At 64.2% G+C, this 56152-nt stretch carries 56 protein-coding genes and 1 tRNA gene (1 of these 57 cut by a window edge); 33 read left to right on the top strand and 24 right to left on the bottom strand.

Features of this window, described 5'->3' with window-relative positions; all coding sequences use genetic code 11:
• Both J2Z17_RS15750 and J2Z17_RS15745 read right to left on the bottom strand, forming a co-directional pair.
• Positions 1–701, bottom strand: partial view of a BMP family lipoprotein gene (locus J2Z17_RS15750; protein ID WP_209946578.1) — the 5' portion only. 292 nt of this gene lie to the left of the window's left edge; 701 of the gene's 993 nt are visible here — the first part of the coding sequence; it begins with the start codon at positions 699–701; its stop codon lies off the left edge, out of view.
• A 277-nt stretch (positions 702–978) separates the two neighbouring features.
• Entirely contained in the window at positions 979–1299 is a 321-nt protein-coding gene (locus J2Z17_RS15745; RefSeq protein ID WP_245224141.1) for a hypothetical protein, read from the bottom strand.
• A gap of 199 nt (positions 1300–1498) precedes the next feature.
• On the opposite strand from J2Z17_RS15745, the gene J2Z17_RS15740 reads away from it, so the two are divergent.
• A tRNA-Ser gene (locus J2Z17_RS15740) sits at positions 1499–1588 on the top strand.
• 117 nt (positions 1589–1705) lie between these two features.
• Here the strand turns inward: J2Z17_RS15740 and J2Z17_RS15735 are convergent.
• Positions 1706–2269 carry a TetR/AcrR family transcriptional regulator gene (locus tag J2Z17_RS15735; RefSeq protein ID WP_342454415.1) on the bottom strand — a complete coding sequence of 188 codons (564 nt, stop codon included), beginning with the start codon at positions 2267–2269 and terminating at the stop codon, positions 1706–1708.
• Between the two features lie 167 nt (positions 2270–2436).
• Between J2Z17_RS15735 and J2Z17_RS15730 the strand changes: the two genes are divergently transcribed.
• From J2Z17_RS15730 to J2Z17_RS15705, 6 genes are all read left to right on the top strand, one after another.
• Positions 2437–2937 (top strand): (2Fe-2S)-binding protein, encoded by a 501-nt coding sequence (locus J2Z17_RS15730; protein WP_209946576.1) that lies wholly within the window; start codon positions 2437–2439, stop codon positions 2935–2937.
• A complete protein-coding gene (locus J2Z17_RS15725; RefSeq protein ID WP_209946575.1) occupies positions 2934–3977 on the top strand; it encodes an FAD binding domain-containing protein in 1044 nt (347 codons plus the stop codon). Before J2Z17_RS15730 ends, J2Z17_RS15725 begins: the two co-directional genes overlap by 4 nt.
• Positions 3970–6222 carry a xanthine dehydrogenase family protein molybdopterin-binding subunit gene (locus tag J2Z17_RS15720; RefSeq protein WP_209946574.1) on the top strand — a complete coding sequence of 751 codons (2253 nt, stop codon included), beginning with the start codon at positions 3970–3972 and terminating at the stop codon, positions 6220–6222. Before J2Z17_RS15725 ends, J2Z17_RS15720 begins: the two co-directional genes overlap by 8 nt.
• 295 nt (positions 6223–6517) lie before the next feature.
• Entirely contained in the window at positions 6518–7900 is a 1383-nt protein-coding gene (locus J2Z17_RS25540; protein WP_209946573.1) for a c-type cytochrome, read from the top strand.
• On the top strand, positions 7897–8385 hold the full coding sequence (locus tag J2Z17_RS15710) for a (2Fe-2S)-binding protein (protein WP_209946572.1): 489 nt from the start codon (positions 7897–7899) through the stop codon (positions 8383–8385). The genes J2Z17_RS25540 and J2Z17_RS15710 overlap by 4 nt, the downstream gene beginning before the upstream one ends.
• Positions 8386–8396: 11 nt before the next feature.
• Complete coding sequence (locus J2Z17_RS15705) at positions 8397–10640, top strand: xanthine dehydrogenase family protein molybdopterin-binding subunit (RefSeq protein ID WP_209946571.1); 2244 nt, start codon at positions 8397–8399, stop codon at positions 10638–10640.
• 102 nt (positions 10641–10742) lie between these two features.
• Here J2Z17_RS15705 and J2Z17_RS15700 read toward each other — a convergent pair whose 3' ends face one another.
• The gene (locus J2Z17_RS15700) at positions 10743–10904 is read right to left on the bottom strand and encodes a hypothetical protein (RefSeq protein ID WP_209946570.1); all 162 of its coding nucleotides are present in this window, start codon (positions 10902–10904) and stop codon (positions 10743–10745) included.
• A 246-nt stretch (positions 10905–11150) separates the two neighbouring features.
• Between J2Z17_RS15700 and J2Z17_RS15695 the strand changes: the two genes are divergently transcribed.
• Positions 11151–11744, top strand: a complete 594-nt coding sequence (locus tag J2Z17_RS15695) for an IMPACT family protein (RefSeq protein WP_209946569.1) — start codon at positions 11151–11153, stop codon at positions 11742–11744.
• Positions 11745–11762: 18 nt separating this feature from the next.
• On the opposite strand, the gene J2Z17_RS15690 is transcribed toward J2Z17_RS15695, so the two are convergent.
• From J2Z17_RS15690 to J2Z17_RS15645, 10 genes are all read right to left on the bottom strand, one after another.
• Positions 11763–12224: an SRPBCC family protein gene (locus tag J2Z17_RS15690; RefSeq protein WP_209946568.1), complete on the bottom strand. Its 462-nt coding sequence runs from the start codon at positions 12222–12224 to the stop codon at positions 11763–11765.
• A 135-nt stretch (positions 12225–12359) separates the two neighbouring features.
• A complete protein-coding gene (gene pncB, locus J2Z17_RS15685) occupies positions 12360–13664 on the bottom strand; it encodes a nicotinate phosphoribosyltransferase (RefSeq protein WP_209946567.1) in 1305 nt (434 codons plus the stop codon).
• Positions 13665–13843: 179 nt separating this feature from the next.
• Positions 13844–14044: a hypothetical protein gene (locus J2Z17_RS15680; RefSeq protein ID WP_245224140.1), complete on the bottom strand. Its 201-nt coding sequence runs from the start codon at positions 14042–14044 to the stop codon at positions 13844–13846.
• 193 nt (positions 14045–14237) lie between these two features.
• Positions 14238–15203 (bottom strand): 2-hydroxyacid dehydrogenase, encoded by a 966-nt coding sequence (locus tag J2Z17_RS15675; protein ID WP_209946565.1) that lies wholly within the window; start codon positions 15201–15203, stop codon positions 14238–14240.
• Between the two features lie 40 nt (positions 15204–15243).
• On the bottom strand, positions 15244–16869 hold the full coding sequence (locus tag J2Z17_RS15670) for an ABC transporter ATP-binding protein (RefSeq protein ID WP_209946564.1): 1626 nt from the start codon (positions 16867–16869) through the stop codon (positions 15244–15246).
• Positions 16866–17372, bottom strand: a complete 507-nt coding sequence (locus J2Z17_RS15665; RefSeq protein ID WP_209946563.1) for a type II toxin-antitoxin system VapC family toxin — start codon at positions 17370–17372, stop codon at positions 16866–16868. Before J2Z17_RS15665 ends, J2Z17_RS15670 begins: the two co-directional genes overlap by 4 nt.
• Positions 17372–17623 carry a hypothetical protein gene (locus tag J2Z17_RS15660; protein WP_209946562.1) on the bottom strand — a complete coding sequence of 84 codons (252 nt, stop codon included), beginning with the start codon at positions 17621–17623 and terminating at the stop codon, positions 17372–17374. Before J2Z17_RS15660 ends, J2Z17_RS15665 begins: the two co-directional genes overlap by 1 nt.
• A 70-nt stretch (positions 17624–17693) precedes the next feature.
• Positions 17694–18845 (bottom strand): ABC transporter permease, encoded by a 1152-nt coding sequence (locus tag J2Z17_RS15655; RefSeq protein ID WP_209946561.1) that lies wholly within the window; start codon positions 18843–18845, stop codon positions 17694–17696.
• A 1-nt stretch (position 18846) separates the two neighbouring features.
• A complete protein-coding gene (locus J2Z17_RS15650) occupies positions 18847–19938 on the bottom strand; it encodes a microcin C ABC transporter permease YejB (protein WP_209946560.1) in 1092 nt (363 codons plus the stop codon).
• 156 nt (positions 19939–20094) lie between these two features.
• Entirely contained in the window at positions 20095–21945 is a 1851-nt protein-coding gene (locus J2Z17_RS15645) for an extracellular solute-binding protein (protein WP_209946559.1), read from the bottom strand.
• Between the two features lie 156 nt (positions 21946–22101).
• Between J2Z17_RS15645 and mepA the strand changes: the two genes are divergently transcribed.
• From mepA to J2Z17_RS15615, 6 genes are all read left to right on the top strand, one after another.
• Positions 22102–23133: a penicillin-insensitive murein endopeptidase gene (gene mepA, locus J2Z17_RS15640; protein ID WP_209946558.1), complete on the top strand. Its 1032-nt coding sequence runs from the start codon at positions 22102–22104 to the stop codon at positions 23131–23133.
• Positions 23134–23237: 104 nt separating this feature from the next.
• Positions 23238–23636, top strand: coding sequence for a methylglyoxal synthase (locus J2Z17_RS15635; RefSeq protein ID WP_209946557.1), 399 nt, complete (start codon positions 23238–23240; stop codon positions 23634–23636).
• A gap of 14 nt (positions 23637–23650) precedes the next feature.
• Positions 23651–24673: a glucokinase gene (locus J2Z17_RS15630; RefSeq protein WP_209946556.1), complete on the top strand. Its 1023-nt coding sequence runs from the start codon at positions 23651–23653 to the stop codon at positions 24671–24673.
• A gap of 121 nt (positions 24674–24794) precedes the next feature.
• Positions 24795–26603, top strand: coding sequence for an ABC transporter ATP-binding protein (locus J2Z17_RS15625; RefSeq protein WP_245224139.1), 1809 nt, complete (start codon positions 24795–24797; stop codon positions 26601–26603).
• A complete protein-coding gene (dapB, locus tag J2Z17_RS15620; protein ID WP_209946555.1) occupies positions 26600–27421 on the top strand; it encodes a 4-hydroxy-tetrahydrodipicolinate reductase in 822 nt (273 codons plus the stop codon). Before J2Z17_RS15625 ends, dapB begins: the two co-directional genes overlap by 4 nt.
• Before the next feature lie 23 nt (positions 27422–27444).
• Positions 27445–28080 carry a 2,3-bisphosphoglycerate-dependent phosphoglycerate mutase gene (locus tag J2Z17_RS15615; protein WP_209946554.1) on the top strand — a complete coding sequence of 212 codons (636 nt, stop codon included), beginning with the start codon at positions 27445–27447 and terminating at the stop codon, positions 28078–28080.
• Between the two features lie 22 nt (positions 28081–28102).
• On the opposite strand, the gene phnF is transcribed toward J2Z17_RS15615, so the two are convergent.
• Positions 28103–28843 carry a phosphonate metabolism transcriptional regulator PhnF gene (phnF, locus tag J2Z17_RS15610; protein ID WP_209946646.1) on the bottom strand — a complete coding sequence of 247 codons (741 nt, stop codon included), beginning with the start codon at positions 28841–28843 and terminating at the stop codon, positions 28103–28105.
• 96 nt (positions 28844–28939) lie between these two features.
• Here phnF and phnG point away from each other — a divergent pair, with 96 nt between their 5' ends.
• From phnG to phnN, 14 genes are all read left to right on the top strand, one after another.
• Positions 28940–29413, top strand: a complete 474-nt coding sequence (gene phnG / locus J2Z17_RS15605; protein ID WP_209946553.1) for a phosphonate C-P lyase system protein PhnG — start codon at positions 28940–28942, stop codon at positions 29411–29413.
• Positions 29410–30018: a phosphonate C-P lyase system protein PhnH gene (gene phnH, locus J2Z17_RS15600; protein ID WP_209946552.1), complete on the top strand. Its 609-nt coding sequence runs from the start codon at positions 29410–29412 to the stop codon at positions 30016–30018. The genes phnG and phnH overlap by 4 nt, the downstream gene beginning before the upstream one ends.
• A gap of 4 nt (positions 30019–30022) precedes the next feature.
• Positions 30023–31129 carry a carbon-phosphorus lyase complex subunit gene (locus tag J2Z17_RS15595; RefSeq protein WP_209946551.1) on the top strand — a complete coding sequence of 369 codons (1107 nt, stop codon included), beginning with the start codon at positions 30023–30025 and terminating at the stop codon, positions 31127–31129.
• Positions 31130–31271: 142 nt separating this feature from the next.
• Positions 31272–32171 carry an alpha-D-ribose 1-methylphosphonate 5-phosphate C-P-lyase PhnJ gene (locus J2Z17_RS15590; protein WP_209946550.1) on the top strand — a complete coding sequence of 300 codons (900 nt, stop codon included), beginning with the start codon at positions 31272–31274 and terminating at the stop codon, positions 32169–32171.
• 346 nt (positions 32172–32517) lie between these two features.
• Positions 32518–33294 carry a phosphonate C-P lyase system protein PhnK gene (gene phnK, locus J2Z17_RS15585; protein WP_209946549.1) on the top strand — a complete coding sequence of 259 codons (777 nt, stop codon included), beginning with the start codon at positions 32518–32520 and terminating at the stop codon, positions 33292–33294.
• Between the two features lie 18 nt (positions 33295–33312).
• The gene (gene phnL / locus J2Z17_RS15580; RefSeq protein WP_209946548.1) at positions 33313–34020 is read left to right on the top strand and encodes a phosphonate C-P lyase system protein PhnL; all 708 of its coding nucleotides are present in this window, start codon (positions 33313–33315) and stop codon (positions 34018–34020) included.
• Positions 34017–34637 carry a DapH/DapD/GlmU-related protein gene (locus tag J2Z17_RS15575; protein WP_209946547.1) on the top strand — a complete coding sequence of 207 codons (621 nt, stop codon included), beginning with the start codon at positions 34017–34019 and terminating at the stop codon, positions 34635–34637. Before phnL ends, J2Z17_RS15575 begins: the two co-directional genes overlap by 4 nt.
• Positions 34638–34754: 117 nt before the next feature.
• Complete coding sequence (gene phnC, locus J2Z17_RS15570; RefSeq protein ID WP_209946546.1) at positions 34755–35591, top strand: phosphonate ABC transporter ATP-binding protein; 837 nt, start codon at positions 34755–34757, stop codon at positions 35589–35591.
• A gap of 98 nt (positions 35592–35689) precedes the next feature.
• Positions 35690–36598: a phosphonate ABC transporter substrate-binding protein gene (phnD, locus tag J2Z17_RS15565; protein WP_209946545.1), complete on the top strand. Its 909-nt coding sequence runs from the start codon at positions 35690–35692 to the stop codon at positions 36596–36598.
• Between the two features lie 108 nt (positions 36599–36706).
• Positions 36707–37672, top strand: coding sequence for a phosphonate ABC transporter, permease protein PhnE (gene phnE / locus J2Z17_RS15560; protein ID WP_209946544.1), 966 nt, complete (start codon positions 36707–36709; stop codon positions 37670–37672).
• Positions 37673–37684: 12 nt separating this feature from the next.
• A complete protein-coding gene (gene phnE / locus J2Z17_RS15555; RefSeq protein WP_209946543.1) occupies positions 37685–39187 on the top strand; it encodes a phosphonate ABC transporter, permease protein PhnE in 1503 nt (500 codons plus the stop codon).
• A 26-nt stretch (positions 39188–39213) separates the two neighbouring features.
• Positions 39214–39903 (top strand): DUF1045 domain-containing protein, encoded by a 690-nt coding sequence (locus tag J2Z17_RS15550; protein ID WP_209946542.1) that lies wholly within the window; start codon positions 39214–39216, stop codon positions 39901–39903.
• Between the two features lie 19 nt (positions 39904–39922).
• Entirely contained in the window at positions 39923–41062 is a 1140-nt protein-coding gene (locus J2Z17_RS15545; RefSeq protein ID WP_209946541.1) for an alpha-D-ribose 1-methylphosphonate 5-triphosphate diphosphatase, read from the top strand.
• Complete coding sequence (gene phnN / locus J2Z17_RS15540; protein WP_209946540.1) at positions 41062–41649, top strand: phosphonate metabolism protein/1,5-bisphosphokinase (PRPP-forming) PhnN; 588 nt, start codon at positions 41062–41064, stop codon at positions 41647–41649. Before J2Z17_RS15545 ends, phnN begins: the two co-directional genes overlap by 1 nt.
• A gap of 6 nt (positions 41650–41655) precedes the next feature.
• Here phnN and J2Z17_RS15535 read toward each other — a convergent pair whose 3' ends face one another.
• From J2Z17_RS15535 to J2Z17_RS15520, 4 genes are read right to left on the bottom strand one after another with little or no spacing between them, the layout of a single operon-like run.
• The gene (locus J2Z17_RS15535; RefSeq protein ID WP_209946539.1) at positions 41656–42714 is read right to left on the bottom strand and encodes a 3-carboxy-cis,cis-muconate cycloisomerase; all 1059 of its coding nucleotides are present in this window, start codon (positions 42712–42714) and stop codon (positions 41656–41658) included.
• A 5-nt stretch (positions 42715–42719) separates the two neighbouring features.
• On the bottom strand, positions 42720–43925 hold the full coding sequence (pcaF, locus tag J2Z17_RS15530; protein ID WP_209946538.1) for a 3-oxoadipyl-CoA thiolase: 1206 nt from the start codon (positions 43923–43925) through the stop codon (positions 42720–42722).
• Positions 43926–43936: 11 nt separating this feature from the next.
• Complete coding sequence (locus J2Z17_RS15525) at positions 43937–44641, bottom strand: CoA transferase subunit B (protein ID WP_209946537.1); 705 nt, start codon at positions 44639–44641, stop codon at positions 43937–43939.
• Positions 44638–45345: a 3-oxoacid CoA-transferase subunit A gene (locus J2Z17_RS15520; RefSeq protein WP_209946536.1), complete on the bottom strand. Its 708-nt coding sequence runs from the start codon at positions 45343–45345 to the stop codon at positions 44638–44640. Before J2Z17_RS15520 ends, J2Z17_RS15525 begins: the two co-directional genes overlap by 4 nt.
• 146 nt (positions 45346–45491) lie before the next feature.
• On the opposite strand from J2Z17_RS15520, the gene J2Z17_RS15515 reads away from it, so the two are divergent.
• The gene (locus J2Z17_RS15515; RefSeq protein WP_209946535.1) at positions 45492–46253 is read left to right on the top strand and encodes an IclR family transcriptional regulator domain-containing protein; all 762 of its coding nucleotides are present in this window, start codon (positions 45492–45494) and stop codon (positions 46251–46253) included.
• 51 nt (positions 46254–46304) lie between these two features.
• Here J2Z17_RS15515 and pcaG read toward each other — a convergent pair whose 3' ends face one another.
• Genes pcaG through pcaD form a run of 4 tightly spaced genes read right to left on the bottom strand, consistent with a single transcriptional unit; the run spans position 46305 to position 48863 of the window.
• On the bottom strand, positions 46305–46922 hold the full coding sequence (pcaG, locus tag J2Z17_RS15510) for a protocatechuate 3,4-dioxygenase subunit alpha (RefSeq protein ID WP_209946534.1): 618 nt from the start codon (positions 46920–46922) through the stop codon (positions 46305–46307).
• The gene (gene pcaH, locus J2Z17_RS15505; protein WP_209946533.1) at positions 46922–47662 is read right to left on the bottom strand and encodes a protocatechuate 3,4-dioxygenase subunit beta; all 741 of its coding nucleotides are present in this window, start codon (positions 47660–47662) and stop codon (positions 46922–46924) included. Before pcaH ends, pcaG begins: the two co-directional genes overlap by 1 nt.
• A complete protein-coding gene (gene pcaC / locus J2Z17_RS15500) occupies positions 47659–48066 on the bottom strand; it encodes a 4-carboxymuconolactone decarboxylase (RefSeq protein WP_377300156.1) in 408 nt (135 codons plus the stop codon). The genes pcaH and pcaC overlap by 4 nt, the downstream gene beginning before the upstream one ends.
• A gap of 8 nt (positions 48067–48074) precedes the next feature.
• Positions 48075–48863: a 3-oxoadipate enol-lactonase gene (gene pcaD / locus J2Z17_RS15495; protein ID WP_209946531.1), complete on the bottom strand. Its 789-nt coding sequence runs from the start codon at positions 48861–48863 to the stop codon at positions 48075–48077.
• 89 nt (positions 48864–48952) lie between these two features.
• Between pcaD and pcaQ the strand changes: the two genes are divergently transcribed.
• A complete protein-coding gene (pcaQ, locus tag J2Z17_RS15490) occupies positions 48953–49879 on the top strand; it encodes a pca operon transcription factor PcaQ (protein ID WP_209946645.1) in 927 nt (308 codons plus the stop codon).
• 31 nt (positions 49880–49910) lie between these two features.
• Here the strand turns inward: pcaQ and polA are convergent, their stop codons facing one another.
• Positions 49911–52898 carry a DNA polymerase I gene (gene polA, locus J2Z17_RS15485; protein WP_209946530.1) on the bottom strand — a complete coding sequence of 996 codons (2988 nt, stop codon included), beginning with the start codon at positions 52896–52898 and terminating at the stop codon, positions 49911–49913.
• A 425-nt stretch (positions 52899–53323) separates the two neighbouring features.
• Here polA and J2Z17_RS15480 point away from each other — a divergent pair, with 425 nt between their 5' ends.
• The 3 genes from J2Z17_RS15480 (at position 53324) to J2Z17_RS15470 (ending at position 56102) form a co-directional block, all read left to right on the top strand.
• Entirely contained in the window at positions 53324–53761 is a 438-nt protein-coding gene (locus J2Z17_RS15480) for a MarR family winged helix-turn-helix transcriptional regulator (protein WP_209946529.1), read from the top strand.
• 94 nt (positions 53762–53855) lie between these two features.
• Entirely contained in the window at positions 53856–55244 is a 1389-nt protein-coding gene (locus tag J2Z17_RS15475) for a M20/M25/M40 family metallo-hydrolase (protein WP_209946528.1), read from the top strand.
• Between the two features lie 399 nt (positions 55245–55643).
• On the top strand, positions 55644–56102 hold the full coding sequence (locus J2Z17_RS15470; RefSeq protein WP_209946527.1) for a YbaK/EbsC family protein: 459 nt from the start codon (positions 55644–55646) through the stop codon (positions 56100–56102).
• Positions 56103–56152 lie beyond the last annotated feature (50 nt).

Raw genomic sequence — 56152 nt, 5'->3', positions numbered from 1 at the left:
CCGATCGAGAACTTCTTGTTGTCGGCGGCCGTCTGCAGCACGCCGAGGCCCGAAGCGCCGGCGGCCGCGTAGATCACGTCGGCGCCCTGGTCGAGCTGGTTCTTGGCAAGCTCGCCGGCGCGAACCGGGTCGTTCCAGGCAGCGCCTGTGGTGCCGACCATGTTCTGGAACACTTCCATGCCGGGCTTGGCGGCGCGCGCGCCTTCCTCGTAGCCGCATTCGAACTTGCGGATCAGCGGGATGTCCATGCCGCCGACGAAGCCGACCTTGCCGGTTTCGGACTTCAGGCCGGCCAGCAGGCCGACGAGGTAGGACCCCTCGTTTTCCTTGTAGACGATCGACTTGACGTTCGGCAGATCGACGACGTCGTCGACGATGACGAATTTGGTGTCGGGAAAGTCGGGCGCGACCTTCTGCAGGGCGGATGCCCAGGCAAACGAGATGGCGATCACCGGATTGTAGCCGCGCGAGGCGAAGTTGCGGATCGCCTGCTCCCCTTGCGTGTCGTCGGTCGGCTCGAAGTCGCGATAGTCGATGCCGGTTTCGGACTTGAACTTCTCAGCGCCGTTATAGGCTGCCTCGTTGAACGACTTGTCGAACTTGCCACCGGTGCCATAGACGAGTGCAGGCTTGATGTCGGCCGCAAGCGCGGTGGACGACATGGCAGCCAAGGCGATGAGACTGAGGAGAGTTTTCTTCATTTTGCAGCCCTGTTTGTTTTAAAAAAATCTTTGTGGGTCCTCCCGCACACCCTTCTTCTATCGGAAGCGTATGTCTGCGGTGTCCCGGTCAGCCGGACAGCGACCGGGATTTGAGTATCCTTGCATGGCTGCCGGAAAAATTCACCCGATTTTTTCAACTGGTAAAACTATGCCCACAACCCTTGGCAGCCGCGGAAAAACCGGCGGCGCATGTCGGTTTTTCCGCAGCGTTGCGGCGAGCAGGCCGGCGGCACGGCGGGGGCTTGGCATATATCGCTCAGGCGGCGAAGCGTCCGGCGGGATTGGGCTTCCTGTAGCCGATCATCCAGAACAGCAGGGCCAGGATCAGGAAGACGCCGAAGGCCGGCTGCGGCAGAAGCCATTCGCGAAAAGGCACCGACAGGAAGGGCGGCAGCTTGTCGCGCAGCAGTTCCTCTGCGGCAAACAGGCTGGAGGGACTGATTTCGGCCCAGGCGGACCCGAGCGAGGTCATCACCAAACCGGACGCGGCGACGGTCTCGATGGAATCCATCACGGCGGCGGCGACTGCGACGACAAGAGACCAGAGGCTCAGGAGGCGAAAGACGAAACGGATCATAGGCGTAGTGGCTCCAAATGCTCTCATGGCACCCTTGGTCATTAGAATAAACTGATGTTGCAGGAAGCCGCAATGGCCAAGACCGCGTCAAAGTCCGGCATTAGTTCAAAAATCTCACGAATGGCAGTTGATCCCGAACCAATCATCGGTATATATCGCGCCCGGTCGACCCCACCGCATTTACGGTGTTGCGTCGCGAGGACAGGTGGCCGAGTGGTTTAAGGCGCACGCTTGGAAAGCGTGTGTGCGTGAAAGCGTACCGAGGGTTCGAATCCCTCCCTGTCCGCCATATCTTTTCCCATACAGCACACTTCTTCCATGCATGAGACTGCTCGCGTCGAGCGCGGAGTCGGGCCTGCGTCTGCCGACGGGCTCGCATCCGCTTCGACGCAACACCGCGATGGCGTCAGCGTGTCGTCATGCCGTCCAGGAATATGTCGAGGAGCCGTATGACCTGCGGTTTCCAGCCGGGACCGGGCTGGCGCGTGTAGCAGACGGCATAGAGCGTGGTGAGAAGATCGTCGGCGGTGACGTCGGGGCGAAGGGCATGCTCTTCGATGCCCCGGTCCAGCAGCTTGCCGACGGCGTCCGTCAGGCGGCCAGACATTTCGACAAAGGTTGCCTTGGAATCATCCGTCGTCGTCACCGCAAGCGTGCCCAGCAGGCCGCGCTTGGTTTCCACCAATCCGACAAGGGCATGGAGCCAGGAGCGCAGCGCGGCCGGGACATCGCGCTCCGTTTCCAGCGCCGCCATCATCTCGATCAGCTGCTCGACCTCATGACGATAGACCGCGATGAACAGCGCCTCACGTGTCGGAAAATGACGATAGAGCGTGCCGATGCCGACGCCGGCGTCGCGTGCGACGGCTTCCAGGCTTGCCTCCGGGCCGCCCTGCCCTAGTATCTTTCTGGCAGCCTCGATCAGCCGATCGCGGTTGCGCAGGGCATCGGATCTCGGTTTGCGCCGCACGGACTCCAAGTTGTCGTCATCTCCCCTTGATAAACGGAGGGTGCCTCCGTATATTTGATGGCATGGTCACACGGCCAGGGCCTGTTGTCGTCTATTGTCCCAATGCCCCGACCATCTCGCAAGGCCTTTTCTGCCCACCAAGAGAAAACCAAGCCATTGGAGACTTCATGCCTCACTCCATCAGCCTGACAATCAACGGCGTGCCGCGCAGCGTCCAGCTGGACGATCCGCGTGTCACCCTGCTCGATCTTCTCCGCGAAAGGCTGGAGTTGACCGGCACCAAGAAAGGCTGCGACCGCGGCCAGTGCGGCGCCTGCACGGTGCTGATCGATGGTCGCCGGATCAATTCCTGCCTGACCCTCGCCATCTCGCTCGACGGCGCGGCGGTCACGACCATCGAAGGCCTTGGCGCAAGCGACGACCTGCATCCGGTGCAGGCAGCCTTTATCGAGCATGACGGCTTCCAGTGCGGGTTCTGCACCCCCGGCCAGATCATGAGCGCGGTCGGCCTGATTTCCGAGGGACAGGCCGGTGACGACGCCGAGCGCGTCCGCGAGGGGATGAGCGGCAATCTCTGTCGATGCGCCGCCTATCACGGCATCACCGAAGCCGTGCTCGATGCAACGCGCCGCGTGTCGGCCTCAAAGGACGAAAGGCAATCGGCATGAACCGCTTCGACTATATCTGTCCCACCTCCGTGGCCGAGGCCGTCTCCGCCTGGGCCCCGGGCTCTGCCTATCTCGGCGGCGGCACCAACCTGCTCGACCTGATGAAGATCGGCGCGATGCAGCCGCAAAAGCTGATCGACGTGAAGAAGCTCGCAGGTCTCGATACAATCGAGATGCTGGCCGATGGCGGCGCCCGGATCGGGGCGCAGGTGCGCAATTCCGATCTTGCGCATGACAGCGCCTTCGCGGCGGCCTTCCCGATGGTCGCCGAAGCGATCCTTTCCGGGGCTTCCGGGCAGCTGCGCAATGCCGCCACCATCGGCGGCAATCTGATGCAGCGTACCCGTTGCGCCTATTTCCAGGATGCCGCCGCCGCCTGCAATCGTCGCAATTCCGGCAGCGGATGCGATGCCCGGGACGGTGACAACGAAAACCTGGCCGTTCTCGGCTGGAGCGATGCCTGCATCGCCACCAATCCTTCGGATTTCTGCGTGCCCCTGGCCGCGCTCGATGCGATCGTCGAAGTGGCGGGACCGAACGGCACGCGCGAGATCCCGTTCGCCGATTTCCACCTGCTGCCCGGCGACACGCCCGAGACAGAAACGGCGCTGGAGCCCGGCGAACTGGTCACCGCCGTGCGGCTGCCCGCAGGCGCTGCCGATTTCCGCCGCAACGCCCGGTATCTGAAAGTTCGCGAGCGCACATCCTTCGCCTTCGCGCTGGTTTCGGCCGCCGCCGCCTTCCGGTTCGCCGATGGCAAGATCGCCGCGGCGCGCCTCGCCCTCGGCGCGGTTGCCGCCAAGCCCTGGCGTATCGCCGAGGCCGAGGCGCTGATGGTCGGCCAGGCGCCGGGTTCGGAGCTTTTCGCCCGCGCGGCTTCCGTTGCGCTGGAGGGCGCCAGGCCCTCGGGCGACAATGCCTACAAGATCGAGCTTGCCCGCCGCACCGCGGCCCGGGCGCTCACAATGGCCGCGAACGGCACGCCGACGCGCATGCCCGCCCTTCCCGCTTCGCCCTTCGGAGATCACGCTCATGTCTGATACGATTTCCCTGCCCATGCGCTTCGGCTCCAATTCCGGCCAGTCGGTCACCCGCCGCGACGGCATTGCCAAGGTGACCGGCGCCGCCACCTATGCCGCCGACAATCATCCCGACGGCATGCTCTATGCCGTCTTCGTGCCGGCGGCGATCGCCCGCGGCCGGGTCACCCATTTCGATACGGGAGCCGCCCTTGCCCATCCCGGCGTCGTGGAAGTGTTCACGCCGCAAAACCCGCCGCCGGTCGCCGGCAATCCGGATGAAAAGCCCTTCATGTTCGCAGTCCCGGTCGAGGTGCTGCAGAGCGACCGGATCCGCTACGCCCGGCAGCCGATCGCCCTCGTGCTCGGCGAGACGATCGAGGCGGCAACCGAAGGTGCGCGATTGCTCAATCCGCGATACGAAGCCGAGACTCCGCGCATCGGCATGGACGCGGAACCGGCCACGAAGGCGCCGAGCGGTCCCTTCGGCCAGCCGGCCGAAGTGATCTACGGCGATGTCGATGCCGGCATGGCCGCATCGCAGCAATCGGTCGACCTGACCTATGAGACGCCGCAGCAGTATCATAACGCGATGGAGCCGCACGCCATCGTCGCGAAATGGGACGGCGACCGGCTGGAGATCGACACGCCCAACCAGGCGATCGTGCTGTCGCGCGGCTTCTACGCCTATTATTTCGACATCCCGCCGGAGAATATCACGATCCGCAGCCCCTATCTGGGCGGTGGCTTCGGCTCGAAGGCGGTGCCCTACAGCCCGCTGGTGCTGGCGATCGCGGCCGCCCGCAAGGTGGGCAGACCGGTGAAGCTGGCGCTGCGGCGTGACCAGATGTTCGGGCCCGTCGCCCATCGCGGCGCCACCCGCCAGCAGCTGAGGATCGGCATCGATGCGCAGGCGAAGATGACGGCACTCGACCACATTTCGACGGCGACGGTCGATACCTTCGACAGCAGCTTTCCCGAGCCCGCCTGCAATGCCTCGCACGGTCTCTATGCCGCCGCGGCGCTGCGCTCCACGATGATGACGGTGCGCAACGATATCGGCGTGCCCGGCGCGATGCGGGCACCCGGCGAAGCCTCCGGTTCGGCGGCACTCGAATGCGCCATGGACGAAATGGCCGAGAAGGCAGGGCTCGATCCGCTCGAATTCCGCCTGAGGAACTATGCCGAGCGGGAGCCCGGCACCGACAAGCCCTATTCGTCCAAGGCCCTGCGGGAATGCTATGCGGAGGGTGCCAAGCGCTTCGGCTGGGCCGGCCGGCCGATGCGGCCCGGCCAGATGACCGACGAGAACGGCATGCTGGTCGGCTGGGGCATGGGAACCGCGCTGTTCGGCGCTCCGATGTTCGCGGCCGAGGCGCGCGCCACCCTGCGCCCAGACGGCACGGGTCTAGTGGAAACCGCCGCCTCCGACATGGGCCAGGGCGCCTGGACGGCGCTGGCCCAGATCGCCGCCGACAGTCTCGGCCTGCCGCTCGACAAGGTCGAGTTTCGCTCCGGCACTTCGGACCTGCCGGACGCCGGCATTGCCGGCGGCTCGGGTCACACGGCAACCGCCGGTGGCGCGCTGCATGCAGCCGGCAAGGACGCGATCGCCCGCCTGGCAGAACTGGCCGCCGCCGATCCGGACTCGCCGCTCTACGGCACCGGCAATTCCGGCGTGACCGCGCGCGACGGACGGCTTTTCGCCACCGGCGACGAAAGCCGCAGCGAGGCTTACGAGGACATCATCGCCCGCGCCGGCGGCAGCGCCGTCGAAGGCAAGGGCAATGCCTCCCGCCCGCCCGAGGATGCCGAGCGCCATGCCATGTATGCCCATGGCGCCGTGTTCGCCGAGGTCAAGATCGACCCCGATCTTTTCCAGATGCGTGTGACGCGCATGGTCGGCGCCTTCGCCGCCGGCCGGATCATCAATCCGAAGCTTGCCGAAAGCCAGCTGATGGGCGGGATGATCTGGGGCACATCCTTTGCTCTGCACGAAGAGGCGCGGTTCGACAAGCGGTCGGGCCGGATCATGAATGCCGACTTCGCCGGCTATCACATTCCGGTCAATGCCGACGTAAAGGGACTTGAGGTCATCACCGTCCACGAGGACGACCCCTATGTGAACCCGCTCGGCATCAAGGGCGTCGGCGAGATCGGTGTGACCGGCAGTGTCGGCGCCATCGGGAACGCGATCTGGCACGCCACCGGCAAGCGCATCCGCCGCTTCCCGATCCGCATCCAGGATCTGCTACGCGCTTCGTGAGGCCTCTCCCGCTGCGACCGCAGCGGGACCCCTTCACGTCCCCCCGGGAGGCTGCAAGCCGGCGGCCTCCCGGCACCCCATAAACCTGAAGGCCGGCCGCGGCATGGCGGCCGGTGGTGGCGCTGGCTGCAGCGCCTCTCGTCACAGCCGATCGCGCGCATGGAGAATTCGCCGGCTGAAAAAAACGGGAGGGCCGGAACCGGAACGGCGGCACGATCGTTTGGGCCAGTGCATCCCGCACTGAGGCGGCCGATGCGGGGATCTTCGCCTCCCGGCGGGGGTCGAGGAGCGAGACGTGAAATTCAAGTCTATTCTAGCAGGCTTTGCGGGCGTCGTTATCGTCGCCGGCGCAGCAGCCTTCGCCTATGCATGGCACGGGTCGATCGACCCGATCAATCCCCCGGACCCGGCATCCTTCGACCCCGGTCTCGTCGCCAAGGGCGCGGAACTGGCCGCGGTCGGCAATTGCACGGCCTGTCACACCAAGCCCGGCAACCCATCCTTTTCAGGCGGGCTTGCGCTTCCCACGCCGTTCGGCACGATCTATTCCACCAATATCACGCCCGACCCCGAGACCGGTATCGGCAGGTGGTCGCAGGCAGCCTTCCAGCGCGCCATGCGCGAGGGCGTGCGCCGCGATGGCGCGCATCTCTATCCGGCCTTTCCCTTCGATCACTTCACCCTGGTGTCCGACGCGGATGACAAGGCGCTCTATGCCTATCTGATGACGCGCCGTCCGGTGAAACAGGTAGCGCCGGACAACACGCTGCCTTTCCCGCTCGACATCCGCATGGCGGTCGCGGGCTGGAAACTGCTGTTCTTCGACCAGGGCGCCTATCAGAACAAGGACAGCGAGACGGTCGCGTGGAATCGCGGCGCCTATCTCGCCAACGGTCTTGGCCATTGCGGCGCCTGTCACACGCCGCGCAATGGGCTGGGGGCGGAGAAATCCGACAAGCATTTCGCCGGCGGCGAGCAGGAAGGCTGGACGGCCTTTGCGCTCGACGGTTCATCGCCCGCCCCGGTCGCCTGGAATGCCGACAGCCTCTATGCCTATCTGCGGCAGGGCTGGCATGAGGACCACGGCCTCGCAAACGGCCCGATGGCGGAAGTGACCGGCAATCTCGGCCGGCTGCCCGACCAGGACGTGCATGCGATCGCCACCTATATCAGCTCGCTGATGCCGCAGGCGGCCTCCGGGACTTTGGCCTCCGGCGACGATATCCGCAAGCGTTCCCAGACCGCGGGGCTGGCGCTTGCAAGTGCCTCGGCGGCCGACACCTCGACCCCGCGGGGTCGCGGCGAGACGATCTACCGCGCCGCCTGTTCCGTCTGTCACGACAGCGGGCGGCCGCTGCCCTTCGGCGGGGTCGACCTGCATCTGAGCTCGACGATCCATGCGCCGGATGCGCAAAACGCGATCAACACAGTGCTGTTCGGCCTGCCGGCGACAAGCGGCCGGCAAAGCGCCATCATGCCGAATTTCGCGCCCACGATGACGGATGCCCAGCTGAGCGACCTGCTGGCCTATCTGCGCCAGGACGTCGCACAGAAACCCGCCTGGGACGATGTCGCCTCCAGGGCGGCCGATACCCGCAGCGGCAAGATCAAGGTGAGCGTGCGTCCGTCCGACGGCATCGAACGCGGCCCCGACAACATAGGAGCACAGGACAAATGATGAAGCTCAATGTGAACGGGGAAACCCGTGACGTGGACGCCGATCCGTCCACCCCCCTGCTCTACGTTTTGCGCAATGACCTCGCGATGAACGGCGCGAAATTCGGTTGCGGGCTCGGCCAGTGCGGTGCCTGCACCGTGATGGTCGACGGAAAGGCGGTGTTTTCCTGCCTGACGCCGCTGACGCTGCTGGAGGGCCGCAAGATCAAGACTGTCGAGGGGCTCGGCACGATCGACAATCCGGGGCCGATGCAGGAAGCCTTCATCCACGAGCAGGCCGCCCAGTGCGGCTACTGCATTTCCGGCATGATGATGCGGGCGCAGGCGCTGCTGGAAGCCAACCCCGATGCGACCGACGGAGAGATCCGCGCCGGGCTGGAGCCCAATCTCTGTCGATGCGGAACCCATATGCGCATCCTGGCGGCGGTCAAACGCGCCCAGACCCATATGAAATCGGCATCCGCCAAGCCCGTTGCCGCAGGCTGAGGAGAAGACCCATGAACGCGCCCACATTCGATATCAACCGCCGCGGCTTTCTGGGCAGCGCCGGTGCGCTTGTCCTCAGCTTCACCATACCGCAGGAAGGCTTTGCCCAGTCTGCGGAAGGCTCGGACGGGTCGCCCGAAAAGGCGCCCGAACTGCAGGGCGACCTTTCAAGCACGCCCTCGCTGGATGCCTGGATCCGCATCGATGCGGACGGCTCGATCACCGTCTTTACCGGCAAGGCCGAACTCGGCCAGGGAACCAAGACTTCGCTGCGGCAGGTGGCAGCCGAGGAACTCGAAGTCGAACCCGGCACGATCAACCTGATCACCGCCGACACCGGACGCACGCCCGATGAGGGCTATACCGCCGGCAGCATGACGATGCCGAACAGCGGAACCGCCATTCGCTATGCCGCAGCCCAGGTCCGGCAGATCCTGATCCAGCAGGCTTCCGCCAAGCTCGGCGTACCGGTCGAGCAGCTGAAGGCCGATGGCGGCAAGGTGCTCGGGCCGAACGGTGCAACGCTGAGCTATGGCGAGATCGTCTCGAACGACCTGCTGCACGTCGATGCCGATCCGATGACGAAGATCAAGCCGCCCGGCAATTACCGCGCGATCGGCAAGCCGTTCGCCCGCGTCGACATACCGGCCAAGGTGACGGGCGGCGAAGCCTATGTGCAGGACATGCGGCCGGAAGGCATGGTGCATGCGCGGGTCGTGCGCCCGCCAAGCTACAGCGCCCGGCTGACAGATCTCGACGAGACCACGGCCAAGGGCATGCCCGGCGTGATCTCCATCATCCGCGACGGGGATTTTCTGGCCGTCGTCGCCGAACAGGAATTCCAGGCAATCCAGGCGATGCGCGTGCTCGAACGCGCGGCCCGCTGGCAGGAGCAGCAGGGCCTGCCCGACCAGACGGATCTGCCGACCTTCCTGCAATCGGCGGTGACCGAAGTCGGCGTGGTCAATTCCGCCGGAGCGGAAACGGTGAAGGGGGCAAAGACGCTGAAGGCGCAGTTTACCCGCCCCTACCAGATGCACGGTTCCATCGGCCCCTCCGCCGCCATGGCCAAGATGGAGGGCGACCAGCTGACCGTCTGGACCCATACCCAGGGCGTCTATCCCGATCGCGGCGCCATTGCCGAAATGCTCGGCATGGAGGAAGACAAGGTCCGCTGCATCCACACCGAAGGGTCCGGCTGCTACGGCCATAACGGCGCCGACGATGCGGCGGGCGACGCGGCGCTGATCGCCACCAAGCTTCCCGGTCGCGCCATCCGGGTCCAGTGGATGCGCGAACAGGAGCATCTGTGGGAACCCTATGGGCCGGGCATGCTGACCCGCGTCGAGGCGGTGCTCGACGACGAGGGCAAGATCGTCAACTGGCACTACGACCTCTGGAGCAACAATCACAGTTCCCGGCCGGGATCAGCCGGCGCCCTGCTCGCCGGGCGCCTGATGCAGAAGCATTTCCAGCCGGATGCGCAGAAACTGAAGATCTCGCCGTCCGGCAATGGCGACCGCAATGCCATTCCGCTCTACGACATCCCGAACCAGCGCGTGAACTGGCATTTCATTCCGGACATGCCGGTGCGGGCCTCGGCGATGCGGGCGCTCGGTGCCTATTGCAACGTGTTTTCGCTCGAGAGCTTCATGGACGAGCTTGCCGATGCGGCGGGCGCCGACCCGGTCGAGTTTCGCCTGCGCCATTTGAGCGACAAGCGGGCGATCAAGGTGATCGAGACGGTGGCCGACAAGTTCGGCTGGAACAGCGATCCGATGCCGGAAGGCCGCGGACGGGGCTTTGCCTTTGCCAAATACAAGAACCACGCGTCCTATCTGGCGATCGCGCTGGAGGCCGAGGTCGACAGGGTCAGCGGCGAAATCCGGATCTCCAACGTCGTGGCCGCCGTCGATTGCGGCGAGGCCGTCGCCCCCGACAACATCGTCAACCAGACCCAGGGCGGCATCCTGCAATCGCTGAGCTGGACGCTCTACGAAGAGGTGCATTTCAACCGGACCCGAATCACCAGCGCCGACTGGTCGGCCTATCCGATCCTGCGCTTCAGCGCCGTGCCGGACAGGATCGATGTGCATGTGGTCGACAATCCCGGCCTGCCCTATCTCGGCGTCGCCGAGGCGGCGCAGGGGCCGACATCGGGCGCAATCGGCAATGCCGTGCGCCGCGCCGCCGGAAAACGGATCTACGACCTGCCGTTCTCGCGCGAGCGCATGCGCGACGCGCTCAAGGCCTGACGGGATAACAATGCATGGAGGGTCCGACAGCGTGATGTCGGGCTCTTTTCCCGGCTTGCCGCTGTCCGACGATGGGTCTTCGCGATGGCGGCAGGTGGGATATCAGTGCCAGGTGTCGGCGGTAATCTCGCCTTCGAGAATGCGCAGGGCCTCGTAAAGGCCTTCGACCAGCATGTCCGTCAACTCGTCAGCCCGGTCCTCGGCCAGCATATGGGCAATGGCGGCGGTTTCGGCATCGGGGAAAAGTTCGGAATCAGTCGGCATGTCTGGCATCTCCTAACGCAGATCGTCATGATCTTAAAGAGGCGTCATACGTCTCCCGCCTTGCGCCGGGCTTGAAGCCTGCGCTATTGCGACGCAGACATTTGGGGACTTCCAGTCGAGGCAAGAACCGGCTTCGCGTCCGCAACTGCATGGAAACAACAGCTTAGCGTGCTGCAGGCGAATGTTGCTGCCGCCTGAAACGCCCTATACCAGACGATCTCCACAGCGAGCCTTGACCCTTTCCCCATGAGCGAAACGCTGAAAGCCCCGGCCGGTTTCGAACAGACGGTCAAAAAAAGCCGATTTCTGGCAAGCGCAGCCCCGATCGTCTCTGAGGACGAGGCCAGGGCCTTTCTCGAAAGCCACTGCGAAAACGGCGCAAACCACAACTGCTGGGCCTATCGGATCGGCCAGACCTACAGGTTCAACGACGACGGGGAGCCGAGCGGGACGGCCGGCAAACCGATCCTGCAGGCAATCGACGGACAGGACCTGGACGGGGTGGTCGTGGTGGTGACGCGCTGGTTCGGCGGCATCCTGCTCGGCAGCGGCGGATTGATGCGGGCCTATGGCGGAACGGCGGCGAGCTGCCTGCGCGCAGCGCCCCGCCGCCAGATCATCCTGACCACGAGACGATGGGTGTCGGTCGCGTTCAGCGATCTGGCGCTGGTGAAGGCGCGCCTCGGCGCCGTGGAACATGCCGTGATAGCCGGGGAAGCCTATGACGGCGACGGCTGCATGCTCACTGTCGATCTGCCCACCGCAGGCCTGGACGAGATCTGCCGGATGCTCACCGACATCACGGCCGGGCGAGCCGAGATCAGCGGCGAAGACGGATAGCCTTATCGACGGCAGCGGTCAGACCGGCGTCGCGTCCTCTCCGCAAACGGCCGCACCGAATTGCGCGAAGAACTGGGCGGCGAGCTTCTTGGCGGTCGAATCGATCAGCCGGCTGCCGAGCTGGGCGATCTTGCCGCCGACTTCGGCCTTGACGGTATAGGTCAAAATCGTCGCCTCGGCCCCGTCCGGCACAAGCGACACATCGGCAGATCCCTTGGCAAAGCCCGCGACGCCGCCTTTGCCTTCGCCCGAGATGGTGTAGGAATTCGGCGGATCGAGATTGGAGAGCCTGACGGTCCCGTCGAACTTCGCCTTGATCGGGCCGATCTTCAGCACCACCCTTGCGGTCATTTCGTCGTCGGCGACCTTTTCCAGGCTCTCGCACCCGGGAATGACCCGGCGCAGGACATCCGGGTTGTTGAGCCCTTCCCAGACCTGTTCGACCGGCGCTTCGATCCGCTCGCTGCCACTCATATCCATCAGATATTCCTCCCGTTCGGCAGGGTCGCCGATCACGGCCGCCCCCGCATGCACTCCATCCTCGGGCGCACTGTCCGACGACAGGCCTCCAAGTGCAATGCATTCTTTACGCTGATCCGGAAGGACCCGAGGCGGTCAGACGCGGACGGGCTGTTCGATGCGTTCGTCGGAGCCGAAAAAGCGCAGATACCGTTCGACCTCGGCCGGCTCGCCGGTGGCCTTGCGCGGATTGTCGGACAGCTTGACGGCCGGGCGGCCATTCGCCTTCGACACCTTGCAGACGATGGAAATCGGCATCAGGCCGGGGGTATCCGTCGGCGCGCATCCGGCAAAATCATTCGTCAGATTGGTGCCCCAGCCGAAGCTCATCCGCACCCGGCCCTCGAAGTGGCGGTAGGTGTGGATGATCGCGTCGACGTCGAGGCCGTCGGAAAAGATCAGCAGCTTCTGCTTCGGGTCACGGCCCATCTTTTCCCACCACTCGATGATCTTTTCACCGCCCTCGACCGGCGGCGCGCTGTCGGGCCGGAAGCCGGTCCAGTCGGCGACCCATTCCGGGGCATTCTTCAGGAAGGCGGCCGTGCCGAAGGCGTCCGGCAGGACGATCAGCAGATTGCCGCCGTAAAGCGTGTTCCAGTCCTGCAGGATCTTGTAGGGCGCCTCGGCCAGCTCCTGGTCATTGCGGGCAAGGGCTGCGGCCACCATCGGCAATTCATGGGCATTGGTGCCGACCGCTTCCAGATCGCTGTCCATGGCAAGCAGAACATTGCTGGTACCGGTGAAGGCGGAGCCGACACCTTCCTTCAGCGCCTCGACGCACCAGCGCTGCCACAGAAAGCTGTGGCGGCGGCGGGTGCCGAAATCGGAAATCCTGAGGCCCGGCAGGTCGCGCAGGCGCTCCACCTTGGACCACATCTTGGCCTTGGCACGGGCATAGAGCACATCGAGGGTAAAGAAGCCCATGGAGCGCATGGCGGCGCGGCTGCGCAATTCGTTGATCACCGCAAGGGCCGGAATTTCCCACAGGGTCGCCTCGGCCCATTTGCCGTGGAAGGTAAGCTCGAACTGGCCGTCCTTCTTCGACAGCTCATATTCCGGCAGCTGCAGCGTCGACAGCCAGACGAGAAATTCCGGCTCGAACATCTGCACCCGGCCATAGAAGCTGTTACCGGCAAGCCAGATCAGCTCCTTCTTCGTCAGCCGCAGCGTGCGGACATAATCCAGCTGGTCCCGCAATTCCTGTTCGTCGATCTCGTCGGCGAGGCGGACGGTCTTGGTCCGGTTGATGACTTCGAAGGTGGCATCGACATCCGGATAGAGTTTCCAGATCATCTGCAGCATCAGCAGCTTGTAGAAATCCGTGTCGAGCAGGCTTCTGACGATCGGATCGAGCTTCCAGGTGTGATTGTAGACGCGCGAGGCGATGTCCGTTTTCGTCATGACTTGGCCGTCGCCTTTCAATCGAATGGTCAGATTGCCACGTGACTACGCGGACTTTTCGAAGAACCCGACCCTTATCATGAAAAGAGGCTGCGAAGTCTAGCGCACGCCCTCGCAAATCGGTACGCACCGAACGGCTCCGGGGAGCCGGATGCCGCTCGCGGTGGCGATGTCGCCGGTCAGTTGCCGGCCTTGGGTTCGTCCGGCTGGACGGTGTTTTGCGGATTGGCCTGTTCCGTGGCGTGGTCCTTGTCCGGCGCCTGGCTTGCACCCCACCATTCGGCCGGGATCCAGGCGAGCAGCGCGATCACCAGGCCGACCAAAAGCACGATCAGCACCGGCCGGCCCCTGGAAGCCTGCCGGGCTTCCGTGGCCGTCAAGGGTTCTTCCGGCTTTGCATCGGCCCGATGCGCGGAATCCGGGCGGGTAGTATATGGGCGATCGGAAAAGTCTGTAGGGCTGGCCATGACGAACCTCCTCCTGTTGCAAAGCCCGGGGCCTACGCCTCGAGCTTTTCGTTGCAACGGCGGGGATGGGTGGATTGTTCCGCAACAGGCGAGACGGCGGAGAGGGTCAGTAGCCGCGGTTGCGGTCCACCACATGCTCCAGCGGCTCGCCCCGTTCGAAGCGGGCGATCTGTCGTTCGGCATGCCGGAACACGGCGCGGGTGTCGGACATCGCCGCCACATGCGGTGTCAGGATGACGTTTTCCATGCCCCAGAGCGGGCTGTCGGCAGACAGCGGCTCGGTCTGGAAGACATCGAGCGAGGCACCGCCGAGCACGCCGTTTTCGAGGGCCGCCACGATATCCGTCTCGACCTGGCTGCCGCCCCTGCCGGCATTCAGAAACACCGGCCTTCCCGCGGCAAGAGCGCCGCCCTGGCGTAGTCCGGCGAAAAGATCGGCATTGAAAAGGCCGCGCGTGTCGTCGGTCAGCGGCAGAAGGCCGACGAGAATGTCGGTGCGGCCGAGAAAGGTCTCGAGACCGGTGGCGTCGAAGGTCTCGATGCCCTCGATCCGCTTGGCGCTGCGCGACCAGCCGATCACATCGAAGCCCATGACCTTCAGCTTTTTCGCCGCATCGGCGCCGAGCACACCGAGCCCCATGACGCCGACCGTGACGTCGGCGGCTTCCGGGTGACTGTCGCGCGGCTCCCAGAGATGCTCGCGCTGCTGGCGGGCGAAGACCGGCACTTGGCGCAGATGAATCAGCGATTGCAGCACCACCCATTCGCTCATCCGGTCGGTCAGGCTGCGATCGACGAAGCGCACGATCGGGGTGTCCGGCAGCTCGTAGCTGGCAAGGATGTGATCGACCCCGGCACCGCCGGAGATGATGACCTTGAGGTTTCGGGCCCTGTCGAAAAGCGAGGGGTCGGGTTTCCAGACCACCGCATAGGCGCAGCCGGACAGATCGCGGTCGCGGTTTTCCGGATCGGCCATGTTGATCACCTCGCGGCCGGCAAAGCCGTCCTTCAGGGCGGCAGCGACGCTTTCCGGGGCAAATTTGAGATCAACGACAATCGAGCCTGCAGACATGGGAGCTTTCCTGAAAACTGGAGGGCAATGGGGCGGGAGGTTACTGGGCGACGCTGCGTTCGGTGGCCGCCAGATCGAAGGCCGCCGCCATCAGCGCCCGGGTATAATCCTCTTTCGGGGCGGTGAAGATGTCGGCGGCCGGCCCGCGCTCGACGACCTTGCCGGCGCGCATGACGATCACCTCGTTGGCAAGCGCCCGCACCACCTTGAGGTCATGGCTGATGAACAGATAGGCGAGATCGTGCCTGGCCTGCAGGTCGCGCAGCAGATCGACGACCTGCGCCTGGACACTCATGTCGAGCGCCGAGGTCGGCTCGTCGAGCATGACGAAGCGCGGTTTCAGCACCATGGCCCGGGCAATGGCGACGCGCTGGCGCTGGCCTCCGGAAAATTCATGCGGATAGCGCCAGCGGGTCTCGGGATCGAGCCCGACCTCCTGCAAAGCCCAGCAGACGCGCGCGTCGCGTTCTTCATAGCTGAGGCTGCTCTCGTGCACTTTCAGCCCCTCGGCCACGATCTCGCCGACCGACATGCGCGGGCTGAGCGAGCCATAGGGATCCTGGAACACCACCTGCAGCTTGTCGCGAAACGGCTTCATCGCCTTGTAGGAGAAGCTGTCGACATCCTGCCCGAGGAAGACGATGCGGCCCTTCGACGATATCAGGCGGGCGAGCGCCAGGCCGAGCGTGGTCTTGCCGGAGCCGGATTCGCCGACGATGCCGAGCGTCTGACCGGCCCGCAGGGTCAGATCGACGCCGTCGACGGCCTTGACGTGGTCGGTGACCTTGCGCAGGAAGCCGGTCTTGACCGGAAACCAGACGCGCACGTCGTCGCCCTGCATCACGATGGGTTTCGTTGCATCCGCAAGGGGTGGCTCTCCGCGCGGCTCCGAGGCCAGAAGATGCCTGGTATAGGCATGCTGCGGATGGGTGAAGATCTGCTCGACCCGGCCGGTCTCGACGATCCTGCCCTTGGTCATGACGCAGACGCGGTCGGCGAATTTGCGCACGATGCCGAGATCATGGGTGATGAACAGCATTGCCATGCCGTGATCCGACTTCAGCTTGCGCAGAAGTTCGAGGATCTGCGCCTGCACGGTGACGTCGAGCGCCGTGGTCGGTTCGTCGGCGATCAGCAGTTTCGGCCGGTTGGCGAGCGCCATCGCGATCATCACCCGCTGGCGCTGGCCGCCGGAGAGTTCGTGCGGATAGGCGCCAAGCCGCTTTTCAGGCTCTCGAATGCCGACCTGCGTCAGGAGTTCGATCACCCGGGCGGAGGCGGCCGCCCCGACGATGCCGCCGTGCAAAGCCAGAATCTCGCGGATCTGCTTTTCGATCGGGTGCAGCGGATTGAGCGAGGTCATCGGCTCCTGGAAGATCATCGTGATGTCGTCGCCGCGCACACCACGCAGTTCACGCTCGGAGACCTTCAGGAGATCCTTGCCCTCGAACAGGATTTCACCCGACGGATGACTGGCGGCGGGATAAGGCAGCAGCTTCAATATCGAATTGGCCGAGACCGATTTGCCCGACCCGGATTCGCCCACCAGCGCCACGACTTCGCCCGGCATGATGTCGAAGGAGACGCGATCGACCGCCAGGCTGCGCTTTTCCCCCTCGCCGAAGGCGACGGACAGATCACGCACGGAGAGCAGTGGCTGGGTCATGATGCGAGGCTTTCGATCAGGGTGGTGAGGGTCGGCTCGTCGGGACGAATCACATCCAGAATCACCGGGCCGAGGCGGCGGCCGGCGCGCTGATGCAGCAATTCGTACCGATCGTGAATGCCCCTGTCGGCCGACAGGAAATGCGAGCACTCCATCGCGATGGCAGTCGACAGATGGATAGCGTCCGGCAATTTCAGGGATTTATGTTCAGCACGCAGGACGGCGGCGAAGTAGAGCATCGCATCCGCGACCGGCGCCACTTCGAGCCATGCGTTTGTCTTCAGCATGCCTTCGAACGCCAACAACAGATCCTCGTCTCTGTTCCGATAAGGGCGCACCAGCGTTTCTGCAAGCGTGAGCTGGCTCGTTACAAAAACTGGCGATGCAGCAAGTTCGGCTTCACCAACGAGCCTGACCAGCCGGTCGTGCAATTCATCCACGCCCTGAACGAGATCGATGATGATGTTGGCGTCCAAATAGATGCGTCGGAAATCGGCTGGCATCAGTCCCATTCGTCTCGAAGCTCGCGGATGCGCGCCACGCTTTCCTCGGCCGTAACGCGTTCGGGATGCTCAGCCCGATACTTTCGGATCATCTCGAGCGTGTCCTGGACCGTCAACAGCTTCTCCGGCGCCTCTTTGGTTGCCGCCTCGACCTCGATCTCGATGCGCACGGTGGCGTGCTCCGCCAGTCCCTCGCGCAGATCGGCGGGCAGCCTGTCGACCGGGTAGTGCTCTCGAACGATCCTGTTCATCGCCATGCGTCCTTCGGATGATACCGTGGCACCCATCTTGCCACAAAGGGCAGGGAAAGACGATTGCGGCTCATTTGAACGTCTTTCTCGGATCGAAGGCGTCGCGTACGGCTTCGCCGACGAAGATCAGCAGCGACAGCATGATCGACATGGTGAAGAAGGCGGTGAGACCGAGCCAGGGGGCCTGGAGATTGCGCTTGCCCTGGGCGATCAGCTCTCCCAGAGACGGCGAACCCGGCGGCAGGCCGAAGCCTAAGAAATCGAGCGAGGTCAGCGTGGTGATCGAGCCCGACAGGATGAAGGGCAGAAAGGTCAGCGTCGCCACCATGGCGTTCGGCAACAGATGGCGGAACATGATCGTCCCGTTGCCGACGCCGAGCGCCCGGGCCGCGTTGACATATTCGAAATTGCGCGCGCGCAGGAATTCCGCCCGCACGATGCCGACGAAACTCACCCAGGAAAACAACAGCATGATGCCGAGCAGGATGAAGAACCCCGGCGGCAGGATGGCCGCTATGATCAGCAGGATGTAGAGCACCGGTATCGCCGACCAGATCTCTATCACCCGCTGCATCAAAAGGTCGGTGAGGCCACCGAAATAGCCCTGCACCGCCCCTGCCCCGACGCCGACGACGGCCGAGCAGATGGTCAGCGCCAGGCCGAACAGCACCGAGATGCGGAAACCGTAGATCATCCGGGCGGTCACGTCGCGGGCCTGGTCGTCGGTGCCCAGCCAGTTGAGGTTGCCGAGCACGCAGTCGGGATCCTTGTCGCCCTCCGGATAGCCCGAGCAGCGCTCCTTGCTGTCCATCAGCCAGAAGGGCGGGGTCGGCGCGGAGTGGGGGATGTTGGAATTGACGGTGCGGTAGGAATAGCGGATCGGCGGCCAGAGCATCCAGCCATGGGCGTTGATTTCGTCGCGGATATAGGGCGAGCGATAGTCGGTGACCGCCAGGAAGCCGCCGAACTTCTCTTCCGGATAATCGACCAGCACCGGAAACAGGATCTCGCCATTGTAGGAGGCGATCAGCGGCTTGTCGTTGGCGATGAACTCGGAAAACAGGCTGAGGCCGAACAGGACCAGGAAGATCCAGAACGACCAGTAGCCGCGGCCATTGGCACGGAAATTCGCCAGCCGCCTCTTGCTGGTGGGCGACAGAAAGGGACGCTTCGGCGGCTTCGAGCGGAGCGCAGGGCCGGTATCGGTTTCCACAACGCTCATCTCAGACATCCCGCCGCTCGAAGTCGATCCTCGGATCGATCCAGGTATAGATCAGGTCGGAGGCGAGATTGACGAAGAGGCCCATCAGCGAAAAAATGTAGAGCGTGCCGAAGACAACCGGATAGTCGCGGTTGACGATCGACAGATAGCCGAGACGTCCGAGGCCATCGAGCGAGAAGATGTTCTCGATCAGCAGCGAGCCGGTGAAGAAGGCGCCGATGAAGGCGCCCGGGAAACCGGCGATCACGATCAGCATGGCATTGCGGAAGACATGGCCGTACAGCACCTGCCGGTCGTTCAGCCCCTTGGCGCGGGCGGTGACGACATACTGCTTCTTGATCTCGTCGATGAAGGAATTCTTGGTCAGCAGCGTCGTCGTGGCAAAGGCCGACAGCGAGAGCGCGATCAGCGGCAGCGTCAGGTGCCAGAAGTAGTCGAGGATCTGCTTGTACCAAGGCAGCGACCAGAAATCGTCGGAGGTCAGGCCGCGCAGCGGGAACCAGTTGAAGAACGAGCCGCCGGCAAACACCACGATCAGCAGGATGCCGAACAGGAAGCTCGGCACCGCATAGCCGATGACAATGATGCCGGAGGTCCACACGTCGAAGGTGGCACCGTCATTGACCGCCTTCTTGATCCCGAGCGGGATGGATATGGCGTAGGACAGCAGCAGGATCCACACCCCGAGCGAGATCGACACCGGCAGCTTGTCGATGATCAGGTCGATGACCGAGGTATTGCGGAAAAAGCTCTCGCCGAAATCGAAGCGAATGTAATTCCACATCATCTCGCCGAAGCGGGTGAGCGGCGGCTTGTCAAAGCCGAACTGTTTCTCGAGCTTCTTGATCAGGTCCGGATCGAGCCCCTGGGCGCCGCGATATTTGCCGCCGCCTTCATCATCGAGGCCGCCGCCCAGCATGTCTCCGCCACCCGACAGCCGCTGGTCGGCGCTGTCGCCCTGGCCGGTCAGCTGGGCGATCACCTGTTCGACAGGACCACCCGGCGCGAACTGGATCACGGCAAACGAGATGGCCATGATGCCGACGATCGTCGGGATCATCAGCAGGATACGCCGCAGGATATAGCCACCCATCAGCGGGACGTCCTGCAGCGGACGCGGGGGGCGTCCTTCGTGGCCTTCAGATCCAAGCCGCGGTCTCCTTCATGCATTGCCTCGACAGGCGCGCAGGTCTCGCGCCGAATCATTGGGATCATTGGTAAAGCCTCATCCCCACGGTGCAAAGCCCCGTCACCTGGAAGGGGCATACCACCAGGTGTCGGGAAAGCCGGTGCCGTATTTCGGCAATTCGGCCGGATGATGCAGGGTGCTGGAATAGGCAATGCGCGAGGTGTCCGAATAGTAGAGCGGTATGACATAGTGATGGGCAAGCAGCACGCGGTCGAGCGCATGGGTTGCGGCAACCAGTTCGTCCCGATCGGTCGCGAAGATCACCTTGTCGACCAATGCATCCACGCCCGAATCGGAAATGCCGGCATAGTTTTTCGAGCCCTCCCGGCCGGCCGCCTGCGAGCCCCACATGTCGCGCTGCTCATTGCCGGGGCTGAGCGTCTGGGCAACGACCATCCAGGTCATATCGTAGTCGAAGCTTCGGATACGGTTCTGGTATTGCGCGGCATCGACCGTGCGCACACTCATGTCGATACCGATCTTGCGCAGGATCTGGCGATAGGGGAGTGCCACCACCTCCAGCGCCGAACTGCTGAGCAGAAGCTCGAAACTCAGCGGCTTGCCGGTCTTGGCGTTGACCATCTGGGTCCCGCGGATCTCGTAACCGGCCTGTTTCAGCAGCTGGATCGCCTTGCGCAGGTTCTCCCGCTCGGCCTGCGGCGTGCCGCCGACCGGATTGGTGTAGGGCGTGGTGAAAACGTCCGGCGGCACCTTGTCCTTGACGGTGTTCAGGATGTCCAGTTCCTTGCCCGAAGGCAGGCCGGACGAGGCCAGTTCGGTGTTCCAGAAATAGCTGTCGATGCGCTTGTAGGCGCCGTAAAACACCGTCTTGTTGAGCATTTCGAAGTCGAGCGCATAGTTGAGTGCTTCACGCACGCGCTCGTCCTTGAACAGGTCCCGGCGCATATTGGGAAAAAGCCCCTGCATGATACCGGTGGCCCTGAGCGGCCCCTTGACCTCCTCCTTGATCACCCGGCCATCCTGAATAGCCGGAAAATCATACTGGGTGGCCCAGCGCGCGGCCTGGGTTTCCACGCGGAAATCGGAATTGCCACCGCGAAACGCGTCGAACTCGACATCCCGGTCACCATACATCGTATAGTCGACCGCCTTGAAATTGTGGGTCCCGACATTGAGATTGAGATCCTTGCCCCAATAGTCGTCGCGCAGCTCGTAGCGCACCGTCGCGCCGGCCCGGAAGTCGGCGATCTTGTAGGGGCCTGAGCCCATCACCGGTTCCAGCGTGGTCCGAGCGATATCGCGCTGGTTGCCATTGGCGTCCTTGCCCTCCCACCATTTCCTGGAGACGACGGCGAATTCGCCGACGATGGCCGGAAGCTCGCGATTGCCCGTCTGGTCGAAGTGGAAGGTGACGTCACGCTCGCCGGTCTTTTCGGCGGATTTCACATGGCTGTAATAGGCGGTGAAAAGCGGCTGCAAATCCTTGATCTTCTCGAAGCTGAAGATCACGTCCTCAGGCGTGACGGGCGTGCCGTCGGCAAAGCGCGCCTCCTTGCGCAGGCGAAAGGTTGCCGAGGATATGTCCTTGGGAAACGACACGCCTTCGGCCAGCAGGCCATAGGACGTGTTGATCTCGTCTTCGGACTGCTGCATCAGGGTTTCGAAGACATAGGACCTGCCATAGGTGAGACCCGGCGCCAGTTCGCCCTTGTCGAGGATCGGATTGAAGGTATCGAAGGTGCCGGTGGATGTCAGCCGCAGCGTGCCGCCCTTTGGCGCGTCGGGATTGACATAGTCGAACTGCTTGAAACCCACCGGATATTTGAGCGCGTGGTCGAGCGCGATGCCGTGATGGAAGACCGGCTCCTGCCCTGCCGCCGGCAAGACAGGACCGAGCCCCGCCGCCAGAGAGGTTACGAGACACAAGACGAGACGGGTGGCAAAGCGCATCAATCATTCCCAAAATTCAAGGTATTTTGTCAGCAGGATAGGGCAAACTGTGGCGAAGAACAGGCCTATGGCCTTCACGGTTTCAACAAATTCGCGATTCAGTCTATGGTCCGCGCATGGCGGCACGCCACCGAACCGACAGCATAGGACTGCAAGATGACGCGACCGTACCTCTACCAAGCCCTGCCCGGCGGGATCAAAGGCAGAGCGAGGGTCGCCCTCCTCTTGCTTGCGACCATTGCCGGATATGGGCCGGCCATCGCTGCCGATGACACGCCGGCCAAGCAGTTGTTCGGCGCCGTCACCCTGCCGTCGAAAGGCACCCCGCAACCCGAGGGTTTCTACTCCAAGGGCTGTATTGCCGGTGCCGTGGCGCTGCCGGCCGACGGGCCGACCTGGCAGGCCATGCGGCTGTCGCGCAACCGTCGCTACGGGCATCCGGACATGATCCATCTGCTTGAAAACTTCTCGCAGGATGCCGAAAAGCTCGGCTGGGGTACCGGCATCCTGGTGGGCGATATCGGCCAGCCGCGCGGCGGCCCGATGGCGAGCGGCCACGCCTCGCACCAGATCGGGCTCGACGCCGATGTCTGGTTCACCCCGAAGCCGGCGACGCCGCTTTCGGTCAAGCAGCGGGAGGACCTGCCGTTCACCACGCTGCTCGACACCAGCAAGTTCCTGACGGTCGACCCGAAACGCTGGTCGCCTACCCATGCCAAGCTTCTGATGCAGGCGGCAAGCTATCCGCAGGTCCAGCGGATCTTCGTCAACCCCGCGATCAAGAAGAAGATGTGCGACACCTGGACCGGCGACCGGACCAATCTGGGCAAGCTGCGCCCCTATTACGGACATGATTCGCATTTCCATATCCGGCTGCGCTGCCCGGCGGGGGCGAAAGACTGCAAGCCGCAGGCAGCGATCGGCACGGATGACGGCTGCGGCAAGCAGCTTTCATGGTGGTATTCCAAGGAACCCTGGGCGCCACCGAAAAAGGATCCGAACAAGAAGCCGCCACCGCCGCCGAAGCCGATGACCCTGGCCGGCCTGCCCAAGGCCTGCGCTGCGGTGCTTTCGGCCCCGACGTCCGGCGTGATGGCCGCCAGCGCCCCGGCGGATGTGCCGGTGCCCGCCCCTTCGCCCGCCCCTGATACGGTGCCGGTGCCGGCGGAAAAACCGGCTCAGGACTGAACCTTGGCAAGCGGGCCGGGACGAAGGGCTGCAATGGCGTCTTTTCAACCGGCCCCGGCTTGCTGTAGAAACACCCAAATCGATTTAAATCGGAACCGAGACGCATGCCCGAAAAAGCCTGCATTGCCCTGATCGCGCATGATCAGAAAAAGGACGATCTGGCGGATTTCGCCCGCAGTTACGAGACCGTGCTCGCCAAATGCCGGATCGTGGCGACCGGGACCACCGGCGGCCGCGTGCAGGAGGCCTGCCCATCGCTCGACATCACCCGGCTGAAAAGCGGGCCGTTGGGCGGCGATCAGCAGATCGGCGCGCTGATTGCGACCGGCGAAGTCTCGATGCTGATCTTCTTCGTCGACCCCCTGACGGCCATGCCGCATGACGTGGACGTCAAGGCGCTGATGCGCCTGGCGACCGTCTATGACATCCCGATGGCTCTGAACCGCGCCACGGCGGAGCCGCTCCTTGCCTATACTGCCGGCCAGATGGCCGCATCCGCCTGACCCGAGGGAAACCCATGCCGAGCCACGAGACTGCAGATCCCGTCTTTCCCATCCTGATCGGGGATATCGGCGGGACCAATGCCCGCTTCTCGATCCTGACAGATGCCACCGCCGCCCCGATGGAGCTGCCGAATATCCGCACGGCCGAATTTCCGACCATCGACGATGCGATCCGGCAGGACGTCTTTCAAAAGACCGATATCCGTCCCCGTTCGGCGATCCTGGCCGTTGCCGGTCCGATCCAGGGCGACGAAATTCCGCTGACCAATTGCCCCTGGGTGGTGCGGCCAAAGCAGATGATCGCCGCTCTCGGCCTGGAAGACGTGATGGTGGTCAACGATTTCGAGGCGCAGGCGCTGGCGATCGCAACGCTTGGCGAAGACGACCGCGAGGCGCTCGGCCCGATGAACGCAAGTCCGACTGCATCGCGCGTCGTGCTTGGTCCCGGCACGGGGCTCGGCGTCGCGGGCTTGGTCTATGCCCAGGGCCGGTGGTTTCCGATTCCCGGCGAAGGCGGCCATGTGGATATCGGACCGCGCAGCGCACGCGACTACGCGATTTTCCCGCATATCGAGACGATCGAGGGCCGGGTTGCCGGCGAGCAGATCCTGTGCGGACGCGGCCTCGTGCACCTCTACACGGCGATCTGCATCGCCGACGGCGTCACGCCGAAATTCACCGACCCGAAAGACGTGACCGAACATGCCGAAGCCGGCAGCGACGCGCAGGCTATGGAGACGGTGGACCTTTTCGTCACCTATCTCGCGCGGCTTGCCGGCGACCTGGCGCTGATCTTCATGGCCAAGGGCGGCGTGTTTCTGGCCGGCGGAATTCCGCAGAAGATCATGCATGCCCTGCGCCAGCCCCAGTTCCGGGCGGCGTTCGAGGACAAGGCACCGCATACCGAGATGATGAAGACGATCTCGACCTTCGTCGTCACCCATCCGCGCGCCGCCCTGGCCGGGCTGGCCGCCTACGCCCGGGCACCGTCGGATTTCGGCCTTGCCACACGCGGACGGCGCTGGACCACACGCTGATCGCCGGGACGCCCGTCTCCGCGATGCCGAGTCTGGTCAAAGCCGGCTGGACTGGCTATAGAGCCGCTGGGCGCGCCGGTCTTCGGCGCGGGCAAGCCGACGCAATCCAAGGAACCGGCTATTGAAAGTCAACACGCAGATCACGAAGCCGATTGATTCCGAGGGCGTGACCCGCATCCTCAAGCGGATCATTTCGGAAAACGGCAGGGATCACTGGCGATCCTATGCCGCGGCGATCTTCTGCCTCGCCCTCGTTGCCGCCACCACCGCATTCAGTGCCTGGATCATGGAAGCGGTGATCAACGAAGCCTTCGCCAATCGCCGCGCCGATCTCGTCTGGATGATCTGCCTGTCGATCTTCGCGGCCTTCGTGATCAGGGGCTTTGCCTCCTACGGGCAGGCCGTCATCCTGTCGAAGATCGGCAACAATATCGTCGCCACCTATCAGCGACGGCTGTTTTCGCATCTGATGACCCTGTCGCTCGGCTATTTCACCGAATCGCGATCCGCCCAGCTGTCGGCCCAGATCAGCCAGAACATCAACGGCATCCGTGACGTTCTCAACCTCACGGTCACCTCGATGGCGCGCGATTTCCTGACGCTGATCGCGCTGGTCGGGGTCATGCTGTTCAAGGATCCGGTCCTGACCGCGATCGTTTTCGTCGTCGCGCCTCCCCTGCTGCTGGCCCTGCGCTACGTGTCCAAGCGGTTGCGCACCGCGACCAAGGAGGCGGTGGTGCAAAACAGCCGCGTGCTCGGCGCCATGCAGGAAACCGTCCAGGGGATCGCCATCGTCAAGGCCTTCACCATGGAGGCGGAGCTGACGCACAAGGTCGACGGCATCATCCGCACCGCGGAAAACCGGGCGAACCGTATCGCGCGGCTCAGCGAGCGCACCTCCCCCTTGACCGAAAGCTTTGCGGGCCTGGCGATTTCCAGCGTGATCGCCTATGCCGCCTATCGCTCGATCTATGGCGACATGCTGCCGGGCGCCTTCTTCTCCTTCATCGCAGCCTTCCTGATGGCCTATGACCCGGCCAAGCGCCTGGCCAAGCTGCAGGTGCAGATGGAACGGGCGACCGTCAATGCGCGGATGATCTACGAGATCCTCGACACCCAGTCGCACCAGCGCGAGGCGCCGGAAGCAAAGCCGCTGGTCGTCAGCGAGGCGAAGATCGAGTTTCGCGATGTGAGCTTTGCCTATGGCAAGAACCCGCCGATCCTGCGGGGGGTGAACTTCACCGCCGAGGGTGGCAGGACGACGGCACTGGTCGGACCTTCCGGTGCCGGCAAGTCGACCATCATCACGCTCGTCCCGCGCTTCTACGATCCGCTCGAAGGCCAGATCCTGATCGACGGGCAGGACATCGCCAAGGTAACCAAGGCATCGCTGCGCCGGCATCTGGCCTATGTGTCGCAGCAGCCATACCTGTTCGAAGGCACGATCCGCGACAATATCCGCTATGGCCGGCCCGATGCCACCGATGCGGAGGTGGAGGTGGCGGCGCGTCACGCCTATGCGCATGACTTCATCCTGGCCCAGCCGCAGGGCTACGACACCCCCGTCGGCGAAAACGGCACGACGCTGTCGGGCGGCCAGCGCCAGCGGCTGTCGATCGCGCGCGCGCTGGTGCGCAACGCGCCGATCCTGCTGCTCGACGAGGCGACATCGGCGCTCGACACCGAGTCGGAAGCCGCGGTGCAGAAGGCACTGGACGAGGCCATGGGCGGTCGCACCGTGATCGTCATCGCCCATCGGCTTTCGACCATCGTCAAGGCCGACAAGATCATCGTCATGGACAATGGACAGGTCGCAGAAGAAGGCGTCCACGAGGAGCTTGCGCGCCGTCCGGATGGACTTTACGCTCGCCTCAACAGCCTGCAGGCGACAGCCATTCGCGACGATATCACGGAAAAGGAAAACGGATGACGGATGCCATGAAACTCGTCGTGGTCGGAGCGTCCGGCCGTATGGGCCAGGCGCTGATCCGCATCATCCACGAGGCTGAGGGCACCGTGCTGCACGCAGCGGTCGAACGGCCGGGGGCGGCGGCGATAGGGCGCGATGCCGGCGAAATCGCGGGGCTCGGCCCGATCGGCATTACCGTCACCGACGATCCGCTCGCAGCCTTTCTGGCCGCCGACGGGGTCATCGATTTCACCGCCCCTGCGGCTTCGGTCGAGTTTGCCGCGCTCGCCGCCCAGGCGCGGATCGTCCACGTGATCGGCACGACCGGCTGCTCGCCCGACGACGAGGCGAAGTTCGAGGCGGCCGGCCGGCATGCGCGGGTGGTCAAGTCGGGCAATATGAGCCTCGGCGTCAATCTGTTGTCGGTCCTGGTCAAGCAGGCGGCCAAGGCGCTCGATGCGGCGGGCTGGGATATCGAAGTGCTGGAAATGCACCACAAGCACAAGGTGGATGCGCCGTCGGGCACCGCGCTGCTGCTCGGCGATGCAGCGGCCGCCGGCCGCGGCATCGACCTTGCCGATCATTCCGTTCGCGTCCGCGACGGCCATACCGGCCCGCGCGAACAGGGCTCCATCGGCTTTGCCACGCTGCGCGGCGGCTCCGTCGTCGGCGATCATTCGGTCGTGCTCGCCGGCGAAGGCGAACTGATCACGCTCTCCCACAACGCCCTCGACCGCACGATCTTTGCCCGCGGCGCGCTGAAGGCGGCACTCTGGGCCCGCGACAGGAAGCCCGGTTACTATTCCATGCTCGACGTGCTCGGGCTTTCATCATCCTGATTACAGCCTCGGAGGAAATACCCATGAGCGGTACACTCGTGCTCGTGCGCCACGGCCAGAGCGAATGGAACCTGAAGAACCTGTTCACCGGCTGGCGTGACCCGGACCTGACCGAACTCGGCGTGGAGGAAGCCAATGCCGGCGGCAAGGCGCTCGCCGATACCGGCATCAAGTTCGACATCGCCTATACCTCGGACCTGACCCGCGCCCAGAAGACCTGCCAGATCGTGCTCGACAATGTCGGTCAGCCGGATCTCGAGACGATCCGCGACCAGGCACTGAACGAACGCGACTACGGCGACCTCTCCGGCCTCAACAAGGACGACGCCCGCGAAAAATGGGGCGAGGAACAGGTGCATATCTGGCGCCGCTCCTACGACGTTCCGCCGCCGGGCGGCGAGAGCCTGCGCGACACCGGCGCCCGCGTCTGGCCCTATTTCATGACCGATATCCTGCCCCGCGTGCTGCGCGGCGAGACCGTGCTGGTCGCGGCCCATGGGAATTCACTGCGCGCCCTCGTCATGGTGCTCGACCGGATGACCAAGGAAGAGATCCTGAAGCTCAACCTCGCGACCGGCGTGCCTATGGTCTACAAGCTCAATGCCGACTCGACGGTTGCGTCGAAGGTGGTGCTCGGCGACATGTCCGCCGCACACTGAGCCTCGGCGTCAATTCCGGCCGTCACCCCCCGGTGACGGTCAGTTGCACGCGGTCCGCCGGAAACCGGCTGACCGCATACTGGACGACCGTGCCGTCGAGATCGACATTGACGGCGGTCGATACCAGCACAATGGCCCCCGGTGTCAGGCCCAGAGCCTGAAGATCCCTGTCTTCCGCATGGGTGGCGCTGATCTCCGTGCGGGCCCGCAGATAGTCGGCGAGCCCGCAAAGGGCGAAGGCGCGGGTGATGGAGCCGGTGCGGCGATAGGCATCGACGAGCCCCGCGAAGCGCGGCAGCGGAAACCAGCCCGTTGCAGCCGAAAGCGGCCGGCCATCGGCCTTGCGCACGGTCTCGAGCCTGAGGACTGCGCTTCCCTCCCCCACCTGCAGCGCGCGCGCCACTTCCGGACTGGCCGCCTCCTCCTGTGCATCGAGCAGCAGGCCCTCCAGATTGCTCGCCTGCCCTGCGACGCCCTCGGTAAAGCGGGTCCGGCTGGAAATCGGGAAACTGATGCGGTCACGCCTTTCGATCAAGGTGCCGCGGCCCTGGATGGCGCGAACCACGCCTTCCTGCGCCAATGAAGCCAGAGCTGCCCGCACCGTATGCCTGTTGACCGAGAATTCGCTGGCAAGCCTGGCCTCGGCCGGCAGGCGGCCCGTCTGGTCATAGGTGCCATCGGCGATCGCGGTGCGGATCCGGTCGGCGATCTGGCGCCAGAGCGCCACGCCATTCTGTCGCTGCATGAAATTTGCCCCTGCCACTGTCACACGCTTGTCACCGGCGAATTCTAGAACCATAATCACATCGTCTAGTTGTCTATATAACTAGACGACTCGACGCAAGCGGAGAATGGGAACATGGCAACTGCGGGCGAAACGCAACAATCCGAACAGCTTGTGCGAAAACAGGCGCTCGATCTGCTGGCCAAGGCGGAGCTGCGCGAGCTTCAGGCCGCCTGGGACCGCCTGGAGCCGAAGCCTGCGGTGGCCGCCGTGCGCGGCCCGGAAACCGGACTGGTCATGGTGCGCGGTCGCACCGGCGGTGGCGGATCGCCCTTCAACCTCGGCGAGGTGACCGTCACCAGAGCCTCCGTGCGTGTGGACGATACTCTTGTCGGGCACGGTTATGCACTCGGCACGGACAGCCGAAAGGTGCGGCTGGCGGCGATCTTCGATGCGCTCGGCCAGAAGCCGGAGATGATGCACGCCATCCAGACGCAGCTGCTCGGCCCGATTGCCGAACGGCTTGCCGAGGCAGACCGGCAGACGCGCGCCGAGACGGCGGCGACCCGGGTCGATTTCTTCACAATGGTGCGCGGAGAGGACAAATGAGCGCTGACATGGCAACCCTGTCCGGCGGGTTTTCCGAGCCGGTCTTCGAGGCACAGGCCGTGTTCCGCAGTGTCATGGATGCGATGGCGAGGCCCGGCACGATCTCCACCCTCGAAACGCAGGTCGGCCCTCCCCCGCCGCTTAGCAAGGCGGCCGGAGCGCTCGCGCTGACGCTCTGCGACCACGACACGCCGGTTTTCCTGTCGCCCGCGCTGCTGAAATCGGCACTGCCGGCCTGGATCGGCTTTCACACCGGCGCCTCGGTCACCCGGGAAAAGGCCGAGAGCCGTTTTGCCTTTTTCGAGGCCGGCGTCTCGATCCCGCCCTTCGGCCTGTTTTCGACGGGAACGCAGGAATATCCCGACCGCTCGACCACCGTCGTGATCGAGGTCGCCCGGCTGGAGGGCGGTCCGGTTCTGACGCTTTCGGGTCCGGGGATAAAGCAGACGGCGACGCTGGCACCCAAGGGCTTGCCCGATCCGTTTCTGGCCTACTGGGCCGAGAACCAGGCGATTTTCCCGCGCGGCATCGACCTCGTCCTGACCTGCGGCAACCGGCTTGCCTGCCTGCCGCGCACCACCAAGATCACGATTGCGGAGGCGTGAGCCCATGTATGTTGCCGTAAAGGGTGGCGAGACCGCCATTGCCAACGCCCACCGCCTGCTTGCCGACCGCCGCCGCGGCGACCGCGACCTGCCGGCAATGACCGTCGCCCAGATCATCCAGCAGCTGGCGCTCGCCGTCGACCGGGTGATGGCGGAGGCCTCGCTGCATGACCGCCCGCTGGCGGCGCTCGCGATCAAGCAGTCGCGCGGCGACATGATCGAGGCGATATTCCTGTTGCGCGCCTATCGCACCACCCTGCCGCGCTTCGGCTATTCGAACCCGGTGGAGACGGCCGACATGCTGGTCGAACGCCGGGTGTCTGCGACCTACAAGGATCTTCCGGGCGGCCAGCTTCTCGGCCCGACCTTCGACTATACCCACCGGCTGCTGGACCCCTCGCTGCTGGAGGACGAAACGGTCGATGGCGGGGTGGAGCGTTCGGGCGCTGCCGAACCGGTGATGCGGGTCTCCGAGATCCTGGCGCAGGAAGGCCTGATAGAACCGGATGGCGACATGCCGGAGGGTCACGTGCGGGGCGACCTCACCCGCGATCCGCCCGAATTTCCGATGTCGCGGGACCTTCGCCTGCAGGCGCTGGCGCGCGGCGACGAGGGTTTCCTGCTGTCGCTCGCCTATTCGACCCAGCGCGGCTATGGCCGCAGCCATCCCTTTGTCGGGGAAATTCGGATCGGGGAAGTGGAGGTGGAGTTCGACGCGGCGGAACTGGGTCTTTCCGTCTCGCTCGGCCGCATCCGTGTCACGGAATGCCAGATGGTCAACCAGTTCAAGGGATCGTCAAAGGCGCCGCCGCAATTTACCCGCGGCTACGGTCTGGTCTTCGGCCAGAGCGAGCGCAAGGCGATGGCCATGTCACTCGTGGATCGGGCATTGCGGGCCGAGGAATTCGGCGAGGATATCGTAGCGCCTGCGCAGGACCAGGAATTCGTCATCTCGCATTCCGACAATGTCCAGGCCACCGGCTTCGTCGAACACCTGAAATTGCCGCATTACGTCGACTTCCAGGCCGAACTTGACCTTGTCCGGCGCATGCGACGCGAACACGAGGCCCGGCGATCAAGCAATGGCGAGCACAAAGAGGCCGCCGAATGACCGGCAACCTGCGTTTAATGCTTGGTGATTGCAAACCAGCCGGCACACGTGACCGTGCTGATGACCATGACGGTGAAAAACACTGTAACGAGGGTTGCGGTATCCATGACTGCCATCTCCTATTCGACGGGGACAACGCATAATGACGCAAAAAGTTTCAAAAAGTACTAACATCGCTAACTATAACTATGCTTATCTTGACGAGCAAACCAAGCGGATGATCCGTCGCGCGATCCTCAAAGCGATCGCCATTCCGGGTTATCAGGTCCCCTTCGCCTCCCGTGAAATGCCGATGCCCTATGGCTGGGGCACGGGTGGCGTGCAGGTCACCGCCTCGATCCTCGGACCCGACGACGTGCTGAAGGTGATCGACCAGGGGGCCGACGACACCACCAATGCGGTGTCCATCCGCGCCTTCTTCCAGAAGGTCGCCAATGTTGCCGTCACCACGCATACAAGCGAAGCGACCGTCATCCAGACCCGCCACCGCATCCCGGAGGCAAAGCTCTCGGAAAATCAGGTGCTGGTTTACCAGGTGCCGATCCCCGAACCCTTGCGCTTCCTCGAACCGCGCGAGACCGAGACCCGCAAAATGCATGCACTCGAGGAATACGGCCTCATGCATGTGAAACTCTATGAGGATATCGCCCGCAACGGCCATATCGCCACGACCTATGCCTATCCGGTGAAGGTGGCCGGCCGCTACGTGATGGACCCGTCGCCCACGCCGAAATTCGACAACCCGAAAATGCACATGTCGGACGCCCTGCAGCTGTTCGGCGCCGGTCGCGAGAAGCGCATCTACGCGGTTCCGCCCCATACGGAGGTCGTGAGCCTCGATTTCGAGGATCATCCCTTCGAGATCCAGAAATTCGACAAGCCCTGCGCGCTATGCGGCGCCGAACAGGTCTATCTCGACGAAGTCATCCTCGATGATCGCGGCGGGCGGATGTTCGTCTGCTCGGACACCGATCACTGCGAGGAGCGCCGTGAGGCCGGCCATGTCGGCGAGCTGGGTCAGGCGAAGGAGGCTGCGGAGTGATGGTGTTTGATCGGCAAACCGGCGTTCCGGGCTACCCCCCTCTGCCTTGCCGGGCATCTCCCCCTCAAGGGGGGAGATCAGCTGGGCGAGATCGCCCGGCCAAACCGCCACAGATCGATTGCCGCGACGGTGAGAGAAGAGAGGCTTTGGGAGAGATCCGTAGGGTGATCTCCCCCCTTGAGGTGGGGTCCGAAGGACGGGTCGAGACCCGTGGCTCGACCCAACAGGCCGGCAGGCCAGAGGGGGGTGAGCTCAGCGCACAACGCTTCCGGTGTCAGCGGCACGCTTTCCAACGCTCCCAACAGCTCGTCCTCCCCTTCACCATCCCTTCCGAGGAGACCGGCCGATGACCGAAACACCACTTCTGAAAGTCCGCAATCTCTCGCGGTTCTACGGCAACCGGATCGGCTGTTCCGACGTCTCCTTCGACCTCTGGCCGGGCGAGGTGCTGGCGATTGTCGGCGAGAGCGGGTCGGGCAAGACCACCCTGCTCAACTGCATTTCCACGCGGCTGATGCCGACCACCGGCAGCGTCGAATACCATATGCGCGACGGGCAGTACCGCGAACTCTACCATATGGGCGAGGCCGAGCGGCGCCTGCTGATGCGCACCGACTGGGGCTTTGTCCACCAGAACCCGGCCGATGGCCTGCGCATGACGGTGTCGGCCGGCGCCAATGTCGGCGAGCGGCTGATGGCGGTTGGCGACCGGCATTACGGCAAGATCCGCGAGACGGCGAGCGACTGGCTGGAGCGTGTCGAGATCAGCACCGACCGGATCGACGACCAGCCGCGCGCCTTTTCCGGCGGCATGCGCCAGCGCCTGCAGATCGCCCGCAACCTGGTGACCGGCCCGCGTCTGGTCTTCATGGACGAGCCGACCGGCGGCCTCGATGTCTCGGTGCAGGCCCGCCTGCTCGATCTGGTGCGCGGCCTCGTGCACGATCTCGGTCTTTCGGCGATCGTCGTTACCCACGATCTCGCCGTCGCCCGGCTGCTGTCGCACCGGATGATGGTGATGAAGGACGGCAATGTCATCGAACATGGACTGACCGACCGGGTGCTCGACGATCCGCGTCAGCCCTATACCCAGCTGCTGGTCTCGTCGATCCTGCAGGTCTGAGAAGGAGATTTTTCAACGATGGCTACACCTCTCGTGGTTTCCGAAGTCGCCAAGAGCTTCGTCATGCATCTGCGCGACGGGCTCACTCTGCCGGTCGTCTCCAATGTCACCTTCTCGGTCGCCTCGGGTGAATGCGTCGTACTCGGTGGTCCCTCGGGCATCGGCAAGAGCTCGATACTGAAGATGGTCTACGGCAATTACGGCGTCGACACCGGCCAGATCCTGGTCGAGCATGACGGACGCATCGTCGATCTGGCGACCGCCGATCCGCGGCTGGTCATCGACATCCGGCGCGCGACGCTCGGCTATGTCAGCCAGTTCCTGCGCACCGTGCCGCGGGTGGGCACGCTCGACATCGTTGCCGAGCCGCTGCTTGCGCGTGGTGTCGACGCGGAACAGGCCCGCGCTCGGGCCGAAGAACTTCTCGACATGCTGAACCTGCCGCGCGATCTCTGGACCCTGCCGCCGGCCACCTTTTCCGGCGGCGAGCAGCAGCGCGTCAACATCGCCCGCGGCTTCATCACCGATCACCGCATCCTGCTGCTCGACGAACCGACCGCCTCGCTGGACGCCACCAATCGCGGGGTCGTGGTCGACATGATCCGCGCCAAGAAGCGCGAGGGTGTCGCCCTGCTCGGCATCTTCCACGACGAGGAAGTGCGCGAGATCGTCGCCGACCGTATTCTCGACGTCAGCGCCTTCTCGCCGCGAAAGGCCGCCGCATGAGCCGCCTGCCCCTGTCCGAGGTGCCGGCGATCCATGACAGCGCATCGGTCGAAAACAGCAGGCTCGGTCGCTTTACCAAGGTGGCCGAGTTCTGCCGCATCCGCGACTGCGAGATCGGCGACTATTCCTACGTCATGGAACACGGCCATCTATGGAATACCGTGATCGGCAAATTCTCCAACATCGCCTCCTTCGTGCGCTCCAATGCGACCAACCATCCGGTCGAGCGGGCGACGCTGCACCACTTCACCTACCGGGCCGGCGACTATTGGCCGGGCGTCGAGGAGGACGAGACCGACTTCTTCGAAGCCCGGCGTGCCGCGCCCGTCATAATCGGCCACGATACCTGGATCGGCCATGGCGCGACGATCCTGCCCGGGATCACCGTCGGCAATGGCGCGGTGATCGGAACGGGCGCCGTCGTGACCCGGGATGTCGCCCCCTACACGATCGTCGGCGGGGTGCCGGCCAAGCTGATCCGGGAGCGGTTTTCGGCCGAACTCGGAGCTGCGATGGACGCCCTTTGCTGGTGGGACTGGCAGCATGAAAGACTGCATGCCGCCTTGTCAGATTTCCGTCATCTTTCCGCCCAGCGCTTCATCGCGAAATATAGCTGAGGGCCCTGGCCCGCAAGGCCTCGGCAATTTCACAATTCGTTCATGGAACTGACACGCGCACTTCATTCAGCCCCGATAATCCGGGGGGTATATTTTCACCGCGAATGAGACGCGCGCATGCATTTCGAACTGAAAAACGTGACCCGACGCTTTGGCCCGAAAACGGCCGTGGACAATGTCTGCGCCGTCATCCCGCAGGGACAGATGGTCGGGGTGATCGGTCGTTCCGGGGCGGGCAAGTCGACGCTGCTGCGGATGATCAACCGGCTGGCGGACCCGTCCTCCGGATCGATCCGCTTCGGCGATCTGGAGGTGTCGTCGCTGAAGGGTCAGGCCCTGCGCAACTGGCAGCGCGACTGCGCGATGATCTTCCAGCAGTTCAACCTCGTGCCGCGCCTCGATGTGCTGACCAATGTGCTGCTCGGCCGGCTGAACCACCGTTCGACGACGCTGAGCGTGCTCAACATCTTCTCCCGCGAAGAGCGGATCATGGCGATCGCCGCGCTCGAGCGTCTCGGCATCGAGCAGACGGCACTGCAGCCGGCCGGCACGCTGTCGGGCGGCCAGCAGCAGCGTGTGGCAATTGCCAGGGCGCTGATGCAGGAGCCGAAAATGGTGCTGGCCGACGAGCCGATCGCCTCGCTCGACCCGTTGAACGCCAAGATCGTGATGGATGCGCTGCGCGACATCAACGCGCGCGAAGGCATTACCGTCGTCACCAATCTGCACACGCTCGACACCGCCCGCAGCTATTGCCAGCGCATCATCGGCATGGCGGGCGGCCGGGTCGTGTTCGACGGTCCACCCGAACAGCTAACCAGCGAGGCCGTTCGGCTGATCTACGGCGCCGACAATTCCGGCAACGAGATCGACGAAAGCATGACCTCGACCGCCATCAACAAGCCGGTCAAACGCCCGGCCGCCATGAAATCCGCCGAGGCGCTGGCCGTCTGAGCGACGCCTTCAGCCCCGCAAGATCGTATGCCCGCGTCAAGGGCGCCTTTCCCAATGTCATCCGCCGGCGGTCAGCCGGACGAACTGGAGATGAGCTCATGTTGAAGAAGACCCTGCTTGCCACCGTCGCGCTCATGTCGCTCGCCGGCGTTGCTGCTGCCGAAGACCTGAAGGAATTTCGCGTCGGCATCCTCGGCGGCGAAAACGAAGCCGACCGCCTGCGCAACTACCAGTGCCTTCAGGACGACCTGAAGAAGGAATTCGGCTTCGAGAAGGTCTCGCTGTTCCCGGCCGCCGATTATGACGGCGTGATCCAGGGCCTGCTCGGCGGCACGCTCGATTTCGCCGAACTCGGCGCGTCCGGCTATGCCAAGGCCTATCTGTCCGACCCGAAGGCCGTCGAACCGATCCTGACGACCGTCCAGACCGACGGCTCGATGGGCTATCACTCGGTCATGGTTGCCCGCAAGGATTCGGGCATGACCAAGGTCACCGACATCAAGGGCAAGAAGCTCGGTTTTGCCGATCCGGACTCCACCTCCGGCTACCTGATCCCGACGGTTACCCTGCCGGAAGCCCTCGGCGGCGTACCGATCAAGGAATTCGTCGCCTCGACCGGCTTCGGCGGCGGTCATGAAAACCTGGTTCTCGAAGTGCTGAAGGGCACCTTCGACGCCGGCACGACCTGGGCATCGGGCGTCGGCGAGTTCAAGGACGGCTACACTTCCGGCAATCTGCGCAAGATGGTCGACAAGGGCGAACTCAACATGGACGACCTGGTCGAGCTGTGGCAGTCGCCGCTGATCCCGAACGGCCCGATCGTCGTTCGCTCCTCGATGGACGCCGACATGAAGACCAGGATCAAGGACTTCTTCACGGCCCTTCCGAAGACCGACGCGGCCTGCTTCGCCGCTGTCGAAGGTGGTGACTACACAGGCTATGCCGAGGTCAATGTCGACTTCTACAAGCCGATCATCGACGCCCGCAAGGCGACCATCGGCGGCTGATACGCCAGCCACCCGAACAAACACGCCGCCGGGACGGAGACGCTCCCGGCGGCGCCGATTTGATTTTCGTGCGACACCCGCATCCCTCGCCGAGAGGTAGCCGTTTCCATGTCTTCCCTGACCATCCAGACCCCTGAACTTGGAGAAGGCGGTGCCCTGATCGAGCGCCATTGGCAGGAACTGGCGCGCAGCCGGCGGCTTTACACGGCCGTCGCCATCCTCTTCCTCGCGTTTGCGCTCGGCGGATCACTCTGGTTTGCCAATGCGAGCAATTCGGGCAAGTTCTTCGACCGGCTGCCGCATGTCTTCGACTTTATCGGCGACCTCGTTCCCAGGGATACGCTGGAAGTCTGGCGGGCGATGTTCGACCGCGCCTCGCCCTATTACGACGGCAGCCTGAAATACGACTATCCGGAGGGGCGCTACTACATCACGCAGAGCCTCTATATCCCCGAATATTTCTACAAGATGGCCGAAACGCTGAACATCGCGCTGGCGGCAACAATTATCGGCTTTCTGTTCGGCGGCGTCCTGTCGTTCTTTGCCGCCCGCAACATGATGCCCAATCCCTGGGTACGCGGCGCCGCGCGCCGGGTGATGGAAGTGCTGCGCGCCTTTCCCGAAATCGTGCTGGCCGGCTTCTTCCTCGCCATCCTGTCGCTCGGGCCGATCCCGGCGATGATCGCGGTTTCGATCCATACCATCGGCGCGCTCGGCAAGCTCTATTTCGAAGTGATCGAGAATGCCGACATGAAGGCGGACGAGGGTTTGCGCGCCGTCGGTGCCAGCTGGATCGAGCGGGTCTGGTTCGGCATGGTGCCGCAGGTCATGCCGAATTTCGTCAGCTATTTCCTGCTGCGCCTGGAAATCAACGTACGCGCCTCGACCATTATCGGCGCCGTCGGCGGCGGCGGCATCGGCGAGCAGTTGCGGCTGTCGATCAGCCGCGGACACGAGGCAAAGACGCTGGCGATCGTGCTGCTGCTGTTCATCACCATCATTGCCGTCGACAATCTGTCGGCCTTCCTCAGGCGCAAGCTGGTCGGCGACCAGGCCTTCCAGGCGGTGGCATAGGAGATCACGGACATGACCACACTGACCATGGCCGAACTGTCCGCCATCGAGGCGCGCCATCCTGACCTGATGAAGCCGCGCTTCTGGTCGGTCTACCGGATCCCGATCGCGGCTGTCACGATCGCGCTCTACTTTCTGTTCTGCTGGTGGTTCTTCGCCATCGGGCATGTGCTTTCAACATCCAACTGGGGCATTGCCAGCATCTATCTCGCCGACTGGGTGTCCTACGAGGAACGGCCGGACATCGACATCGCCGCCGACGGCACCATGCAGGTGAAATGGGGACGCTACGACCCGATCGGTCCCAACCCGGACCCCGACTGGCTGGTCACCGAGACGAAGACCGTGACCCGGACGATCGAGACGGGCGGGTCGGCAGAGGCTGCCCCTGCGCAGCCCAAATCCTCCTTTTCCTTCGTCGCCCCCGTCAATCGCGGCACCGCGGACGCAGAGACTGCCGAGAAGACCGAGACGCGCACCGAAACCGTGGTCAGCCATGCGCTGGTGCAGATGAGCCGGACGAGCGCGATCGACGTCTCTCCGCCGGAGGTGATGGTCACCCATGGCGATCAGCGGCTGCAGTTGAAATTCGGCGCCGACGGCAGCGTCACCCCCAGCGGCGCGCTTCCCGACTGGGCCACCCAGCGGGCCCCCGGCGAGAAGGTCGTCGTCTCCTTCGGCTTTCCCGGCTGGGCCGAGATACGCTCCGACGCCATCAAGGTGCACAAGCGCTATTTCGGCTGGGAGAATTTCTTCTTCGACATCGACAGCAGGCTTTTCGGCAAAAGCTGGGGGCAGATCGCCCGGCTGATCTGGTCGGGCGATCGCCTGGACCCGGCGCAGAGCAACCTGTCGCTGGCAATCAACGATTTTCTCTACAATCCGTCCTGGCAGCATCTCGATGTCTGGAGCAAGCTGCTGCAGACCGTGGTGATGGCCTTTGTCGGCACGCTGCTTGCCTCGCTCATCGCCTTCCCACTGGCCTTCATCGCGGCGCGCAACATTACCCGCAACAAGCCGCTCAACCAGGTGACAAAGCGCTTCTTCGACTTCCAGCGCTCGGTCGACATGTTCATCTGGGCGCTGTTCTTCACCCGCGCCTTCGGTCCGGGGCCGCTTGCCGGCATCGCGGCGATCTTCTTCACCGACACCGGCACGCTGGGCAAGCTCTATGCCGAGGCGCTGGAAAACATCGACGACAAGCAGCGCGAGGGCGTGAAGTCGGTCGGCGCCTCGCCGCTTTCCATCCAGCGCTTCGGCGTGCTGCCGCAGGTGCTGCCGGTGTTTGCCAGCCAGGCGCTGTATTTCTGGGAATCGAACACGCGCTCGGCCACCATCATCGGCGCCGTCGGTGCGGGCGGCATCGGCCTGAAACTCTGGGAAGCCATGCGCACCAACCAGGACTGGGAAAATGTCGGCTATATGGTGGTGCTCATTCTGATTGTTGTATTTGTCTTCGATACGCTTTCCAATGCGCTGCGCTCCCGACTCATGGGAACCCGCAAACGATCGTGACGACAACCACCCGCTAGGACCTTCCATTGCGCTACGCAGTCTATTTCACGCCGCCCGCCGATGATCCGCTGACCCTTGCCGCCAGCGCCTGGCTTGGCCGCAATGCCTTTACCGGGCAGACCTTTTCTCCCGAGCCCGTGCCGGAATTGACGTCCGAGCGGCTCGTCGAGCTGACGGCCGATCCGCGTCGCTATGGTTTCCACGCCACGCTGAAGGCGCCATTTGCTCTGGCGGAAGGACAGTCGCAGGCCGATCTCGAAGCAGCTCTCGCGGCGTTCTGCAAGACAACCCGTAGCTTCGCGATCCCGAATGCGGTGATTGGCCAGCTCGGGGCCTTTTTTGCCATTGTGCCGGCAGAGGTCTATCCGCAGCTGCAAGATTTCGCCGCATCGGTAGTCGAAACCTTCGAGCCGTTCCGGGCGCCCCTCAGCGACGCCGACATCGCCCGCCGCAAGCCGGAGAGGCTGACGCCGGAGCAGCACGAAAACCTGATGCGCTGGGGCTACCCCTACGCCTTCGACACCTTCCGTTTCCACATGACGCTGACCGGCCAGGTGCCGGTCGCCGAACAGCCCGCGATGGGCGACATCCTGCACCGCCGCTTTGCCACCTTCACCGGCCGGCCGCTGAAGATCGGCGGTCTCGGACTTTACGTCGAGACGGCCCGCGGCGAACCCTTTTCCGTCCACTCCTGGCTGCCGCTTGCCGGCGCCTGACATCTGAAAGCCAAGACCCATGCCGACTGAACTCGTCCTGTCCAATGCCCGCATCGTTCTGGAGGACCGGATCCTTGAAGGATCCGTTGTCGTCCGCGATGGCGAGATCGCCGAGATCGCGGAAGGCGCCATCGGTATCGGCGAGGATTTCGGTGGCGACTACCTGATAGCAGGCCTTGTCGAGCTGCACACAGACCACCTGGAATCGCACTATTCACCGCGGCCCGGCGTGCGCTGGGACAAGACCTCGGCGATCCAGGCGCATGATGCCCAGGTGGTGACCTCCGGCATCACCACGGTGTTCGACTGCCTGCGGATGGGCTCGGACGAGGACGGCGGTTTCGACCGCGGCGAGATGCGGGGCATGGCGGATGCGATCCAGGCGGCCGAGCGCGACGACCGGCTGCGGGCACAGCATTTCATCCACCTGCGCTGTGAAGTCGCGTCCGACAATGTGCTCGATCATGTCTCGGACTTCGAGAAGGACAGTCACGTGCGGCTGGCCTCGCTGATGGATCATTCCCCGGGCCAGCGGCAGTTCCAGACGATGGAGCAATACACCCTCTACTACAAGACCAAGCGCGGCCTGTCGGACGAGGCCTTCGCCCGCTTCGTCGAGGGACGCCGTGCCATGTCGGCCCGCTATTCCGATCTGCACCGCAATACGCTTGCCAAACTCTGCGCTGAACGCGGTATCACCGTGGCCAGCCATGACGATGCGACGCTTGCCCATGTCGAGGAAGCCAAGGGCCACGGCGTGAGGCTGGCGGAATTTCCGACCAGCATGGAAGCCGCCGAGGCGTCCCATGGCGCCGGCATGAGCGTGCTGATGGGCGCGCCGAACGTGGTGCGCGGCAAGTCGCATTCCGGCAATATCGCCGCCCGTGACCTCGCCGAGCGCGGCGTGCTCGACGTGCTTTCGTCCGACTATGTTCCGCTCAGCCTGTTGCACGCGCCTTTCGTCCTGGCGGACGATTTCGACGCCATTTCCCTGCCGCAGGCGCTGGCCATGGTGACCGCAACACCGGCCCGGACCGTCGGTCTCGACGATCGCGGCCGCATTGCCGTGGGGCTTCGCGCCGATCTCGTGCGGGTGCGCCGCACAGCAGGCGTGCCGGTTGTGCGCTCTGTCTGGCGGGAAGGCGAGCGGGTGGCCTGATGCCGGATGACGGAGCAAGAGGCCGCGGAACGCTGGTGGCCGTCGTGGGGCCGAGCGGGGTGGGAAAAGATACGCTGATGAACGAGGCGCTCGCCCATTTCGGCGCGCGGGGCGACCTGCATCTGGTCCAGCGGGTGATCACCCGGCCGGTCGATGCGGGCGGCGAAAACCACCGCGCCGTCGAGCATCCGGAATTCGCGGCCCTCAAGGATGCCGGCGCCTTTGCCGTCTCCTGGGATGCGCATGGTCTGCGCTACGGCATTCCGGCAGCTGTCCACGAGAAGCTGGCGCTCGGCCATCTGGTGATCGCCAACGGTTCGCGCTCGGCACTGCCCCGCTTCGCCGAGGTGTTCGATCCGCTGCTGGTGATCAATATCGTGGCGCGGCCCGAAGTTCTGGCCTCGCGCCTGGAGAAGCGCGGGCGCGAGACCCGCGAGGACATCCTGCGGCGGCTGAAGCGCGGCTCGCTGGAGGTACGAGGCCCCTTTCATGTCGTGACGATCGACAACAGCGAGGACCTCGCCACCGCCACACGCCAGCTGGTGGCGACCCTCTCCCCCCTGCTCGGCGCCCCGCAGACGGCCTGAGCCGGCTTATCGCGGGTCGCCGATCCTTTCCACGGCCGACAGCATGGATTGCGCGTGCAGAAGCGCGGCCCCCGCCGTCTCGACCATCGGCGCCAGCACCAGCCATTCCAGCGTCCAGGCACTGCCGGACCGTTCCTGCTCATGCACCAGTGCCTGATGGATGGCCGAGAGCTGGGTGGCATTGTAGCGCGCCAGCGTGACCAGCAATTCGGCCCGCACCGGGTTCTGCTTGTGCGGCATGGCCGATGAACCGCCGGCGCCGGAGATCTTGATCGCGCCGATGCCGTTCTGCGCCATCAGCGCCGCATCCTGCCCGATCTTGCCGAGCGTCCCGGTCAACCGCGACAGCCAGTTGGCAAGGTCGGCGATGCGGCCACGATCGGCATGCGGCACATAGTCGGGAACGCCAAGGCCAAGCGCGTCGGCCATGTGCGCGCGAACGGGGTCGATGCTGCCGCCGAACTTCTCGGCGGTACCGGCCGCACCGGCAAGCGTCAGGATCTCGATCGCCGCACGGACCCGGGGCAAATCCTCGGCCACGCGCAAAACCGACATGCGCCAGTTGCTGACCCGGTCACCGACCGTGATCTCGATCGCCGCCTGCATGCGCGAGCGCGCCATCAGCGGCGCATCGCCGAACTGCTCGATCAGATCGTCGAACACGGCGTCGAGCGCCGTCAGCCGCTCTTCGAAAGTGTCGAAGACCGGCTTCAGCGTCAGGGCCAGCGCCGTGTCGATGACATCCTGGCTGGTCGCGCCGATATGGACCGCGGCTGCAGCTTCACCGCCGACGGCCTCGCGGATCTGCCGGACGAGATCGGGCACGACAACGCCATCACGCAGGGCTGCATCGGTCAGGCGCGCCAGATTGGGCGTGAAACGGTCGATGGCCGCAGCGATGCTGGTCGCAGCACCCGGACCGATCATGCCGACGGCGGCCTCGGCCCGCGCCAGCGCCTTTTCGAAGGCGAGCATGGCTGCCAGGTCGGCTTCGGTGGACAGCAGGCTGGCAATCTCGGCATCGCCCAGCAGCCGGTCGAGAAAGGAAAGACCTGTCAGCGCCATGCCCGTCAGACCCGCTCGAGCGCCACGGCAATGCCCTGGCCGACGCCGATGCACATGGTCGCCAGCGCATAGTGTCCGCCGGACAAGGACAGTTCCAGCGCTGCCGTGCCGGCAATCCGGGCGCCGGACATGCCGAGCGGATGGCCAAGGGCGATGGCACCGCCATTCCTGTTGACGCGGGCGTCGTCGTCGGCAATGCCGAGCTGGCGCAGCGTGGCAAGTCCCTGCGAGGCGAAGGCCTCGTTGAGCTCGATCACGTCGAACTGGTCCTGCGTCATGCCGAGCCGCGCCATCAGCTTTTGCGACGCCGGTGCGGGGCCGATGCCCATGACGCGCGGCGGCACGCCGGCGGTCGCGCCGCCAATCACCCTGACAATCGGGGAGAGGCCATATTTCCGCACCGCCGCCTCTGAGGCGACGATGAGGGCCGCGGCACCATCGTTGACGCCGGATGCATTGCCGGCGGTTACCGTGCCACCCTCCTTCTTGAAGGGGGTCTTCAGCTTGGAAAGCGTCTCGATGGTCGTGGCACGCGGATGCTCGTCGGTGTCGACGACAACCGGGTCGCCCTTGCGCTGCGGGATGGTAACGGCGACGATCTCGCGCGCCAGTCGCCCGTTCTCCTGCGCGGCGGCGGCCTTGGCCTGCGAGCGCACGGCGAAGGCATCCTGGTCCTCGCGGCTGACCTTGTAATCTTCCGCAACGTTCTCGCCGGTCTCCGGCATGGAATCGACGCCGTACTGCTTCTTCATCAGCGGGTTGACGAAGCGCCAGCCGATCGTCGTGTCGTAGATCTCGGCATTGCGCGAAAAGGCGGTCTCGGCCTTGGGCATGACGAAGGGCGCACGGCTCATGCTTTCGACGCCACCGGCAATCATCAGTTCGGCCTCGCCGGCCTTGATCGCGCGGGCCGCCATGATCAGCGCGTCCATGCCCGAACCGCAGAGACGGTTGACCGTGGTGCCGGTGACGGAGGCCGGATAGCCGGCCAGCAGCAGCGACATGCGTGCCACGTTGCGATTGTCTTCGCCCGCCTGGTTGGCGCAGCCGAAGATCACGTCGTCGATCGCCTCGATATCCAGCTTCGGGTTGCGCTCGATCAGCGCCTTCAGCGGGATCGCGCCGAGGTCGTCGGCCCTGACACTGGACAAGGAACCGCCGAAGCGGCCGATGGGCGTGCGGATATAGTCGCAGATGAATGCATCACTCATGGCATCAGTCCTCAAAGCTCGGGTACGACGAGGTCGGCGACCGCACCGTCGATGTGCAGGGGCGCTCCGGTCATAGCCTGAAGCTCGTCCATCGTCATGTCCGCAAGCTTCTCGCGCACAACGAACTTGCCGTCGACAATGTCGATGACCGCATGGCTGGTATAGACACGCGTGATACAGCCGACGCCGGTCAGCGGAAAGCTGCAGGCATCGACCAGCTTCGGCTCGCCCTTCTTCGTCATGTGCTCCGTAATGACGAAGACCTGCTTGGCGCCATGCACCAGGTCCATCGCGCCGCCGACGGCCGGCACGCCCTTGGAGCCGACCCGCCAGTTGGCGAGATCGCCGTTCTGCGCCACCTGGTAGGCACCGAGAATGGCGACGTCGAGATGGCCACCGCGCACCATGGCGAAGCTGTCCGCATGGTGGAAGAAGGCTGCCCCCGGCTTCAGCGTGACGGCCTTCTTGCCGGCATTGATGAGGTCCCAGTCTTCCTCGCCCTCGGCCGGCGGTTCGCCGAAGTCGAGAATGCCGTTCTCGGTATGGAAGATCGCCTGCCGGCTGTCGGGCTGGTAGCGGGCGACCATTTCCGGAAAGCCGATGCCGAGATTGACATAGGCGCCGTCTTCGATGTCCTGCGCTGCACGCCAGGCGATCTGGGCGTTGGAAAGCTTGATGTCGTCACGTGTGTCCACGGGCTGCTTGTCCTCGGTCATGCGTAGGCCACTCCGGCTCGGATGAGCTCTTCTTCCTGCTTGGGATCGGCGATCTCGACGACGGAGTCGACGAAGATGCCGGGGGTGACGACATGTTCGGGATCGATGCCGCCGGGCTGGACGATCCGCGACACCTGCGCGATCGTGGTCGCCGCCGCCATGCACATCAGCGGGTTAAAGTTACGGCCTGCCTTGTTGTAGGTAAGGTTGCCATGGGTGTCGCCGAGTTCGCCCTTGACGATGGCGAAATCGGCCTTCAGCCAGCGTTCCTGCACATAGGGACGGCCGTCGAATTCCGCGATCGGTTTGCCTTCGGCCAGCTCGGTGCCATAGGCGGTTGGGGTATAGAAAGCCGGAATGCCGGCACCGCCGGCGCGGATACGCTCGGCTAGCGTTCCTTGCGGGACCAGTTCCAGCGCGATTTCGCCGGCCAGATAACGATCGGTGAAGGCGCGCGGATCGGAGGAGCGCGGAAAGGAGCAGATCATCTTCGCCACGAGACCGGCGTCGATCATCGCGGCGATGCCGATTCGGCCATTGCCGGCATTGTTGTTGATCACGGTCAGGCCCTTCGGCCCCTTGTCGATCAAGGCGTGGATCAGCTCGATCGGTGCGCCCGATCCGCCGAAGCCGCCGATCATCACCACCGCGCCATCGCCGATCCCGGCAACGGCCTCTGCCGCGCTACTGATAGTCTTGTCCATAAAGCGTCCTCCATTCCGGCCGCCGGATCATCTCGGCAGTCGATTTCGATGAGGAAACTACGCCTGCCGTGGGTCGACAGCAAGGCATCTGTGCGTTATATGACATTTGTTCGTATATCGCACACATTCAGGAAGGCGCCGAGGCAATGACGGCCAGGGAACGGGATATCATGGGCGGCCTTGCCAAGGGGCTCCGCGTCATCGAGGCCTTCAGCGCCGAACAGCCGCGCCTGTCGATCGCCGAAGCCGCCAAGATCGCCGAACTCGACCGTGCAACCACCCGGCGCTGCCTGCTGACGCTGGCGGAGATGGGCTATGCCGCCTATGACGGAAAGTTCTTCACCCTGACGCCGCGGGTCTTGCGGCTCGGCACCGGATGCCTGGCCGCCATGCCGCTGCCGCGCATTGTCCAGCCGGTGCTCGACCTGCTGTCGCAGGAGATCGGCGAGAGCACCTCCGTCTCCATCCTCGACGAGACCGAAATCGTCTATGTCGCGCGGTCGGCGCAGCGGCGGGTGATGTCGATCGCGCTGATGCCGGGCTCGCGGCTGCCGGCCTATTGCACCTCGATGGGCCGGGTGCTGCTCGCAGCACTCGGCGAGACCGAGGCAAGGGCGCTTCTGGTGCGCGCCCATCCGATCGCGCGGACCGGCCGCACGGTGACCGATATCGACCGGTTGATGGATATCCTTCAGGAAACCCGTGCAGACGGCCATGCGGTGATCGACCAGGAGGTCGAGATCGGCCTGCGTTCGATTGCCGTGCCGCTCCGGAACATGCGCGGCCAGACGGTGGCGGCGTTGAATGTCGGGCTTTCGGCCGGGACGGAGAGTATCGACGATATCAAGGCGCGCTATCTGCCGGCGCTCAATCGGGTACAGGCGGAACTGGCACGGGTTCTCGCCTGAAAGCAGACCGGCGAACCATGGCGCGCCGCAAAGGGCGCGCCATGCAAAGTCTCAGATGTCGAAGAACACCGTCTCGTCTGCGCCCTGCAGGCGGATGTTGAAGGTATAGGTATCGCCTTCGCGCTCAGCGATGAGGGTGGGAACGCGCACCTTGTGCTCGATCCGGGCCAGCACCGGATCCTGCGCATTCGCCTCTTCCTCGTCACCGAAATACATCCGCGTCTGCAGGCCGATATTGATGCCGCGGGCAACGATCCAGAAGGTGATGTGCGGCGCCATCAGCCGGCCGTCGTTGAACGGCACGCGGCCCGGCTTGATCGTCTCGAAGACGAATTCGCCGGTCGCCATGTCTCCGGGGCAACGGGCCCAGCCGAAGAAGTTCGGATCGGCCGTGCCGCGGGTTTCCGACGGGCTGTTGTAGAAACCGTCGGCGTCGGCCTGCCAGATCTCGATCAGTGCATCCTTCAGCGGCGTCTGCGCGCCATCGAACACATGCCCGCGCACGGTGATGCGCTCGCCCTTGGTCTTGTCGTTGTAGAGCGGGCCGGAGCCGAGATCGGTGTCGTAGACGCCTTCGATGCCGGAGAAATTCGGCGTGCAGCCGATATGGACGTAAGGGCCTGCGGTCTGCGACGGCAGTTCCTTCAGATAACCGAGCGACTGGACCATCAATTGCCCTCCTTGCGGTTTTCGAAGAATGTCGAGCGTCGGCCGCGCAGCACGATGTCGAACTTGTAGGCGCGCATGTCATGCGGCACGGTGGCGGCCATGTCGAGCGGCGCGATCAGGCGCTTGATCGCCTCCTCGTCGGGAATGGTCTTGACGATCGGGCAGATCCAGATCAGCGGGTCGCCCTCGAAATACATCTGGGTGATCAGCCGCTGGGCAAAGCCATGGCCGAAGACCGAGAAATGGATATGGGCCGGGCGCCAGTCGTTGACGCCGTTGGGCCAGGGATAGGGACCCGGCTTGATCGTCTTGAACCAGTAATAGCCGTCATCGTCGGCAATCGTGCGGCCGAAACCGCCAAAATTCGGGTCGAGCGGCGCCAAATAGGTTTCCTTCTTGTGGCGATAGCGGCCGCCGGCATTGGCCTGCCAGAACTCGACCAGCGCGCCTGAGACGCCCTTGCCGCGCTCGTCAACCACCCGGCCATGGACGATGATCCGCTGGCCGATCGGCATTTCGCCGGGCTTGGCGTAGTTGAGGATCAGGTCGTTGTCGAGCTCGCCCAGCATGTTGTGACCGAAGACCGGGCCGGTCACCTCGCTTTTCGTGCCGTCGAGCGAAATCAGGGCACGCTGCGGCGAGCGCAGCACGGTGGTCTTGTACCAGGGCGTATAGGCCGGCGGATGCATGGCGCGATCGCGGGCAAAAAAGCCTCCGGTTTCCGGTGGTGTATTCTTCATCGGCCCTCCTCCCTGACTGCCGCACCCATCTCCTGATAGGTCTTCTTGATGATCTTGATCGCGTGGTTGGCGGCCGGCACGCCGGCATAAATCGCCACATGCAGCATCGCCTCCACCAGATCGTCCTTCGTCGCCCCCGTGTTGGCGGTGGCGCGCACATGCATGGCCACCTCCTCGTCCTGGCCAAGGGCGGCCAGAAGCGCGATCGTCACCATCGATCGCTCGCGCTTCGACCATTGCGGGCGGGACCAGACATGGCCCCAGGCCGCTTCGGTGATGAGATCCTGGAACGGTGCGTCGAAATCCGTCTTCGCCGCCTCCGCCCGGTCGACATGCGCATCGCCAAGCACCGCCCGGCGCGTCGCCATGCCCTGATTGTAACGGTCGGACGGATTTTCTGCCATGACGCTCCTCAAGTCTTGCGGATAAATTGCTGGATCAGGGCCGCCAGCGCCTCGGGTTGTTCGACGCAGGGAATATGGCCGCAGCCCTCGATCACCTGCAGCGAGGCACCGGGGATCCGCTCGGAGGCGGCGCGTACCAGTTCGGGCGGGGTCGAGCCATCCTGGTCGCCGACGACGAGCAGTGTCGGCACGGAGATGGTCGGCAGGATGTCGCTGAAATCGGTGTCGCGGATCGCCTCACAGGTGGAGATGTAACCGCTTGCGGGCTGGCGCTCGAACATCACCCGGTAGCCGTCGAGATCCTCGTCGCGTTCCTCGTGGAAATGAGGCGTGAACCATTTTTCCATGACGCCGTCGGCGATGCTGGCCATGCCGTTATCGCGGATGGCCTTGATCCTCGCGTTCCAGGTGTCGGCAACGCCGATCTTCGGCGCGGTGTCGCAGAGCACGATCTTGCGCACCAGCTCGGGCCGCTTCGCATAGAGACCCTGAACAATCAGGCCACCGACCGAGAGGCCGCAGAACACGGCTTTCTTGATGCCGACGTGCTCGACGAGACCGGCAAGGTCCTCGACGAGATCATCCATGCCGAACGGTTTGTCGGCGCCGCCGGACAGCCCGTGTCCACGCGAGTCATAGACCAGTACCGAGACATTGTCGGCCAGTTCGTCGAAGACCGGGAGCCAGATGCGGAAATCCGTGCCGAGGGAATTGGAAAAGACAATCAGGTTGCGGGCGTCTGGATCTCCCAGCAACTCGTAATGAACGACGATCCCGTTGATATGGGCGAATGCCATGGATAGCTCCTCTTGGGCAAAACGATATTCAGCTGCAAAGGTTTGGTAAAATGATATTATCGCCTCAACGCATAACCATTCGGGTATGAATTGTGGACAGCCGGATCAAGTTTCGCCATCTCCAAACCCTGCTTGAGGTCGCACGTCATAGCAGCATCGGCAAGGCCGCCGATGCGCTATCCGTCACCCAGCCGGCGGTTTCGCGCACCTTGCGCGAGCTCGAGGACATGCTCGGCGTGCCGCTGGTCGAGAAGGAGGGGCGGGGCATCCGCATCTCGCATTTCGGCGAGGTCTTCCTGCGCCATGCGGGCGAAAGCGTTGCCGCCGTGCAGCGGGGCATCGACGAAGTCGCGCAGGTGCAGATGTCGGAGGGACCACCCGTGCGGATCGGTGCGCTTCCGACCTCGTCCACCACCTTCCTGCCCGATGCTATCGCAAGCTTCCTCGCGCGCCGGACCGGCAGCCAGGTGACCATCGTCTCCGGCGAGAACCGCACCCTGCTCGAACAGCTGCGGGTCGGCGATCTCGACCTGGTGGTCGGACGGCTGGCGGCACCCGAGCGGATGACGGGACTGTTCTTCGAGCCGCTTTACAGCGAGGAGGTGACGATCGTCACGCGATCGGGCCATCCGCTGGCGGCCAAGCGGCATTTCGCGCTACAGGCACTTGCCAATTATACCGTGCTGATGCCGACCCGCGAATCGGTGATCCGGCCCTTTGTCGAGCGCATCCTGCTGACCAACGGCATTCCCGAACTGCCCGACACGATCGAGACGGTGTCCGACAGTTTCGGCCGCGCCTTCACCGCCAACCATGACGCGGCCTGGATCATTTCGCGCGGCGTGGTGATCGACGACATCCGGGCCGGCCGCTTCGTCGAACTGCCTGTCGACATGAAGGAGACGCGTGGTGCCGTCGGGCTGACGACGCAGGCGCAGGCCGAGCCGAGCGCTGCCCTGGTGCTCGTCAAGCAGGTGATCCGCGAGCATGTGCGGGCAAGGCTGGGGCCGTTCTGAGACGCCGCGCCCTGCCCCGCAGGCGGCAGGTTCAGTGCGCCTCGTCCCAGTTGTGGGCTGCGCGCGCATCGACCTTCAGCGGCACCTTCATCGAGATGGCCGGCATGGCTGCACTTTCCATCACCTCGACCACCAGCGGCGTGACCGCATCGACGGCCTCGTCCTCGACCTCGAAGATCAGTTCGTCATGGACTTGCAGCAGCATGCGTGCGCGGTCGTCGAGACCGGCAGCTTTCAGCGCCGGCTCGATCTTGACCATGGCGCGGCGGATGACATCGGCGGCCGAGCCCTGGATCGGCGCATTGATCGCGGCCCGCTCGTTGAAGGCCCGCACGGAAGGATTGGACGAACGAATCTCGGCATAGTGCGCGCGGCGCCCAAAGATCGTCTCGACATAGCCGTGTTCGCGGGCAAAGGCCTTTGTCGCGTCCATGTAGTCGCGAATGCCCGGGAAGCGTTCGAAATATTTCTTGATATAATCCGAGGCCTCGGAACGCTCGATGGCGAGCTGGTTGGCGAGACCGAAGGCGGAAATGCCGTAGATGATGCCGAAATTGATCGCCTTGGCGCGGCGACGCACCTCGGACGGCATGCCCTCGACGGGAACGCCGAACATTTCCGACGCCGTCATCGCGTGGATGTCGATATTGTCGGCAAAGGCCTGGCGCAGCTGCGGAATGTCGGCAACGTGGGCAAGCACGCGAAGCTCGATCTGGCTGTAGTCGGCCGAGAGCAGCTTGTGGCCGGGCGTCGAGATAAAGGCCGTGCGGATCTTGCGCCCCTCGGCCGTGCGCACCGGAATGTTCTGCAGGTTCGGCTCCGACGACGACAGGCGCCCGGTGGTGGTGGACGCCAGCGAGTAGGAGGTATGGACACGCTTGGTCTCGGGGTGGACATAGGTCGGCAGTGCGTCGGTATAGGTCGATTTCAGCTTGGTCAGCTGGCGCCAGTCGACGATCTTGCGCGGCAGCGGCTCGCCACCGGCCGCCAGATCCTCGAGCACCGAGGCCGAGGTCGACCACTGGCCGCTCTTGGTCTTTGAACCGCCCGACAGCCCCATCTTGCCGAACAGGATATCGCCGAGCTGCTTGGGCGAACCGATATTGAAACGTTCGCCGGCCAGTTCGTAGATGTCTTCCTCGAAGGCGGCGGCCTTCTGCGCCAGTTCGCCCGACAGCCTCGACAGGATCTGCCGGTCGACCGTGACGCCGCGCTCTTCCATGCGGGCGAGCACCGGCACCAGCGGGCGCTCCAGCCGCTCGTAGACGCGCACCAGCCCGCGCTCGGCGAGCTGCGGCTTCAGCACCAGCCAGAGGCGCAGGGTGACGTCGGCATCCTCGGCGGCATATTCGGTCGCCTTGGCAATCTCGACGCGATCGAAGGTGACCTGCGCCTTGCCGGAACCGGCCACCTCCTTGAAAGCGATCGGCGTGTGGCCGAGCCAGCGCTCGGACAGCGCATCCATGCCATGCGAGCCGATGCCGGCCTCGAGCACATAGGAAATCAGCATGGTGTCGTCGAACGGCGCCGTGTCGATGCCGTAGCGTTTCATCAGCAGATAGTCGTATTTGAGGTTCTGGGCGACCTTCAGCACCGAGGGATCCTCGAGCAGCTCCTTCAGCAGCGCCAGCGCCTCGTCCATCGGGACCTGCCCGTCGACCAGTTTCAGCCCGTCGCTGAAAAGATCATCGCCACCGCTCTTGTGGCCGAGCGGGATATAGCAGGCGCGGATGTCGCCCGGCGCCGGCGAGGCGGCATCGCCGGCAAGGGCGAGCGATACGCCGGCAAGCTCGGCCTGCATCGGGTCGAGCGAGGTCGACTCGGTATCGAAGGCGACAAGGCCTGCTTCGCGCGCGGCCGCAATCCAACCCTTCAGCGTCTCGATATCCCGCACCGTCTGATAGATGGAGCGATCGACAGGCACATCCTTGAAGGCGGCAAGCCTTGCAGCGGCAAGCTCCGACGGGCGCATGCCCTCGCCGTCCGCGCCAGCAGCGCCGTCCCGGGCGGGTGCGGATGCCTTGCCGGCAGCGGCAGCGTCGCCGCCCTCGCCCGCATCGAGATCGGGACCATGGGCGGCGGCACCCCATTCGACGGCAACCTCCGCCGGCTCGACATCGGCCGCGGCGGCGCCGGTCGCATCGGCGACACGGCGGGTCAGCGTGGTGAACTGCATGGTCTTCAGAAAGCCGATCAGCTTCGGCCCGTCCTGCGGCTCGAGAACCAGAGCGTCGAGATCGAGCTGCAGCGGCACGTCGGTGCGCAGCGTCACCAGCTGGCGCGAGATCTGCACCAGCTCGCGGCTGGCGATGATATTCTCGCGGCGCTTGTTCTGCTTTATCTCCTCGGCGCGGGACAGCAGCGTGTCGAGGTCGCCGAATTCCTCCAGCAGCTGGGCCGCCGTCTTCGGCCCGATGCCGGGGACGCCCGGAACATTATCGGTGGAATCGCCGGTCAGCGCCTGCAGGTCGATCATCTTTTCCGGCGGCACGCCCCATTTCTCGATGACGTCGGGAATGCCGATCTGCTTGTCCTTCATGCTGTCATACATGTGGACATTGGCGGTGACGAGCTGCATCAGGTCCTTGTCGGAGGAGACGATCGTCACGTCCGCGCCGATCGCTTCGGCAGCACGAGCATAGGTGGCGATGATGTCGTCGGCTTCGAAACCCTCGGTCTCGATGCAGGGCAGATTGAAGGCGCGGGTCGCCTCGCGGATCAGACCGAACTGCGGCACGAGGTCTTCCGGCGGCGCCGAACGGTTGGCCTTGTATTCGGGATAAAGATCCTTGCGGAAGGTCTGCGACGAATAGTCGAAGATCACCGCCAGATGGGTCGGGGTGACACCGACCGACGTGTCGCGCGCATCCGTCAACAGCTTCCAGAGCATGTTGCAGAAGCCCGAGACCGCCCCCACCGGCAAGCCGTCCGACTTGCGGGTCAGCGGCGGCAAAGCGTGAAAGGCGCGGAAGATGAAGCCCGAGCCGTCGACAAGGAAAAGATGATCGCCTTTTTTCATGGCTCACTGCTTAGCGCGGGCGGCGGAAAAGGTCCATGCCGATCCGGACCGCCAAGCCGTCTGACAACAGGGATTGCCGCCATGTTCTGACAGTGCCGGAAGCCCTGTTTTGCAGGCCGATCCAACCTTACGACATTGTAATCTTAAATTCCTTGAAAAACCGCTTTCAGAAGCTCATTTGTTCCTCAGCGGCGCTTGATCACGCCGCCACCTGATTGCCGGCTCGTCCCCCGCCCGCGTCAGGTTGGGCAAAGGCCTTATCCCCCTCTCCGGGCCTTTGTTCCCTCATTCAAACCGCCATGACTATCCCCCAGTCATGGCGGTTTTGATTTATCCGGGCCCCAGCCACATCCACCCAAGTCACCCGAGATCCATCGCCTGCGATTTATCTTGTCCGATCCCGTGAAACCGCTTAACCATTGGACATGGGTTTCGATCGTAACGGTTCGGCTACATACCTGGCGGCACAACTTGCCAAGGCCTTCACGCGCTCGCTTCAGGCGCGCGCCGCGAAACTCGGCTTCTCTCCCGGACAATTCCCCATCCTGCTGGCGCTCTGGGACGAGGACGGCCTGACCCAGGCCCAGTTGCTGCAGCGGATCGATGTCGAACAGGCAACCATGGCCAACACGCTTGCGCGGATGCAGCGCGACGGGCTGATCGAGAAGAAGCCGCATCCGAACGACAGGCGCGCGCAACGTATCTATCTGACCGAGCCGGCGCGGGCGCTTCAGGAAGAAGCCCTCACGGCCGCCGAGGAGGCCGATGACGCGCTGTTTTCCGGTTTCCGCCGCTTCGAGAAAGAGCTGATGCTGGAATATATCCGCTGGGCCATCGACAATGGCCGCAAGCTCGAGACCTGACATCCGCGAAATTGTTCTTCCGGCAACTGCCCCTCGAAACGGGGCGGCGCTTGGTCTATCGTCGCCATCGATTCCAACCAGCAGGACCAGGTTCATGACCGATACAACCGCCATTCTCGCCAAGGCCGACGAGAACTTCAGCGCCAGCCTCGAACGCCTGTTCGACCTCGTCCGGATCCCGTCGATCTCGACGGATCCGGCGTACAAGGCCGATTGCAGCAAGGCCGCCGAGTGGCTGACGGCAGCGCTCAACGAGCTTGGTTTCGAGGCGACGATACGCGACACGCCCGGCCATCCGATGGTCGTCGCCCACCACGCGGCCGATAAGCCGGATGCGCCGCATGTGCTGTTTTACGGGCACTATGACGTGCAGCCGGTCGATCCGCTGAACCTGTGGGAAAACGATCCCTTCTCGCCGGCGGTCAAGGAACTGGAGCCGGGCCGCCAGGTGATTACCGGCCGCGGCACCGCCGACGACAAGGGCCAGCTGATGACCTTTGTCGAGGCCTGCCGCGCCTACAAGGACGCCAAGGGCGGCCTGCCGATCCGCATCACCATCCTGTTCGAAGGCGAGGAAGAATCCGGCTCGCCTTCGCTGAAGCCTTTCCTCGAGGCCAATGCCGACGAGCTGAAGGCGGAATTCGCCATGGTGTGCGACACCGGCATGTGGGACCGCGAGACGCCGGCGATCGCCGCTACGCTGCGCGGCCTGCTCGGCGAGGAGATCATCGTCAAGGCCGCCGACCGCGACCTGCATTCGGGTCTTTTCGGTGGGGCCGCGGCCAACCCGATCCATATCCTGAGCGATATCCTGGCCGGCCTGCATGACGAAACCGGTCGCGTCACGGTGCCCGGCTTTTATGAAGGCGTCGAGGAAACGCCGGAGAATATCAAGGCATCCTGGGAGACGCTGGGCCGCGGCGCGGACGGATTTCTGGGCGAAGTCGGGCTTTCCGTTCCCTCCGGCGAAAAGGGCCGGTCGGTGCTGGAGCTGACCTGGGCGCGGCCGACGGCAGAGGTCAACGGCATCATCGGCGGCTATACCGGCGAAGGCTTCAAGACGGTGATCGCCGCCCAGGCCTCGGCCAAGGTGTCCTTCCGCCTGGTCGGCGAACAGGATCCGGCCAAGATCCGCGAGAGCTTTCGTGCCTATGTCCGCTCGAAGATCCCGGCCGACTGCTCGGTCGAGTTCCACGAGCACGGCGCCTCGCCGGCCATTCTGCTCGGATATGATTCGGACTTCCTGACCAAGGCCAAGGCCGCCCTGTCGGATGAATGGCCAAAGCCGGCCGTCGTGGTCGGCATGGGTGGCTCGATCCCGATCGTCGGCGATTTCCAGAAGATGCTCGGCATGGATTCGCTGATGGTCGGCTTCGGCCTCGTCGACGACCGTATCCATTCGCCGAACGAAAAATACGAACTGGCCTCGTTCCAGAAGGGCATCCGCTCCTGGATCCGCATCATCGCAGCGCTTGCGGTGTAAGGGGCGACAGGATCTGAAAAAGCAAAAGGCCGGGGGATACCCGACCTTTTTTCAGTTCATCCGGCGCGCCTGCCAGTACATCCGTGGTCAGGCGTCCGGTGAACATCTCGCTGGAAAGGCGCAGGGCCGTGAGGCCGCAGCCTTTCCAATACGCCCATGATCTCGTGAAATCGTTAACAATCGGTTAACGCGAAACAAGAACCGCATCAGATCGAAACATCCCTTGGATGCCTCAAGATACCGACACTGCCGGGCCGCGATGAACTACAGGTGGGGATCGGGCTGCGGAAGTTCAAGAGGCAGACAGTTCCAGGCCGCAACGACGGATAACACTTGCACCGTCGCCGGCACGGACCGAAACATCCAAGAACAACGGATCGAACCCGAGTAAAGTCCATCATGAGCCTGCAATCGGTAACTGCATTCCTGGCAACCCATGCGCCCGACCTGTCCGTGATCGAGACGGAAGCCAGTTCGGCGACCGTCACGCTTGCCGCGCAGGCGCACGGGGTCGAACCCGACCAGATCGCCAAGACCATCTGCCTGAGGGTGGGCGAGGACGTCATCCTTGTAGTTGCTGCCGGCACGCGCCGCCTCGACAACCGCAAGTTCAAGGACCAGTTCGGCGCAAAGCCGCGCATGCTGGGTGCGGACGAGGTGCTGGAGCGCACCTCTCATCCGGTCGGCGGCGTCTGCCCGTTCGGCCTTGCAACGCAGATACCCGTCTATTGCGACGTCTCGCTGAAGGCGTTCGAAACGGTGGTCCCGGCCGCGGGAGCCACCAATTCGGCCGTCGTCGTCGCGCCCCAGCGTCTGGCCGAGATCACCGGGGCCAGCTGGGTTGACGTTTGCCAGTAATGGCGCAGGATAGTCCCGTGATCGGACACCTGGGGCAGACATCGGCAACC

The organism is Heterorhizobium halophytocola (genome assembly GCF_017873095.1).
Lineage (GTDB): Bacteria > Pseudomonadota > Alphaproteobacteria > Rhizobiales > Rhizobiaceae > Allorhizobium > Allorhizobium halophytocola.
This window is presented reverse-complemented; position numbering and strand designations above follow the sequence as displayed.

Bases quoted from the DNA above. Each gene is read 5' to 3' on its own strand.
- J2Z17_RS15695 (WP_209946569.1), top strand. From the start codon at position 11,151: ATGAGCGAAACGCTGAAAGCCCCGGCCGGTTTCGAACAGACGGTCAAA.
- pcaD (WP_209946531.1), bottom strand. From the start codon at position 48,863: ATGGCATTCGCCCATATCAACGGGATCGTCGTTCATTACGAGTTGCTG.
- J2Z17_RS15525 (WP_209946537.1), bottom strand. From the start codon at position 44,641: ATGACCGAGGACAAGCAGCCCGTGGACACACGTGACGACATCAAGCTT.
- J2Z17_RS15480 (WP_209946529.1), top strand. From the start codon at position 53,324: ATGGGTTTCGATCGTAACGGTTCGGCTACATACCTGGCGGCACAACTT.
- phnE (WP_209946544.1), top strand. From the start codon at position 36,707: ATGTCTTCCCTGACCATCCAGACCCCTGAACTTGGAGAAGGCGGTGCC.
- J2Z17_RS15545 (WP_209946541.1), top strand. From the start codon at position 39,923: ATGCCGACTGAACTCGTCCTGTCCAATGCCCGCATCGTTCTGGAGGAC.
- J2Z17_RS15690 (WP_209946568.1), bottom strand. From the start codon at position 12,224: ATGGATATGAGTGGCAGCGAGCGGATCGAAGCGCCGGTCGAACAGGTC.
- pcaC (WP_377300156.1), bottom strand. From the start codon at position 48,066: ATGGCAGAAAATCCGTCCGACCGTTACAATCAGGGCATGGCGACGCGC.
- J2Z17_RS15665 (WP_209946563.1), bottom strand. From the start codon at position 17,372: ATGCCAGCCGATTTCCGACGCATCTATTTGGACGCCAACATCATCATC.
- phnK (WP_209946549.1), top strand. From the start codon at position 32,518: ATGACCGAAACACCACTTCTGAAAGTCCGCAATCTCTCGCGGTTCTAC.
- J2Z17_RS15595 (WP_209946551.1), top strand. From the start codon at position 30,023: ATGTATGTTGCCGTAAAGGGTGGCGAGACCGCCATTGCCAACGCCCAC.
- J2Z17_RS15615 (WP_209946554.1), top strand. From the start codon at position 27,445: ATGAGCGGTACACTCGTGCTCGTGCGCCACGGCCAGAGCGAATGGAAC.
- pcaH (WP_209946533.1), bottom strand. From the start codon at position 47,662: ATGAAGAATACACCACCGGAAACCGGAGGCTTTTTTGCCCGCGATCGC.
- phnG (WP_209946553.1), top strand. From the start codon at position 28,940: ATGGCAACTGCGGGCGAAACGCAACAATCCGAACAGCTTGTGCGAAAA.
- pncB (WP_209946567.1), bottom strand. From the start codon at position 13,664: ATGACGAAAACGGACATCGCCTCGCGCGTCTACAATCACACCTGGAAG.
- J2Z17_RS15745 (WP_245224141.1), bottom strand. From the start codon at position 1,299: ATGATCCGTTTCGTCTTTCGCCTCCTGAGCCTCTGGTCTCTTGTCGTC.
- J2Z17_RS15650 (WP_209946560.1), bottom strand. From the start codon at position 19,938: ATGGGTGGCTATATCCTGCGGCGTATCCTGCTGATGATCCCGACGATC.
- J2Z17_RS15730 (WP_209946576.1), top strand. From the start codon at position 2,437: ATGCCTCACTCCATCAGCCTGACAATCAACGGCGTGCCGCGCAGCGTC.
- phnE (WP_209946543.1), top strand. From the start codon at position 37,685: ATGACCACACTGACCATGGCCGAACTGTCCGCCATCGAGGCGCGCCAT.
- J2Z17_RS15575 (WP_209946547.1), top strand. From the start codon at position 34,017: ATGAGCCGCCTGCCCCTGTCCGAGGTGCCGGCGATCCATGACAGCGCA.
- J2Z17_RS15645 (WP_209946559.1), bottom strand. From the start codon at position 21,945: ATGCGCTTTGCCACCCGTCTCGTCTTGTGTCTCGTAACCTCTCTGGCG.
- J2Z17_RS15705 (WP_209946571.1), top strand. From the start codon at position 8,397: ATGAACGCGCCCACATTCGATATCAACCGCCGCGGCTTTCTGGGCAGC.
- J2Z17_RS15470 (WP_209946527.1), top strand. From the start codon at position 55,644: ATGAGCCTGCAATCGGTAACTGCATTCCTGGCAACCCATGCGCCCGAC.
- phnN (WP_209946540.1), top strand. From the start codon at position 41,062: ATGCCGGATGACGGAGCAAGAGGCCGCGGAACGCTGGTGGCCGTCGTG.
- J2Z17_RS15630 (WP_209946556.1), top strand. From the start codon at position 23,651: ATGCCGAGCCACGAGACTGCAGATCCCGTCTTTCCCATCCTGATCGGG.
- J2Z17_RS15710 (WP_209946572.1), top strand. From the start codon at position 7,897: ATGATGAAGCTCAATGTGAACGGGGAAACCCGTGACGTGGACGCCGAT.
- polA (WP_209946530.1), bottom strand. From the start codon at position 52,898: ATGAAAAAAGGCGATCATCTTTTCCTTGTCGACGGCTCGGGCTTCATC.
- pcaG (WP_209946534.1), bottom strand. From the start codon at position 46,922: ATGGTCCAGTCGCTCGGTTATCTGAAGGAACTGCCGTCGCAGACCGCA.
- phnL (WP_209946548.1), top strand. From the start codon at position 33,313: ATGGCTACACCTCTCGTGGTTTCCGAAGTCGCCAAGAGCTTCGTCATG.
- J2Z17_RS15660 (WP_209946562.1), bottom strand. From the start codon at position 17,623: ATGAACAGGATCGTTCGAGAGCACTACCCGGTCGACAGGCTGCCCGCC.
- J2Z17_RS15520 (WP_209946536.1), bottom strand. From the start codon at position 45,345: ATGGACAAGACTATCAGTAGCGCGGCAGAGGCCGTTGCCGGGATCGGC.
- J2Z17_RS15590 (WP_209946550.1), top strand. From the start codon at position 31,272: ATGACGCAAAAAGTTTCAAAAAGTACTAACATCGCTAACTATAACTAT.
- J2Z17_RS15515 (WP_209946535.1), top strand. From the start codon at position 45,492: ATGACGGCCAGGGAACGGGATATCATGGGCGGCCTTGCCAAGGGGCTC.
- J2Z17_RS15635 (WP_209946557.1), top strand. From the start codon at position 23,238: ATGCCCGAAAAAGCCTGCATTGCCCTGATCGCGCATGATCAGAAAAAG.
- dapB (WP_209946555.1), top strand. From the start codon at position 26,600: ATGACGGATGCCATGAAACTCGTCGTGGTCGGAGCGTCCGGCCGTATG.
- J2Z17_RS15535 (WP_209946539.1), bottom strand. From the start codon at position 42,714: ATGGCGCTGACAGGTCTTTCCTTTCTCGACCGGCTGCTGGGCGATGCC.
- J2Z17_RS15725 (WP_209946575.1), top strand. From the start codon at position 2,934: ATGAACCGCTTCGACTATATCTGTCCCACCTCCGTGGCCGAGGCCGTC.
- J2Z17_RS15700 (WP_209946570.1), bottom strand. From the start codon at position 10,904: ATGCCGACTGATTCCGAACTTTTCCCCGATGCCGAAACCGCCGCCATT.
- J2Z17_RS15670 (WP_209946564.1), bottom strand. From the start codon at position 16,869: ATGACCCAGCCACTGCTCTCCGTGCGTGATCTGTCCGTCGCCTTCGGC.
- J2Z17_RS15475 (WP_209946528.1), top strand. From the start codon at position 53,856: ATGACCGATACAACCGCCATTCTCGCCAAGGCCGACGAGAACTTCAGC.
- phnC (WP_209946546.1), top strand. From the start codon at position 34,755: ATGCATTTCGAACTGAAAAACGTGACCCGACGCTTTGGCCCGAAAACG.
- phnH (WP_209946552.1), top strand. From the start codon at position 29,410: ATGAGCGCTGACATGGCAACCCTGTCCGGCGGGTTTTCCGAGCCGGTC.
- J2Z17_RS15675 (WP_209946565.1), bottom strand. From the start codon at position 15,203: ATGTCTGCAGGCTCGATTGTCGTTGATCTCAAATTTGCCCCGGAAAGC.
- J2Z17_RS15655 (WP_209946561.1), bottom strand. From the start codon at position 18,845: ATGAGCGTTGTGGAAACCGATACCGGCCCTGCGCTCCGCTCGAAGCCG.
- pcaF (WP_209946538.1), bottom strand. From the start codon at position 43,925: ATGAGTGATGCATTCATCTGCGACTATATCCGCACGCCCATCGGCCGC.
- J2Z17_RS15720 (WP_209946574.1), top strand. From the start codon at position 3,970: ATGTCTGATACGATTTCCCTGCCCATGCGCTTCGGCTCCAATTCCGGC.
- mepA (WP_209946558.1), top strand. From the start codon at position 22,102: ATGACGCGACCGTACCTCTACCAAGCCCTGCCCGGCGGGATCAAAGGC.
- phnD (WP_209946545.1), top strand. From the start codon at position 35,690: ATGTTGAAGAAGACCCTGCTTGCCACCGTCGCGCTCATGTCGCTCGCC.